We start from the raw sequence: 55,801 nt of genomic DNA, 5'->3' as shown, positions 1-55,801 counted from the left end.
AGAGCGAGGACCCGTGCGAGGACCGTGCGATGTAGAAGTCGACGGTGCGCTCGATGGCGGCGTGGTCCACGTCGTAGCCCATCCGCCCGAGCTCCTCGACGAGCCCTTCCGGGCCGAACAGGTAGACGAGCATGATGGTGTCCGCCTGCTTGGCCAGCTTGTAGTTGTTGGTCATGTCGCCCTCGTTCTCCAGCAGGAGGTCGAGGCGGCCGATGTTGCGGTACTTGGCCCGGTAGAACTCCCAGTCCAGCTCGTCGAGGTCGTCGTAGCCGTGGAACTGGCTGATGGTGCCGTCCCGGTTGAACGGCACGAACATCCGTTCGGCCATCTGCTGCCAGGTCCCCACCTCCTCGACCGAGAGGCCGTAGCGGGAGGAGAGCTCCTCGCGCTGGTGCTCGACCATGTCGTGGAAGATGTGCGCGCTGTGCCGGAACAGCCAGGCCGCCAGCACGTTGGTGTAGGCGTTGTCCTTGAGCCCGCCCCCGTGCTGGCCGCGGGGACCGTCGTGGTACTCGTCCGGGCCCATCACGCCGGCGATGTGGTAGCGGCCGTCCGCGGGGTCGTAGTCGGTCAGGGACGCGAACAGGCGGGTGATGCCGATGATCAGCTCCGAGCCCTGACCGGCCAGCCAGTCGATGTCACCGGTGGTCTCGTAGTAGATCCAGGCGTTGTACGCGATCGCGAGGCCCACGTGGAACTGCCGCCACGAGTTGTCCGGCAGCCACCGGCTGGAGTGGTGGTTGAACAGCTCCGGCGGGGTCTCCTCCCGGCCGTCCGAGCCGGACTGCCACGGGAACGCCGCGCCCTCGAGCCCGAACTCCATGGCCCGGTGCTTCGCCATGGGCAGCCGCCGCCACCGGTAGGAGAGCAGCGAGCGGGTCACCTGGGGCTCGCGCAGGTTCACCACCGGCAGGATGAACAGCTCGTCCCAGAAGATGTGCCCCCGGTAGCCCTCGCCGTGCAGGCCGCGGGCCGGCACGCCGGCGTCGCGCAGCGACATGTGCGGGGCGAGGGTCTGGGAGACGTGGAACAGGTGCACCCGCAGCGCCAGCTGGGTGAGGCACAGCTCGCTGGTCTGCCCCTCGGGGTCCGGGCAGACGTCGACGTCGTAGCGGTCCCACAGCAGCGACCACTCGACCTCGTGGGAGGGCAGCAGGCCCCGCACGCCGCTGGGGTTGCGGTCCAGTTCCGCGAGGGCGCCCTCGCGGGGCGAGCCGATCGCGGCGTCGCGGCTGGTGACGACCGCGGTGGTGGAGTCGATGATCACCGGGCGGCCGTCGGTGATGTTGACCTGGTGGCGGCGGAACTCGGTGCCGCCGGGGCGGATCTCGCGGCGCTCCCGGACGTTCTGGCCGCCCTCGATCGTCGTGCGCTGGGCGGTGGTGATCTCGATCTTGGACTGCGTGGTGCGCACGTGGGAGAGCAGGGTCTCGTGGTCGTCGGGCAGGGACGTCGACTCGAGGTCCACCAGGTGGTGGTCGTTGAGGTCCTGGTACTCCGCGACCCCGTTGTTGCGGACGCTGGGGTCGATGCCCGTGCGCAGGTGCAGCCGTCCGGAGAAGCCGCGGGCGGTCACCGTGGTCTCCTGCGCGCCCAGGTGCCGGAAGCGCAGCGAGACGAGGCGGCGCTGGACGATCTCGAGGCGGGCGCGGGAGCCGTCCTCGCCGCGGTCGCCGTTGAGGTCGGTCAGGACCAGGGACCGGATGAGCAGGCCGCGGCGCAGGTCGAGCTCGGTGCGCTCCTCGGAGGGGCGCAGCCCGCCCTCCGACCACCAGTCGCCGCCGGAGACCCGCAGGTCCAGGTGCGTCCAGTTGGGGGCATTGACCATGGACTCGTGCTCGACGTCGCGGCCGCTGAGGTGGCTCACCACCCGGTTGAAGACCCCGGCCAGGTAGTTGCCGGGGTAGTGCACCCCGTTGGCGGGGAACTCGCACGCGGACCCGCGCACGCCCATGTAGCCGTTGGCGAGGGTCAGCAGGGCCTCCCGCCGGGCCTCCGTCGTCGGGTCGAAGCCCTCGAACACCAGCTTCCACGGGTCGTCGCGGCGGACGCCGAGGTCGAGTTCGCCCACGTCGTTGAGCACGATCGTGGCCCCCGCCCGGTACAGGTCCTTGCGCTCGCCGTGGCGGCGGATCCCCACGACGGTGCCGAACCCGCCGGCCGCCGCGGCCTGGACGCCGGACACGGCGTCCTCGACCACCATGGACCGGGCCGGGTCCACGCCCAGCATCCGCGCGCAGGTGAGGAACGTGTCGGGGGCCGGCTTGCCGGGCAGGCCGTGCTCGGCGGCGAAGTGGCCGTCCACGATGATGTCGAAGGAGTCCTGCAGCCCGGCGGCCTCGAGCACCGGGACGCTGTTGCGGCTCGCGGTCACGAGGCCCACGGGGACCCCGGCCCCCCGCAGCCGCTCGATCAGCGCCACGGTCCGCTCGAAGACCCGCACGCCCTTGACCTCCAGGGCCTCCTGGAAATAGGTGTTCTTGAGCACCGACTGGCCCTGCACGGTCCACGCCCCCGGCGTCTCGTCGCCCTCGGGGAGGTGGGCGCCCCGGGCGGCGAGCAGCGAGCGGATCCCGTCCTCGCGCCGCCTGCCGTCCACGTAGTGGCGGTAGTCGGCGTCGGCGTCGAAGGGCCGCCGTTCCACCGCCGTGCCCTCCTCGGCAGGCTCGAGCCGGTCGTCGGCCAGGATGGCGTCGAAGAGGGTCTTCCAGGCGGCGGCGTGCACGGCGGCCGTGTCGGTGACCACGCCGTCCATGTCGAAGATCACACCCTCGTGGGGGGTGCGGAGCTGGTCGACGGCGTGCGAAGGACCGTCCGAGCCCCCGATGCGGGGCAGGGACGCGGTGAACGGGGCGGTGGGCAGAGCGTTCACGGGAGTTCCTCCGGGGATGGGTGCGGTCTCCGCGGCCCCGGCGGAACCGTACGGAGAAACCCCAGCACGCGGCACGCTACGGACCCCGGACGCGGCGTTGCGGATGGCACTGGAGCGGCACGGCCGTCCGTGCCGACGGTTCCTGACCAGTTCATTAAACGGCCCCGGGGCCGTGGGGGCAAGCCGCCCCTCACTCCGCCGCGAGCGGCAGGTGCACGGTGAACCGGGTCGATCCGGGCACGCTGCGCACCCGGACCCGCCCGTGGTGGGCCCGGACGATGGCCTCGACGATGGACAGGCCCAGCCCGACGCCCCCGGAGCCGCCGGCGCGCGCGTCGTCCTCCCGGGCGAAGCGGGAGAAGATGTGCTCCTGGAAGTCGGCGCCGATGCCCGGGCCGTCGTCGGCCACCGCGAGCACCGCCTCGGGGCCGGGCCCGGTCCCGAGCGAGGTGGTGACGGTGGTCCCGGGCGGTGTGTGCTGGTGGGCGTTGGCGAGGAGGTTGATGAGCACCTGGCGCAGCTGGGCGGGGTCGCCGCGGACGACGACGGGCTCGTCGGGCAGCTCGAGCCGCCAGTCGTGGCGGGGGGCCGTGACCTGGCTGTCGCTGACCGTCTCGACGACCAGTTCCAGCAGGTCGACGTCCTCGGGCACCACCGGCCGGCCCTCGTCGAGGCGGGCGAGCAGCAGCAGGTCCTCGACGAGCGCGGTCATCCGCGCGGACTCCGACTCGACCCGGGACAGGGAGCTGCGGCCCTGCTCGCTCATCGGCTCGGTGAGCCGGATCAGCTCCGTGTAGCCGCGGATGCTGGCGAGGGGGGTGCGCAGCTCGTGGCTGGCGTCGGCCACGAACCGGCGCACGCGCGTCTCGCTGCGCTGGCGGGCGGTCAGGGCGTGGGCGACGTTGTCGAGCATCCGGGAGAAGGCGTGGCCCAGCCGGCCCACCTCCGTGTCGGGGTGGGCCGCCGGCGTCACGGACGCGACCGGCAGGACCACCTCCCCGCGGTCGAGGTCGAGCTCGGAGATCCGGGTCGCGACGTCGGAGAGCCGTTCCACCGGGCGCAGGGTGCGCCGGATGACCACGAGGCCGAGCAGCCCGGTGACGGCCAGGGCGCCGGTGGAGATCGCGGCGGTGCTCACCCCGAACGTGCGCAGGGTCTGCTCCTTGTCGGCCAGCGGCAGCCCGGTCAGTACGAGCCCCCAGTCCCACGGGTCGTCGACGAGCAGCACCCGGTAGCCGCCCTCGGTCAGGGTCACGTCGAGGGGCCCCCACTGGGCGCCCCCGTCCGCGTCCGAGACCGCGCCGAGCTCCTCGACGAGGGCCTCGATCCGTTCCCGGTCCTCGTCGCTCAGCCGGCGCCGGGAGCCGTCGGACCCGAACAGCCCCGCCCGGACCACCTCGCCGTCGACGATGCGGGCGTTGAGCGTGCCGGCGCCCTGGGCCGGCACGTCCATCATGGCCTCGAGCTCCTCCGAGGGGCCGGCGGAGGCCCGGACCCCGTACTCGATCGTGCGGTAGGAGGCGTCCCGGACCTGGCGGTCCAGCTGCTCGCCCAGGGAGACATTCAGGGCCGCGTGGCCCAGCAGTCCGACGGCGGCGCAGGCGACGGTCAGCAGCGCCAGGACCGTCAGCAGGAGCTTCGTGCGCAGCTGCAGCGCCCGGCCCCGCCGCGCCGTGCTCATGGGGCGCCCATCAGGTGCTCACTCGGCCGGCTTGAGCACGTAGCCGGCGCCCCGGACGGTGTGGATCATGGGCCTGCGGCCGGCGTCGATCTTCTTGCGCAGGTAGGAGATGTAGAGCTCCACGACGTTGGTCTGGCCGCCGAAGTCGTAGCCCCAGACCTGCTCGAGGATCTGCGGCTTGCTGAGCACCCGGCGCGCGTTCTCCATGAGGCAGCGCAGCAGGTCGAACTGGGTGGCGGTCAGCGCGATCTCCGCACCGCCGCGGCGCACCTCCCGGGTGTCCGCGTTGAGCACGAGGTCGCCGACCACCAGCTCGGCGGCGTCCGGGTGGGCGATGCCCGAGCGCTGCACCAGGCGGTGCAGCCGCAGCAGCAGCTCCTCCATGTTGAACGGCTTCGTCACGTAGTCGTCCCCGCCCGCGGCCAGGCCGGTGATCCGGTCCTCGGCGCTGTCCTTGGCGGTGAGGAACAGGGCCGGGACGGCCGGGGCGAAGGCGCGGATCCGCTCGAGCAGCTCGACCCCCGTGCCGCCGGGCAGCATGACGTCCAGCACGAGGACGTCGGGACGGAACCCGCGCGCCTCGGCCACCGCGGCGTCGCCGTCGTGGGCCGAGCGCACCTGCCAGCCGAGCATGGACAGGCCCATGGAGACCATCTGGGCGAGCAGGGGTTCGTCGTCGACGACGAGGGCGCGCACCGGGGCGCCGTCGGGGTGCCGCAGCCGCGGCAGGTCGACGGCGGTGGGCCGCTGCACGGGCTCGGTCACGGTGCTGCTCCCCTCACGGGACGACGACGGCGGCAGGGCGGGCCGCGGAACGCCTCCAGCGTAGTCGCGGCCCGCCACCGCCGTTCCGCGCGACCGCACTTCACAGCCGGGGCACAGGAACGCGATAAGGGAGCCACATCCCCGTCTGCTGGACTGGCTCCGGTGACGGGCCCGTGGTCCGGAGCCGGCGGGCAGGGGGCCCGCCGGCGCACCGCGAGAGGGGAACGACTGCCATGCTGCACACCCACCACTCCGCCGCGGAGGCCGCGGCGGGCGGGACCGCTCCGGCACCGCGCGGCGGCCGGCGCCTGGTCGGGGTCGACGCGGCCCGGGGGATCGCCCTGCTCGGCATGATGGCCGTGCACATCCTGCCCTCCTGGGATCCGCAGACCTTCGAGGCCACCGCGCAGTGGACGCTGTTCTCGGGCCGCGCGGCGGCCCTGTTCGCCCTGCTCGCGGGGGTCGGGCTCGCCTTCTCCTCCGGCGGGCGCCACGTGCACGAGGGCCGGCGCATGCGGGGGGACCGGGTGGGGCTGCTCGTGCGGGCGGTGCTCGTCGCCGTCCTGGGCCTGCTCGTCAACCAGACCTCGCCGGCCGACCCGCCCGCGTACAACATCCTCGTCTACTACGGCGTGTTCTTCCTGCTGGCGGTTCCGTTCCTGCACCTGTCCGCGCGCGCCCTGCTCGCCTGGGCCGCGGGCTTCGCCGTGCTCGGACCCGTGCTGATCCACCTGCTGGGGCCGGTGCTGCCCGTGTTCGAGACCTACAACCCGACCGTCGCCGACGTCCTCGGCGCGCCGGGCACCACGCTGGCCCAGCTGCTCCTGACCGGGTCCTACCCGGCGCTGACCTACCTCGTCTACCTCCTGGCAGGCATGGCCGTCGGCCGGCTGCACCTGGCGCAGCGGCGGACGCAGCTCGGTCTGCTCGTGGGCGGCGCCGTCCTCGCGGCGGGCTCCGCGCTGGCCTCCTGGGCGCTGCTGCACCCGCTCGGCGGGCTCGAGCGGCTGCTGGCCGCGAGTCCCTTCCTGGACCGGGAGGACGTCCAGGACGTGCTGGTGTGGGGACCCGACCCGGTCCTGCCCACGGCCACCTGGTGGTGGCTGGCCGTGACCGGCCCGCACACCAACACCCCGCTCGCGCTGCTGAGCGGGGTGGGCACGGGAGCCCTCGTCCTGGGCCTGTGCCTGCTCGTCGCCCGCCGGGCCGAGGGCGTGCTGCTGCCGCTGGTCGCGGCGGGCTCGATGACCCTGACCCTCTACTCGGCCCACCTGCTCGCCCTGTCCGCCGAGGTGCACTACGAGCAGCCCGTCCTGTGGTTCCTGGTGCAGGCGGTCGTGGCCGTGGTGTTCGCCGTCCTCTGGCGCCGCGCCCTGGGCCAGGGGCCCCTCGAGCGGCTGGTGGGCAGGGCCTCGCGCACCGGCCGCGATCTGGTGCTCGGTCATCGCCTAAACTCGTAGACGATCCACCCTGGTCCCCACCTGAGGAGCGGCATGTCCACGAGCTCGACCCAGTCCGTCACCAACCAGCCTCTCGCCGAGGTCGATCCGGAGGTCGCGGCGGCCATCGCCGACGAGCTCGGACGCCAGCGGGGCACGCTCGAGATGATCGCCTCCGAGAACTTCGCCCCGCGCGCGGTCCTCGAGGCGCAGGGCTCGGTGCTGACGAACAAGTACGCCGAGGGCTACCCCGGGCGCCGCTACTACGGCGGCTGCGAGCACGTCGACGTCGTCGAGAACCTCGCCCGCGACCGGGCCACGGCCCTGTTCGGCGCCGAGCACGCCAACGTCCAGCCGCACTCGGGCGCCCAGGCGAACACCGCCGTGATGCAGGCCCTGATGCAGCCCGGCGACAAGCTGATGGGCCTGTCCCTGGCCCACGGCGGCCACCTCACCCACGGCATGAAGCTCAACGTCTCCGGCAAGCTCTACGAGATCGCCGCCTACGAGGTCGACCCGGACAGCCACCGGATCGACATGGACAAGGTCCGCGAGCAGGCCCTCGCCGCGCGGCCCCAGACCATCGTGGCCGGCTGGTCCGCGTACCCCCGCGAGCTCGACTTCGAGGCGTTCCGCTCGATCGCCGACGAGGTCGGGGCGAAGCTGTGGGTGGACATGGCCCACTTCGCCGGCCTCGTGGCCGCGGGTCTGCACGCCAACCCGGTCCCGCACTCCCACGTGGTGACCTCCACCGTGCACAAGACCCTCGCCGGCCCGCGCTCCGGCGTGATCCTCACCACCGGGGAGCTCAAGAAGAAGATCGACTCGGCCGTCTTCCCGGGCCAGCAGGGCGGCCCGCTCATGCACGCCATCGCGGGCAAGGCCGTGGCCTTCAGGATCGCGGCCTCCGAGGAGTTCCGCGCCCGCCAGGAGCGCACCGTCGAGGGCGCCCGCATCCTGGCCGAGCGGCTCACCGCCGCGGACCTCGCCGAGGCCGGGGTCTCCGTGCTGACCGGCGGCACCGACGTGCACCTGGTCCTGGTGGACCTGCGCCACTCGAAGCTCGACGGCAAGCAGGCCGAGGACCTCCTGCACGAGGCCGGGATCACCGTCAACCGCAACGCCGTGCCGTGGGACCCGCGCCCGCCGATGGTCACCTCGGGGCTGCGCATCGGCACCCCCGCGCTGGCCACCCGCGGCTTCGGCGCCCCCGAGTTCGAGGAGGTCGCCGAGATCATCGCGGCCGCCCTCAAGCCCGGGGCCGACGTCGCGGCCCTGCGCGCGCGGGTCGACAAGCTGGCCGCCGACTTCCCGCTCTACGACGGCCTCGAGGAGTGGTGAGCGTGGGAGCGCGCACCCTCGACGGGCGGGCGGCCTCCGCCGCCATCAGGAACGAGCTCGCCCAGCGCGTGGCGGCCCTGGCGGAGTGGGGCGTCACCCCGGGCCTGGGCACGGTGCTCGTGGGCGACGACCCCGCCTCGCACTCCTACGTGGGCGGCAAGCACAAGGACTGCGCCGAGGTCGGCATCTCCTCGATCCGCCGCGACCTGCCCGCCGACATCTCCCAGGAGGAGCTGGAGGGGGTCATCGACGAGCTCAACGCGGACCCGGCCTGCACCGGCTACATCGTCCAGCTCCCGCTGCCCGCGCACATCGACACCAACGCGATCCTGGAGCGCATCGACCCGGACAAGGACGCCGACGGGCTGCACCCGACCAACCTCGGCCGGCTCGTGCTCAACGTGTCCGAGCCGATGTCCTCCCCGCTGCCCTGCACGCCCAACGGCGTCATCGAGCTGCTGCGCCGCCACGACGTGGACCTGGCCGGCCGGCACGTGCTGGTCGTCGGCCGCGGGGTGACCGTCGGGCGGCCCATGGGGCTGCTGCTGACCCGCCGGGCGATCAACGCGACGGTCACCCTGGCCCACACCGGCACGGGGAACCTCGACGAGCTGCTGGCCCAGGCCGACGTCGTCGTGGCCGCCGCCGGGCGCCCGCACATGATCGGCGCGGACGCCCTCAAGGACGGGGTCGTCCTCCTGGACGTCGGGGTCTCCCGTGTCGAGGACCCGGAGACGGGGAAGAAGAGGCTCACCGGCGACATCGACCCGGCCGCCGCGCGGAAGGCCTCGTGGATCTCCCCGAACCCCGGCGGCGTGGGGCCCATGACCCGGGCCATGCTGCTGCTCAACGTCGTCGAGACCGCCGAGCGGCTCGCCGACGCGGGCTGAACCGGCACCCCGGGCACGGCACGGCGCCGGGAGCGGTCCACCGCTCCCGGCGCCGGCCCGTCGACCCGGGCGGTTCGTGGCCGGGGCCGGGATTTGAGACAATGGGGACCATGCGCTCCATCGGATCCTCCGCCACGTCCACCCCGTCCGCCTCCGAGGCCGGCAACCGCAGCACCCTCTGGGGCACGGTGATCGGCCTGGCCGTGCTGGTGGTGATCTTCGTGGTGGCGCTGCTCCAGGCCGCGAACGCCAACTCCTGGCTCGGCTGGGCGCTCGCCGGCATCGCGCTCGGCTGGCTGCTGCTGGCCACCTGGGTGGTGCTCATGGTCCGCAGGGCCGCCCGCTTCGGCCGCCGCCAGGTCGAGGAGGCCCAGGAGCAGCTGCGCTCCGGCTCCGGCCGCGCCCCCGCCGCCGCGCAGTCCGGCGCCGGCCGCTCCATGCGGGACGAGAAGCTCTCGCACAGCTTCCAGATCGTCCTGGTCCAGTCCAAGGTCATCAAGCAGGAGCTCGACCGGCTGCCCGCCGAGGGCGTGGACCGCGAGGCCCTGGACCGCGCGCTCGACACGATCGACGTCACGGCCGGCAACGGGATGAGCATGCTGCGCCAGGAGCCCCTCAGCGGCACCGTCGTCGACTGACCCGCCCCGCGGTCCGCCCACACCCCCCCGAACGCTCCCATCCGAAGGCCAGGTGCCCCTGCATGTCCCGTCCCGAGAACGTCCTGCGCGTCGCCACCGTCAACGTCAACGGCATCCGTGCCGCCTACAAGCGTGGCATGGCCGACTGGCTCGCCGGGCGGGACGTCGACATCCTGTGCCTGCAGGAGGTCCGGGCGCCGGACAAGATCGTCCGGGAGCTGCTCGACGAGCAGGCCTGGGACGTCCACCACGCCGAGGCGGCGGACAAGGGCCGGGCCGGCGTGGCGGTCGCCACCCGCCGGGACGCCCGCGGCGGGTCGCTGCTGCCGGTCGCCCGCCGGGACGACATCGGCCACGAGCACTTCGAGACCTCCGGCCGGTGGGTCGAGACCGACCACGCCCTCGCCGACGGCGGCACGCTCACCGTGGTCTCGGCCTACGTGCACTCCGGCGAGGTCGGCACCACCCGCCAGGACGACAAGTACCGGTTCCTCGACGTCATGTCCGAGCGGCTGCCCGAGCTCGCCCGCACCCGGGAGCACGTGCTCGTGGTCGGCGACCTCAACGTGGGGCACACCGAGCTCGACATCAAGAACTGGAAGGGCAACGTCAAGAACGCCGGGTTCCTGCCCGAGGAGCGCGCCTACTTCGACCGCTTCTTCGGGGAGCACGGGTACCGGGACGTCGCCCGGCAGCTCGCCGGTCCCGTCCCCGGTCCGTACACGTGGTGGTCCTACCGCGGCAAGGCCTTCGACACGGACGCCGGCTGGCGGATCGACTACCACATGGCCACCCCGGGGCTGGCGGCCACGGCCGTCAACGCCGTCGTCGACCGGGCCCCCAGCTACGACACCCGCTTCTCCGATCACGCGCCCGTGGTGGTCGACTACCAGCTCTGACCCGCTCCGCCCCCGCGCCGGCCCGGCGCGCCCGACCGAAGGACCCCCCACCGTGACCGCTGCACCCGCACCGTTCGACGTCCCCACCGCCTCCGGCAAGCCCCGTGTCGTCTCGGGGGTGCAGCCGTCCGCGGACTCCCTGCACCTGGGCAACTACGTGGGCGCCGTGCGCAACTGGGTCGACATGCAGGACGACAACGAGTGCGTGTTCTTCGTCGCGGACCTGCACGCGGTCACCACCGAGCAGGACCCCGCCACCCTGGCCCAGCGGACCCGGGTCACGGCCGCCCAGTACATCGCGGCGGGCATCGACCCGGAGCGCTCCACCCTGCTCGTGCAGTCCCACGTGCCCGAGCACGCCCAGCTGGCGTGGGCGCTGAACTGCATCACCGGTTTCGGCGAGGCCTCCCGGATGACGCAGTTCAAGGACAAGTCCGCCAAGCAGGGCGCGGACAACGCGACCGTGGGCCTGTTCGCCTACCCCGTGCTGATGGCCGCGGACATCCTGATCTACCAGGCGCACCAGGTGCCGGTCGGCGAGGACCAGCGCCAGCACCTCGAGCTGACCCGCAACCTCGCCCAGCGCTTCAACTCCCGGTTCGGGGACACGTTCGTGGTCCCGGACGCCAAGATCCTCGCCGAGTCGGCCAAGGTCTACGACCTGCAGCACCCCACGGCCAAGATGTCCAAGTCCGCGGCCGCCGAGAACGGGCTCGTCCGCCTCCTGGACCCCGCCAGGAAGAACGCGAAGAAGATCAAGTCGGCCGTCACCGACGACGGCACCGAGATCCGCTTCGACCGCGAGGCCAAGCCGGGGATCTCCAACCTGCTCACCATCTACTCGGCGCTCACGGGCCGGCCGGTGGACGACGTCGTCGCGGAGTACGAGGGGAAGATGTACGGCCACCTCAAGGTCGGCCTGGCGGAGGTCGTCACCGAGACCCTCGAGCCCATCCAGGCCCGTGCGCACGAGCTGCTGGACGACCCCGCGGAGCTCGACCGCCTCCTGGCCCGGGGCGCCGAGAAGGGCCGGGAGATCACCGTCCGGACCCTGGCGGGCGTCTACGAGCGGATGGGGTTCCTGGGGCGGCCCGGAGGGCTGGGCTAGGCTGGGTCCCGTCCTGTGAGGAGTTGACGTGATCCGTACGCACCAGTCTCCGACGATCCGCCCCGGCCAGGTGTACGCGGGCGTGGTGATCGAGCTGCCCGAGCCCGTGGGGCGGGAGCTGCAGGACTGGCGCGCGTCCTTCGGGGATCCCGCCTCCTACGCCGTGCCGGCGCACATCACCCTCATGATCGCCCCCCAGGCCGCGTGCTGGGACGAGGTCGTCGAACGGGTGCGCTCCGTGGCCCGGGACTGGCGCCCGTTCCGCGTGGAGATCAACGGCACCGGCACGTTCCGTCCCGTCAGCCCCGTGGTCTACCTGCGCATCCACGAGGGCGAGGAGCAGTGCCGGGCGCTGCACGAGGCCCTGCACGAGGAGCAGCTCGTCTCCGCGTCCCCCTTCGAGTTCCACCCGCACGTGACGATCGCCCAGGCGGTGGGGGAGGAGGACCTGGACCGGGCCCAGGAGATGCTGCGCACCTACCGCGCCGGGTTCCTCGTGGACCGGATCGGCCTCTACGAGCTCGACGGTCACGGCGTCTGGCAGATCCGCGAGGAGTTCCCCTTCGCCGGGTGCGACCGCGGACGCCGCTGACCGGCCGGCCATGAGCACCAGCAGCGGACCGCGCACCGGTCCCGCACCGGAGATGCCGCCCCGGGCGGTCGACCGGCACGGGTTGCGCCGTGAGGCGCTGCGCCAGCGGGCCGTGCTGCGCGAGCGGCGTGCCGCGGGCGCCGGGCCCCTCGCCCTGGCCGGGTCCGTGCTCGTGGTGGCGCTCACCGAGGTCTTCACGCGGCTGCCGGTGCGCGTGGCGATGCACTACCTCTTCCACGGCGGCCCGCTCATGGCGGCCGGGCTGTCCTTCGTGCTGATCTTCGCATCGACCTCGCTGCTGGTCGTGGGCTTCTCCCTCATCGGCGTGTTCCTGGGCAACGACCCGGCCGTGCGCAACGCCGTGGTGGCCGCCGTGACCGAGCGCGTGCCGGGGCTGCTCAACACCGGCACCGGGGGAGTGGTCCCCCTCGAGCTGCTCGAGGACACCGGGCCCTTCACCCTGGCCACCGTGATCGGCGGTGCCGTCCTGTTCTTCGCGGGCTGGCGCTGGGTCTCCGGGGTGCGCCTGGCGTTCCGCCGGATCTTCGAGGTGCCGCCGGCGCACGGCGTGCCCGTCGCCGCCGTGCCGCGCGACCTGCTGGGCCTGCTCGTGCTCGGCGTGCTGCTGGGCCTGTCGGTCGTGGCCAACGGTGCCGCGTCGGGCCTCCTCGGCTTCCTGCTCGACACCACCGGGGAGCTGGGCTGGGGCCGGGGGCCCGAGTGGCTGGGCACCGGGCTGACCTGGGCCCTGAGCACCTTCCTCGTCGTCGTCCTCGACGCCCTGTTCGCCCTCGAGCTCGTGCGCGGGGTGGCGGGGCTCCGGCTGACCCGCCGGGCCCTGCTCACCACGGTGCTCGCCGCCGCGGCCGGCAACTTCGCGCTGCGCTACGTGGGGGGCGCCGTGATCTCCGGGGCCACCGCCAACCCCTACCTGCTGTCCGTGGCCCTCGTGGTCGGCGTGCTCGTCTGGTTCTACCTGTTCAGCCAGGTGCTGCTCTTCTCCGCGGCCCTCGGGGCGATCGTGCAGGCGGACCTGCACGGCGGGCGGGTGCACCCCGACGGGGAGGCCGTGGGCATCACCGTGCTGCCCATGAGCGCCCTGGTCCACCCGGACCGCTGACAGGGCTCCCGCACGGACGACGGCGGCCCGCCCCTGCGGTGCAGGGGCGGACCGCCGTCGTGGGCCGTCGGGACGCTCACATGGAGCGGCTGAGGATGGCGTTCTTGACCTCGGAGATGGCCTTGGTGACCTGGATGCCGCGCGGGCAGGCCTCGGTGCAGTTGAAGGTCGTGCGGCACCGCCACACGCCCTCCTTGTCGTTGAGGATCTCCAGGCGCAGGTCCCCGGCGTCGTCGCGCGAGTCGAAGATGAACCGGTGCGCGTTGACGATCGCGGCCGGACCGAAGTACTGGCCGTCGGTCCAGAACACCGGGCAGGAGGACGTGCACGCGGCGCACAGGATGCACTTGGTGGTGTCGTCGAATCGCGCCCGGTCCTCCTGGGACTGGTAGCGCTCCATGGTCGGCTCGTTGCCGCCGGCCACGAGGAAGGGCATGATCTCGCGGTAGGACTGGAAGAACGGCTCCATGTCCACGATCAGGTCCTTCTCGCACGGCAGGCCCTTGATGGGCTCCACGGTGACGGGCTTGGACAGGTCCAGGTCCTTGAGCAGCACCTTGCAGGCGAGGCGGTTCTGGCCGTTGATGCGCATGGCGTCGGAGCCGCACACGCCGTGGGCGCAGGAGCGGCGGAAGACCAGCGTGCCGTCGATCTCCCACTTGACCTTGTGCAGGGCGTCCAGCACGCGGTCGGTGCCGTACATCGTCAGCTTGAACTCGTCCCAGCGGACCTCGTCGGAGACCTCCGGGTTGTAGCGGCGGATCCGCAGGGTGAGGTCGAAGGTGGGGATCTCCTGGTTGCCCTGCTGCTCCTCGGGCAGGTCCACCTTCGAGGCGGGCTCACCGCCGTCGGCGTTCGCCGCGGCGGGGTCCTCGGCCGGGGCCTGGGCCTCGTCGCGCTCGTCGACGGACCCGGCGTCCGCGTCGGTCTTGTAGCCGGCGCGGTCGTCCTGGTCGTGACCCGGCGCGTGGCCGTGCTCGGGAGCCCGGTCCTGGGGGTCGTCGTTGCGCCCGTCCTCGGGGCGCTCGGGAGTGTGTGCGGTGGACATCAGTACTTACGCTCCATGGGCTCGTAGCGGGTGAAGATGACCGGCTTCGTCTCCTGCCGGATGCCCCCGGTGGGGGAGGAGGGGTCGAGGTAGACCATCGAGTGCTTCATGAAGTTCGCGTCGTCGCGCTCCGGGAAGTCCTCCCGGAAGTGGCCGCCGCGCGACTCGTCGCGGTGCAGCGCCGCGACGGTCATGACCTTCGCGAGCTGCAGCAGGAAGCCGAGCTCCACGGCCTCGAGCAGGTCCAGGTTGAAGCGCTTGCCCTTGTCCTGGATCGAGATGTTCGCGTAGCGGGCCTCGAGGGCGGCGATGTCGTCCAGCGCCGTCTGCAGGGTCTCGGCGGTGCGGAACACCTGGACGTTGAGGTCCATGGTGTCCTGCAGCTCCTTGCGGATCGCCGCGACCTTCTCGGTGCCGGTGCCGTTGCGGGCGTTGTCCAGCAGCGCGAGGGTGTCGTCCATGGCGGTGTCCGGGACGGGCACGAACTCGGCCTGCTGCGCGTACTCGGCCGCGTAGATCCCGGCCCGCTTGCCGAACACGTTGATGTCCAGCAGCGAGTTGGTGCCCAGGCGGTTGGAGCCGTGCACGGACACGCACGCGACCTCGCCGGCGGCGTACAGGCCCGGGACCACGTTCTCGTTGTCCTGGAGCACCTCGGCCTTGATGTTGGTCGGGATCCCGCCCATCGCGTAGTGGCACGTGGGGAACACCGGCACGGGCTCGGTGTAGGGCTCCACACCCAGGTAGGTCCGGGCGAACTCCGTGATGTCGGGGAGCTTCGCGTCGATGTGCGCCGGCTCGAGGTGGGTGAGGTCGAGCAGGACGTAGTCCTTGTTCGGCCCGGCACCGCGGCCCTCGCGCACCTCGTTGGCCATGGAACGGGCCACGATGTCGCGGGGGGCGAGGTCCTTGATGGTCGGCGCGTAGCGCTCCATGAACCGCTCGCCGTCCGCGTTGCGCAGGATGCCGCCCTCGCCGCGGGCCGCCTCGGAGACGAGGATGCCCAGGCCGGCCAGGCCGGTCGGGTGGAACTGGATGAACTCCATGTCCTCGAGCGGCAGCCCGTTGCGGAAGGCGATGGCCATGCCGTCACCGGTGAGGGTGTGGGCGTTGGAGGTGGTCTTGTAGACCTTGCCGGCGCCGCCGGAGGCGAAGACCACGGACTTGGCCTGGAAGACGTGCAGCTCGCCGGTGGCCAGCTCGTAGGAGACCACGCCCGCGACCCGGCGCTGGCCGTCGACCTCGGTCATGATCAGGTCCAGCACGTAGTACTCGTTGAAGAACTCCACGTTGTGCTTGATGCAGTTCTGGTACAGGGTCTGGAGGATCATGTGCCCCGTGCGGTCCGCCGCGTAGCAGGCCCGGCGGACGGGCGCCTTGCCGTGGTCGCGGGTGTGGCCGCCGAAGCGGCGCTGGTCGATCTTGCCCTCGGGGGTCCGGTTGAAGGGCAGGCCCATCTTCTCCAGGTCCAGGACGGCGTCGATGGCCTCCTTGGCCATCACCTCCGCGGCGTCCTGGTCGACGAGGTAGTCACCGCCCTTGATGGTGTCGAACGTGTGCCACTCCCAGTTGTCCTCCTCGACGTTGGCGAGGGCCGCGCACATACCGCCCTGCGCCGCGCCGGTGTGGGAGCGGGTGGGGTACAGCTTGGTCAGTACGGCAGTGCGGGAGCGCTGTCCGGCCTCGATGGCGGCGCGCATACCGGCACCACCGGCGCCGATGATGACCACGTCGTACTTGTGAACCTGCATACCGGTTGTTCTTTCTGTTGGTTGTTCAGGAGATGTTCTGGGGGTCCGGTCGCCTGCGGCCGGACGGCAGGCGGCCCGCCGCCGGGCGGACCGCCTTCCACCGGTCTCAGGCCGCGGTGCAGAAGGAGGCCAGCAGGGCCGGGTCCGCGCCGACGGGGCAGGGCTCGAAGGTGAAGATCACCAGGGTGCCCAGCAGGATCACGAAGGCGGAGGTGGTGAAGAGGAAGACCTTCAGCCAGAACCGGGTGCGGTCCCTCTCGGCGTAGTCGTCGATGATCACGCGCAGCCCGTTGGTGCCGTGCAGCATCGCCAGCCACAGCAGGAGCATGTCGAAGACCTGCCAGAACGGGCTGGCCCACTTGCCGGCGACGAACGCGAAGTCCACGGCCTCGACCCCGCCCTCGGGGGAGACGAGGTTGACCCACAGGTGGACGAAGACCAGCACGAGCAGGACCACGCCGGAGAAGCGCATGAACAGCCACGCGTACATCTCGAAGTTGTTGCGGCGGGAGGAGGAGCGGTTGTACTTGACGCCGTTGACCTCGAGGTCCTTGCTCCGGGGGACCGAGATGCTTGCCTTGAGCGGAGTGCTCATGAGATTAACCCCCGAAGATGTTGAGGTGGAAGATGTTGGAGAGGTGCCGGACGAGGAACGGGACCATCACGACCAGCCACAGCGCGAGGACGCCCCAGAGCATCTGCTTCTGGTACTTGGTGCCGTTCGACCAGAAGTCGACGAGGATGATGCGCAGGCCGTTGAAGGCGTGGTAGACGATGGCCGCCACCAGACCGGCCTCGCCGAGGCCCATGATCGGGTTCTTGTAGGTCTCCATGACCGCGTTGTAGGCCTCGGGCGAGACCCGCACGAGCGCGGTGTCCAGGACGTGGACCAGAAGAAAGAAGAAGATGGCCACGCCGGTGATGCGGTGGGCGACCCACGACCACTGGCCATGGACCTGGCCGCGGTACAAGGTGCCCTTGGATGTCTTCGCCACTGAAAAACCTCCCTGAGTCGCTCGCCGTCGTGCGCTCTTGAAAAACGGGGAATTCGCACTGCGCAGGACGTGAGCGGAGCCCTCCGGGCTCTGTGTCGGATGTTGCGCGAGTTCCCTTCCACGATACCAGGACGAAGGCTGTTTACTGACAGCTTGTCCGCTGCGAGGACACGGATCTCGCCGTGGGCGGACGCGGTTTTCCGTCCTGCCGGCGCCGGCATCGTATGGTGTTGCGTGTGACCTCCCCACTCGAGCACTTCCACCCCTTCATCCCCGCCGGAGGAGTCGGCTCCCGGCTGTGGCCGCTCTCCCGGGCCGACGCCCCGAAGTTCCTGCTGGACCTCACCGGGTCGGGCTCCTCGCTGCTCCGGGCGACCTACGACCGGCTCGCCGGGCTCAGCGGCGGACGGGTCATGGTCGTGACCGGGCGCACGCACGCCCCGGCGGTCTGCCGGCAGCTGCCGGAGCTCTCCGCGGGTGACCTGGTGCTCGAGCCGTCCCCCAAGGACTCGGCGGCGGCCATCGGCCTCGCCTGCATGCTCATCGAGCGCACGGACCCCGAGGCGATCATCGGCTCCTTCGCGGCCGACCACGTGATCGAGCCCGCCGAGGCGTTCCAGGACGTGGTCCGGGAGGCGGTGGCGGTCGCGGCCTCCGGCCGGATCGCGACCATCGGCATCCCGCCGAGCTCCCCGGCCACCGGCTTCGGCTACATCCGCGCCGGCGAGGGCCTCGGGCTGGAGGACGCACCGCGCGCCCTGCAGGTCGAGGAGTTCGTGGAGAAGCCGGACGAGCCCACCGCCCGCGCCTACGTGCACAGCGGCAACTACACCTGGAACGCCGGGATGTTCGTGGCCCCCGCCTCCCTGATGCTGCGCCACCTCGCCGCGAGCGAGCCCGCGCTGCACGCGGGACTGGCCGAGATCGCCGACGCCTGGGGCACCCCCGCCCAGGACGAGGTGGTCGACCGCGTCTGGCCCGGCCTGCCCAAGATCGCCATCGACTACGCCGTGGCCGAGCCCGCGGCGGCGGCCGGGGACGTCGCCATGGTGCCCGCGACCTTCACCTGGGACGACGTCGGGGACTTCGCCGCGATCAGCCGGCTCAACCACGTCGACCCGCAGAGCGACCCGCACGTCACCGTGCTGGGCGACAACAGCCGGGTGCTCGCCGACAGCTCCACGGGCATCGTCGTCTCCGACACGGGCCGGATGATCGCGCTGATCGGGGTGCAGGACATCGTCGTCGTCGACACCCCCGACGCCCTGCTGGTGACCACGCAGGAGCACGCGCAGCGGGTCAAGGACGCCGTGGCCTCGCTCAAGCAGAGCGGCAACACGGACGTGCTGTGAACGTCCTGGGCCGCGCGCGGCCCGGAGTACCCTGGACAGATGCCTGACGCGTCCTCTCCTGCCGCAGCCCTGGAGGCCGGCCTCCCGCCGGCCATCGGCCCCCTGCTCAAGCGGTTCCTGCCGGACCTGATCACCTTCCGGCGGGACCTGCACCGGCACCCGGAGCTGTCCTACCAGGAGTTCCGCACCACCGACCGGATCGTCGCAGCCCTGGAGAACATGGGCCTGAACCCCGTGCGGCTCTCCGACACCGGGTGCTACGTGGACATCGGCCACGGGCCCCTGGCCGTGGGCCTGCGGGCGGACATCGACGCGCTGCCCATCCAGGAGGCCACGGGCCTCGACTGCTCCTCCGTCAACGACGGCGTGGCCCACTCCTGCGGCCACGACATCCACGCCACCGTGATGGTGGGCGTGGCCAAGGTGCTCGCGGACCTGCACCGCACCGCCCACATCGCCGGCACCGTGCGGATCGTCTTCCAGCCCGCGGAGGAGCAGCTGCCCGGCGGCGCGCTCACCGTGATCCGCCAGGGCGTGCTGGAGGGCGTGCCGCGGATGTTCGCCCTGCACTGCGAGCCCAAGGTGGACGTCGGCCAGGTGGGCACCCGGATCGGGGCCATCACCTCCGCCTCGGACACCGTGCGGATCGAGTTCACCGGCCGCGGCGGGCACACCTCCCGCCCGCACCTCACGCAGGACCTCGTCTACGCGATGTCCCAGATCGCCATCAACGTCCCCGCCGTGCTCTCGCGGCGGATCGACGTCCGCTCGGGGGTGGCCGTGGTGTGGGGGCAGATGCACGCCGGCGTGGCCCCCAACGCCATCCCCGCCACGGGCTTCATGTCCGGGACCATGCGCTGCCTCGACGCCGACGCCTGGCACCGGGCCGGGACCCTGCTCGACGAGGTCGTGCACCAGGTCGCGGCGCCCTACGGGGTGGACGTGGCGCTGGAGCACATCCGCGGCGTCCCCCCGGTGGTCAACGGGGAGGTCGAGACCACGCTGATCGAGAACGCCGCCCGCGCGGAGCTGGGCGAGGACGCGGTGGTGCTGGTGCACCAGTCGATGGGCGGGGAGGACTTCGCGTGGTTCCTGCAGGAGGTCCCCGGGGCGATGATGCGCCTGGGCACCCGGACCCGGGGCGGGCACACCTACGACCTGCACCAGTCGGACTACGTGGCCGACGAGGCGGCCATCGGCTGCGGCGTCCAGGTCATGGCCAACACCGCCCTGCGCGCCATCCGCCTGCACTCGCGCGAGACGCGCCCCGACGTCAGCCCGAATTAGCCTCGGCACCCGGCCGCCGCCCGTACCCGTGGGTAGAATGGCACCACGTCGCGCCACACCGCGCGGACGCGACCCGTTGCCCGCGGCCGGGTCACCCCCGTCTCCTGGAGGAACCATGACCTTCTCACCCCGGACGCCCCGAGGATCCCGCTCCCTCTCCGCCGCCGCACTGCTCGGCGCCTCCGCCCTGGTCCTGGCCGGGTGCGGCGCCGCACCCGAGGAGGGCGGGGAGGCGCAGGAGCAGGCCACCGACTTCACGGGCTGCATCGTCTCCGACTCCGGGGGGTTCCAGGACCGCTCGTTCAACCAGAACTCCTACGAGGGCCTGCAGGCCGCGAAGGAGTCCATGGGCATCGAGGTCCAGCAGGCGGAGTCCCAGGCCGAGACCGACTTCGTGCCGAACCTCAACTCCATGGTCCAGCAGGGCTGCGACCTGACCGTCGCCGTCGGCTTCCTCCTCGCGGACGCCACCCGGGAGGCCGCCGAGGCCAACCCGGACGCGAACTTCGCCATCGTGGACGACGCCTCGATCGACCTCGACAACGTCAAGCCGCTGGTCTACAACACGGCCGAGGCGGCGTTCCTCGCCGGCTACGTCGCGGCCGGCACCACCGAGACCGGCAAGGTCGCCACCTACGGCGGCATGGACATCCCCACCGTGACGGTGTTCATGGACGGCTTCGCGGACGGCATCGCCCACTACAACGAGACCAAGGGCGAGAACGTCGAGCTGCTGGGCTGGGACAAGGAGGCCCAGGACGGCACCTTCGTCAACAGCTTCACCGACACCTCCGCGGCGAAGACCACCACGCAGAACTTCATCAACGAGGGCGCGGACATCGTGATGCCCGTGGCCGGCCAGGCCGCCCTGGGCACCCTCGACGCCGTGGTCGCCGCCAACGACGGCGGCAACGAGGTCCGCTTCGTGTGGGTCGACGCCGACGGCTACGAGACGCTCGACCAGGGCCAGCAGTACCAGCTGACCTCCGTGCTCAAGCAGATGAGCACCTCCGTGCAGGACGTCGCGGAGTCCGCCGCGGAGGGCGAGTTCAGCAGCGAGCCCTACGTCGGGACCCTCGAGAACGACGGCGTGGGCATCGCGCCCTACCACGACCAGGAGGAGGCCGTGGGCGAGGAGCTCGCGGCCGAGGTCGAGCAGCTCAAGCAGGACATCGTCGACGGCACCATCGCCGTCGAGTCCGAGAACTCGCCGCAGGCCTGACCCCGGACGACGGCGACCACCGCACCCACCGCCGCCAGCACGGCCCCCGGCCGCTCCTGGCGGCGGTGGCGTGCCCGCCCGGGGCCGCACCAGGCCCAGGAGGAGGACCACCATGAAGCTCGAGCTGCAGTCCATCACCAAGCGGTTCGGCGCCTTCGCGGCCAACGAGGACATCGACCTCGTCGTCGAGCCCGGGCAGATCCACTGCCTGCTCGGGGAGAACGGGGCGGGCAAGTCCACCCTGATGAACGTCCTGTACGGGCTCTACCGCCCCACCGAGGGCCGCATCCTGGTGGACGGCGCCGAGGTGTCCTTCAAGGGCCCCGGCGACGCCATGGCCGCCGGGATCGGCATGGTGCACCAGCACTTCATGCTCGTGCCCGTGTTCACGGTCGCGGAGAACGTCGCGCTCGGCGCGGAGAGCACGAGGGGCGCGACGCTGGACCTGGAGACCACCCGGCGCCGGATCCGGGAGATCTCCGACCGCTACGGCTTCCACGTGGACCCCGACGCCGTCGTGGAGGACCTCCCCGTGGGCGTGCAGCAGCGCGTCGAGATCATCAAGGCCCTCGTGCGGGAGGCCCAGGTGCTCATCCTGGACGAGCCCACCGCGGTGCTCACCCCGCGCGAGACCGACGAGCTGCTCGAGATCATGCGCCAGCTGCGCAGCTCGGGCCGGTCGATCCTGTTCATCTCCCACAAGCTGCGGGAGGTCAAGGAGATCTCGGACGTCATCACCGTGGTCCGCCGCGGCCGGGTGGTGGGGCAGACCTCCCCGGAGGCCTCGACCTCCGAGCTCGCCGCCCTGATGGTGGGCCGCGACGTGTCCCTCACGGTGGCCAAGGACGAGGCCGAGCCGGGGGAGCGGGCCCTCGAGGTCACCGGGCTCACCGTGGTCGGGGACAACGGCGTGAAGCTGCTCGACGACGTCACCTTCGACGTGGCCCGCGGCGAGATCCTCGCGGTGGCCGGTGTGCAGGGCAACGGCCAGACCGAGCTCGCCGAGTCGATCCTGGGCCTGCGGGAGCGCGCCACCGGCTCGGTCCGGCTGGGCGGCACGGAGCTGCTCGGGAAGTCGGTGCGCCAGGTCCTCGCGGCGGGCGTGGGCTTCGTCCCGGAGGACCGCTCCACGGACGGGCTCGTGGGCCCCTTCACCGTCGCCGAGAACCTCGTGCTGGACCTCTACGGCGACGACCGCTTCTCCCGCGGGCCCTCCCTGCGCCTCGGCGAGGTCCAGGCCAACGCCCGCCGCGCGGTGGAGCAGTTCGACGTGCGCACCCCGTCCGTGGACGCCCCCGTGCAGACGCTCTCCGGCGGCAACCAGCAGAAGGTCGTCATCGCCCGGGAGCTGTCGAGGCCCCTCGAGCTCTTCCTGGCCTCCCAGCCCACCCGCGGGGTGGACGTCGGGTCGATCGAGTTCATCCACGAGCAGATCGTCGCCGAGCGGGACAAGGGCGTGCCCGTGCTCATCGTCTCGACCGAGCTCGACGAGGTCTACGCGCTCGCGGACCGCATCGCGGTCTTCTTCCACGGCCGGATCATGGGGATCGTCGGCCAGGACACCCCGCGGGACGTCCTGGGCCAGATGATGGCCGGGGCCACCGCCGAGGAGGCCCGCGCCTCCGCCCCGCAGCACACCGCGCAGCACACGAAGGAGCAGGCATGAGCGCCACCGGAACGGCCCCCGCGGCCGCCGACCAGCAGAGCGCGCCGCCGCCCACGGCCACCACGCCCGACGCCTCGCGGCGCACCTGGCTCGGCTCGGCGCTGCAGTCGGTGCTCGCGATCGTCGCGGCGCTGGTGCTGGGCGGGCTGCTGATCGCCCTGACCGACGAGCGGGTCGCCGACGCCGCGGGATACTTCTTCGCCCGCCCTGGGGACACGCTCGGCGCGATGTGGGCCGCCGCGTCCGCCGCCTACGAGGCCATGTTCTACGGCGCCGTCTACAACCCCAACGGCAACACCTTCACCCAGCGCATCTACCCGCTCACGGAGACCCTGACCGTGGCCACGCCGCTGGTCCTCGCCGGCCTCGGCGTGGCCGTGGCCTTCCGGGCCGGGCTGTTCAACATCGGCGCCCAGGGCCAGCTGCTCATCGGCGCGACCCTCGCCGCCTGGGTCGGCTTCACGTGGCAGCTGCCGGCGGGCGTGCACCTGCTCGCCGTGGTCCTCGCGGGGGCCGTGGGCGGGGCGCTGTGGGGCGGGATCGTCGGGCTGCTCAAGGCCCGCACCGGCGCCCACGAGGTGATCCTCACGATCATGCTCAACTACATCGCGCTGAACCTGGTCGCCTACCTTCTGACCCGGCCCGCGTTCCTGCGCCCCGGGTCCTCGAACCCGGTGAGCCCGCAGCTCGCGGAGACCGCGATGTTCCCGCGGCTGCTGGGCGATGAGTTCCGGCTGCACTGGGGGTTCGTGCTGGCGATCCTCGCCACGGTGTTCGTGGCGTGGCTGCTGCACCGCTCCACGGTGGGCTTCGAGCTGCGCGCCGTGGGCGCCAACCCCCGCGCCGCCCGGACCGCCGGGATCTCCGTCACGCGCGGCTTCGTCGTCGTCATGCTGCTCGCGGGGGCGCTGGCCGGCCTCGCGGGCGTCGCGCAGGTGGCCGGCACCGAGCGGGCCCTGACCGCAGGGGTCGCCGCGTCCTTCGGCTTCGACGCCATCACGGTGGCGCTGCTGGGCCGGTCCAAGCCGTGGGGGACGTTCTTCGCCGGCCTGCTCTACGGCGCGTTCCGCGCCGGGGGCGTCACGATGCAGTCGATGACCGGCACGAACATCGACATCGTGCTGGTCGTGCAGTCCCTGATCGTGCTATTCATCGCCCTGCCGCCGCTGCTGAGGACCGGCCGGCTCCGGTCCCGGCGCGGCCGGGGCGCCACCACCGCCACCGAGGGGGGCCGGGCATGAGCTCGCAGGAACCGACACCGCAGCGCGACAGCGCGCCCTGGGCCGGCGGCAGCACGGCCGCGGGCACCGCGACCGCCCCGGCCGAGTCCGAGCTGTCCACGGCGGCGGCCAACGAGGTCGTGGGCGTGACGAGCTGGCGCACCCCGGTGGTCCTGGCCCTGCTGAGCGCCGTGGCGCTCGTCCTGTTCGGGCTCAACGCCCCGGACAACCGGGTCTCCTTCCGCGTCTCCGAGGCCGGCGACCTCTTCCGGGTGCCCGACCTCGCGGTCAACGGCGTCGTCTGGGGCTGGCTCACGGTGGCCGTGCTGGCCGGCCTGACCGTCCTCGCCCTCGTGCGTGCGCGGGCCGGGGCACACCTGCCCCGGTGGGCGGTGCTGGGGTTCGGCTTCTTCTTCGTGACCGGCTTCCTCGTGTGGGTCGTGGGCAGCTCGCGCACCCCGGACGTGTCCCTGTCCGGGCTGCTGGCCGGGTCCGTGGCACTGGCCATCCCGCTGATCTTCGGCTCCCTGGGCGGACTGCTGTGCGAGCGCTCCGGAGTCGTGAACATCGCGATCGAGGGCCAGCTGCTGTTCGGCGCCTTCTCCGCGGCCGTGGCCGGATCTCTCTCGGGCAGCGCCTGGGTGGGGCTGCTGGCGGCCGTGGTGGGCGCGGGCCTGGTCTCGCTCGTGCTCGCCGTCTTCTCGATCGGCTACAAGGTCAACCAGGTGATCGTGGGCGTGGTGCTCAACGTGCTGGTCTCCGGCCTGACCGGCTTCCTCTTCGCCACGGTGCTGGAGGCGAACGCGAGCGTGTTCAACTCCCCGCCGCGGCTGCCGCGCTTCGCCGTGCCCGTGCTCTCCGAGATCCCCGTGCTCGGTCCGATCCTCTTCGACCAGTCCGTGATCGGCTACCTCATGTACGCGGCGGTGGCCGTGGTGTGGTTCGCCCTGTACCGGACCCGCTGGGGGCTGCGCACCCGGGCCGTGGGCGAGCACCCCAAGGCCGCGGACACCCTGGGCGTGAAGGTCAACGCGCTGCGCTTCCGCAACGTGGTGCTCGGCGGCATGGTCGCCGGCATCGGCGGGGCGTTCTACACCCTGGTCTCCGTCTCCGCGTTCACCCGGGACATGACCTCGGGCGCCGGATACATCGCCCTGGCCGCGCTGATCTTCGGCCGGTGGAACCCCATCGGGGCGCTGCTGGCGTCCCTGCTGTTCGGCTTCGCGTCCAACCTGCAGTCGATCCTGTCCTTCCTGGGCACCCCGGTGCCCAGCCAGTTCCTGGCCATGCTCCCGTACGTCGTGACGATCCTGGCCGTGGCCGGGCTCGTGGGCGCCTCCCGCGCCCCGGCGGCCTCGGGCCAGCCCTACACCAAGGAGTGAGCGCACCATGAACGAGCACACGACCCCGGCCGAGGACGCGACCGCGGAGGGCGGGGGCGTCGACTGGGACCGGCTGCGCGCGGCCGCCGTCGCCGCCCGCGAGCACGCCTACGTCCCGTACTCCCGCTTCCCCGTGGGCGCGGCCGCCCTGACCGAGGACGGGCGGGTGGTCTCCGGGTGCAACGTGGAGAACGCCTCCTACGGGCTGACGCTGTGCGCGGAGTGCTCCCTGGTCTCCGCGCTGCACATGTCCGGGGGCGGCCGGCTGACCGCCTTCGTCTGCGTCGACGCCCGGGGCGAGGTCCTGATGCCCTGCGGTCGCTGCCGCCAGCTGCTCCACGAGCACCGGGCACCCGGCCTGCGCCTGCTCACCGTCTCCGGGGTGCGCACCATGGCCGAGGTCCTGCCCGACGCCTTCGGCCCCGAGAACCTCTGACGCCCCTGGGCACCTCCGACGGGCCCGAGCACCCGCGACGGCCCCGCACCGACCTCTCCGAAAGGAAACCCCATGACCGAGCAGTTCGACGCCGTCGACGTCATCCGGACCAAGCGCGACGGCGGGGCGCTCTCGCCCGGGCAGATCGCGTGGGTCCTGGACGCCTACACCCGCGGGGTGGTGGCCGAGGAGCAGATGAGCGCCCTGGCCATGGCGATCTTCCTGCGCGGCATGGACCGCGACGAGATCGCCGGCTGGACCCGGGCGATGATCGCCTCGGGGGAGCGGATGGACTTCTCGGACCTCGTGCGCTCGGGGGCCCGCACGGCCACCACGGACAAGCACTCGACCGGCGGCGTGGGGGACAAGATCACGCTGCCGCTGGCACCGCTCGTGGCGGTCTACGGGGTGGCCGTCCCGCAGCTGTCCGGCCGCGGGCTCGGCCACACCGGCGGCACCCTCGACAAGCTCGAGTCGATCCCCGGCTGGCGGGCGGCGCTGACCAACACCGAGATGATGGACCAGCTGCGCGACGTCGGCGCGGTGATCTGCGCGGCGGGCTCCGGCCTGGCGCCGGCCGACAAGAAGCTCTACGCGCTGCGGGACGTCACCGGCACCGTGGAGTCCATCCCGCTCATCGCGTCCTCGATCATGTCCAAGAAGATCGCCGAGGGGACCCAGTCCCTCGTGCTCGACGTCAAGGTCGGCTCCGGCGCCTTCATGAAGGACCTCGCGTCCGCCCGCGAGCTGGCCCGCACGATGGTCGACCTCGGCACGGACGCCGGCGTCACGACCACCGCGCTGCTCACCGACATGTCCACGCCCCTGGGCCTGGCGGTCGGCAACGCCGTGGAGGTCCAGGAGTCCGTGGACGTGCTCGCCGGGGGAGGCCCGGCCGACGTCGTGGAGCTCACCGTGGCGCTCGCGGCGGAGATGCTGGCCGCCTCCGGGATCCCCGATGCCGACCCCGCGGAGGCGCTGCGGGACGGGCGGGCGATGGATGCCTGGCGGGCCATGATCTCCGCCCAGGGCGGGGACCCCGACGCCCCGCTGCCGCAGGCCCGGGAGTCCGAGACCGTCACGGCGGAGGCCGACGGCGTGCTCGCCGAGCTCGACGCCTACAAGGTCGGGGTGGCCTCCTGGCGCCTCGGCGCGGGCCGCGCCCGGCGGGAGGACCCGGTCCAGGCCGGCGCCGGGGTCCTGCTGCACGCCAAGCCGGGCGACACCGTCCGGGCCGGCCAGCCGCTGCTGACCCTGCGCACGGACACCCCCGAGCGCTTCGCCCGGGCCCGCGATGCCCTCGAGGGCGCCGCCGTGGTGCTGCCCGCGGCCTCCGGGGCCGGGACGGGGCACGGGGTGCTCCTCGAGACCGTGCGCTGACACCCCCGGGGCGGTCCCCGCAGGCCCGCCTATACTGCGGGGAGAACCAGCGCGAAACGAGAACCGAGGGCGTGCGCACACGCTCAGAAGGGTGGGTCCAGTTGGGTCTGCGAGGCATTTTCCGGAAGAACACCGGTGACGGGACGCCGCGGCAGGAGACGGCGCCGGAGGACCGGCCGGCCGCTCCGCCGGCCGGCCGGCCCGGCTCCGCCGACGGGAGCGCCGATGCACCCGCCCCGGCGGCGCCGGAGCACGAGGAGCGCGAGGAGCGCGAGCCGGGGCAGGCCCGCCCGCTGCCCTCGGAGGGACCGCTGGCGGTGCTCGTGCAGCGGCTGACGTCCCGGGGCGCCGACCGCGCCGTGCTCACGCTGGTCCAGCGCGGCAACACCATGACGCACCAGACGGAGCAGTCCGTGGGCGACGTGGCCCCGTCCGTGGAGTCGGGCACCGTGGACCAGGACTCGCCGCTGTTCGACCCAGTGGCCGACCTCTACAGCGAGGCCATGTCCTCCCCGCGCGGCCCGTGGCAGAACGCCCGCATCGAGGTCGGCCCCGAGCAGGACGGGGTCCGTCCCGTCGTGGCGACCTACGGGTTCGCCGACGGCGCCGAGGACGTGCAGACCTGGCGGTCGGGCCGTCCCACCCCGGCCCCTCCGGCGAGCGCCGTCGGGACCGACGGCGACGCCGAGCAGCACGCCCCGGAGGCCCCGGCGCACGAGCAGGGGACCGGCGTGCCGCGCACCCAGGGCGACGCCCGCCCCGGGGACGGGACGCCGGAGACCGCCGAGCCGGAGACCGCCGAGCCCGAGACCGTGACCAGCGGCACCCCCGTCGTCACCGGGACCGACGGCCCCGCCGCGTCCCCGGCCGGGTCCGTCCCGGCACCCGGGCCCGCGCACGACCGGGAGCCCGACGACGGGCAGCGCGTCCCCGACCACGTGGACCACGAGGAGTGGCACGAGGACGTCGAGCCGCCCGCCCCGACGGGCGCGGGTGCCGCGGCCGCCGCCGCCGTCGCGGCCGGCACCTCGGGCGGCGAGGACCAGGACTCCTCGGCGCCCGAGACGGCCGTGTCCACCGACGTCTCCCCGTCCTACCGCGCGCCGTCCGGGATCGCGGACCGCCCCTCCCAGGACGCGCTCGCCACGGGCAACCTCGTGCTCAAGGAGGCCGACGTCCTGCGCCGGCTCTCGGCCGCCCAGCGGCGGCTGTTCGGCGAGGACGGCACGGCGATGGACGTCTCGACCGTCCTCGTGCGGATCCGCGCCCTGGGCACCTACTACGACGCCCTCACGCACGTGCGCAAGAACGGCTTCTGGGACCAGCGCCGCACCTTCGACCTGGTCCCGGAGGAGCTGCTGCACGTGCAGGAGCTCAAGGACGAGTCCTACGTGGAGGGCGCGGGCGCCCCGCTGGCCATGATGTTCCGCTTCCGGCCGGGCATCCCCCCGGAGGTGTCCTTCGACTACGCGGACGAGGAGGCCTTCGTGCGCTACGAGGAGCGGCTGCCCGCGCAGAACTACCTCGAGGAGCTGCGCATGTACCCGCGGACCGGGGCGAACATCCCGCAGCACATGAACGAGGCGCTGCAGGACTGGAACTACTGAGCCCGTCATGCTGAACTCCGCCGACCGCGGTCCGGCCCGCGTGCCGGGCCGCGTCCTCCGCGACCTGCCCAAGGTGTGCCTGCACGACCACCTCGACGGCGCCCTGCGCCCGGCCACGGTGGTCGAGCTGGCCGCCGCGGCCGGGCACCGGCTGCCGGTCGAGGAGCCCGATGCCTTCGGCCGGTGGGTGCGGACCAGCGCCGACTCCGGGTCGCTGGTGCGCTACCTCGAGACGTTCGAGCACACGGTGGCCGTGCTGCAGACCCCCGAGGCCCTCGTGCGCTGCGCCCGGGAGTACGTCGAGGACCTCGTGGCCGACGGCGTCGTGCACGCCGAGGTGCGGTGGGCCCCTGAGCAGCACACCGCGGGCGGGCTGTCGATGGCCGAGGCCGTCGAGGCCGTCCGGCTGGGTCTCTCCGAGGGCGTGCTCGCCGCGGAGGACGCCGGGCACGTCGTCTCCGTCACCCAGATCCTGTGCGCCATGCGCCACGCGGACCGCTCCCTCGAGGTGGCCCGCCTCGTGGTCGACAACCGGGACCGCGGCGTCGTGGCCTTCGACCTCGCCGGGCCCGAGGACGGCTTCCCGCCGGTGCGGCACCGCGCGGCCCTCGAGCTGCTCGCGGACGAGCTGGTGCCCGTGACCCTGCACGCCGGTGAGGCGGCGGGCATCTGCTCCATCCGGGACGCGCTGGCCACGGGCCGCGCCCTGCGGCTGGGGCACGGGGTGCGCATCGCGGAGGACATCGAGATCGAGGAGGAGGACGGCGTCGCGGTCGTCACGCTCGGCCGGACGGCGGAGTGGGTCCGGGACCGGGGCATCGCCCTCGAGGTCTGCCCCACGTCCAACCTCCAGACCGGCGCGGTGGCCGCCTTCGGCGACAGCCCGGCCCGGCACCCGGTGGACATGCTCTACCGCACGGGCTTCACGGTGACGATCTCCCCGGACAACCGGCTGATGAGCGGCACCACGGTCACGGACGAGCTCGCGTTCCTCGTCGCGCACTTCGGCTACGGGCTCGACGACCTGGAGCGGCTGCAGCGCAACGCCGCCGCCGCCGCGTTCCTCCCGCTGGAGGACCGCAGCGCGCTGGACGGGATGATCACGGAGGGCTTCGAAGGGATGCACGGATGAGCCAGGGGCACGGCACGGACGACGTCTCCGCGGGACTCGGGGTCCCGGAGCGGACCGCACAGCGATTCGCGGAGCTCGTGGCGGTCATGGACCGGCTGCGCTCCCCGGGCGGGTGCGCCTGGGACGGGCAGCAGACCCACGAGTCCCTCGTGCGCTACCTCGTGGAGGAGGCCTACGAGGTGGTCGAGGCGATCGAGGCCGAGGGCGGGGCCGCCGCCCACGCGTCCCTGCTGGTCGAGGAGCTCGGCGACGTCCTGCTCCAGGTGGTCTTCCACGCGCGGGTCGCCCAGGAGCGCCCCCGGGCGGAGGGCGGGTTCGACGTCGCGGACGTGCTCGAGGCCATCACGGCCAAGCTGGTGCGCCGTCACCCGCACGTCTTCGACCCGGGCGCTTCCGGGGACGTGGCGGGGGAGCAGACCCTCGACCAGCTGCACTCCCGCTGGGAGGACCTCAAGAAGGCGGAGAAGCCCGAGCGGACCGGGCCCTTCGACGGCATCCCGCCCCACCTGCCCGCCCTGGCCCTGGCGGAGAAGACGCTCGCCCGGGCCCGCAAGCACGACCTCGAGCCCGCCGCCCCCCACGGGGAGGAGGCCTCCGGCCCGTCCACCGAGGAGGAGCTGGGCGAGGCGCTGTTCGCGCTGGTGCGCACCGCCTCGGCCCGGGGCCTCGACGCCGAGCGGGCCCTGCGCGGCGCCGCCCGCGCGTACGCCGCCGCCCGGGAGGGGGACTGAGCCCGTTCCGGGACGCGGCCGGCAGGGACCAGGCCGCGACGAGTCGCTAGGCTGGATCCGGCGGGGTACCCGCTCACGGCGGGCACGTGCCCGGCCGGTGCCGGGCACCGGTCTCCCGCGCGTCCCGTCTCCGCACCACCGTCAGCACGAACGCCAGCACCAACGTCAGGAGCAACACATGGCCATGATCACCGCAGTGCACGCCCGCCAGATCCTCGACTCCCGGGGCAACCCGACCGTGGAGGTCGAGGTCCTGCTGGAGGACGGCAGCTACGGCCGCGCGGCCGTTCCCTCGGGCGCCTCGACCGGAGCCTTCGAGGCCGTGGAGCGCCGCGACGGCGACCAGAAGGTGTACCTCGGCAAGGGCGTCCTCGACGCCGTGAAGGCGGTGGACGAGGAGATCGCCGAGGCCGTGATCGGCCTCGACGCCACCGACCAGCGCCTGGTCGACCAAACCATGCTCGACCTCGACGGGACGGACAACAAGGGCGGCCTCGGCGCCAACGCGATCCTGGGCGTCTCCCTCGCCGTGGCCCGCGCCGCCGCGAACGCGTCCGACCTGGAGCTCTACAAGTACCTCGGCGGGCCCAACGCCCACGTGCTGCCGGTGCCCATGATGAACATCCTCAACGGCGGCTCCCACGCGGACTCCAACGTGGACATCCAGGAGTTCATGATCGCCCCGATCGGCGCGCCGACCTTCTCCGAGGCCCTGCGCATCGGCGTGGAGGTCTACCACTCCCTCAAGGCCGTGCTCAAGGAGCGCGGACTGGCCACCGGGCTGGGCGACGAGGGCGGCTTCGCCCCGAACCTCGAGTCCAACCGTGCCGCCCTGGACCTGATCTCCGAGGCGATCGAGAAGGCCGGCTACACCGTGGGCACCGACGTGGCGCTCGCCCTCGACGTCGCCTCCTCCGAGTTCTTCGAGAACGGCTCGTACAGCTTCGAGGGCAAGCAGCTGAGCGCCGCGGAGATGACCACCTACTACGAGGAGCTCGTGCGGGACTACCCGATCGTCTCGATCGAGGACCCGCTGGACGAGGACGACTGGGAGGGCTGGCAGACCCTGACCGCCTCCGTGGGCACCAAGGTGCAGATCGTCGGCGACGACCTGTTCGTCACCAACCCGGAGCGGCTCTCCCGCGGCATCGAGGAGGGCGCCGGCAACGCGCTGCTGGTGAAGGTCAACCAGATCGGCTCCCTCACGGAAACCTTCGACGCCATCTCCCTGGCCCAGCGGCACATGTTCCACTGCATGATCTCGCACCGCTCGGGCGAGACCGAGGACACCACGATCGCGGACATCGCGGTGGCCACCAACGCGGGGCAGATCAAGACCGGCGCGCCGGCCCGCTCCGAGCGCGTGGCGAAGTACAACCAGCTGCTGCGCATCGAGGAGGAGCTCGGCGACGCCGCACGCTACGCCGGCGCCTCCGCGTTCCCGCGCTACACCGCGCAGTGACGCACCGCGGCGACCGGGCCGGCCCCGCCGGCCCGGCCGCCGCACGGGCCGCCCGCCCGCCCGCGAGCGCTACACTGGTCCCCGTCCCCGCCCTTCCCCCCGTGAGGTCCTCATGCCCGCTCCGCGTCCCCGCACCAGCCGCCTGCTCGGCGGCCGGGACGCCGCGCGGGGCGCTGCACCGGGTGCCCGCGGGAGCGAGCCCGGCCAGGGCACCGGCTCCAGCGCCGTGGGATCGCCCACCCCCGCCCGGACCTTCAGCGGCCGGTTCCTGATCCTCACGCTCGTGACCGTGCTCATCGTCTTCCTGGCGGCGCCGACCACCAAGATCTGGCTCGAGCAGCGCGCGGAGATCGCCGCTCTCGAGCAGGCCATCGCGGAGATGGAGGCCGAGCAGGCGTCCCTGGAGGACCAGGTGGAGCAGTGGTCGGACGAGACCTACGTCAAGCAGCAGGCCCGGGACCGGCTCCTCTACGTCATGCCGGGGGAGCGGTCCTACCTCGTGGTCGGCGCCGAGGAGATGGACGGCGCCGTGGTGGACTCCTCGGCCGCCCAGGTGGAGGCCGAGAAGCCGGCGTGGGTGGACGCCCTCTGGCAGTCCGTGGTGGTCTCCGCCTACGAGGAGGCCCGCAGCACCGGGACGGCAGGGCCAACGGCGGACCGCACCGACAGCACCGGCGGGACTCCCGACCGGACGGACGACACCGTCCCGACCGCCCCGGCGGACGGGACCGACGAGCCGCAGGACGCGGCGACGGACAGCCGCGGCACGGCCGCGGAGTGAGGAACGGCGTGAACTCCCAGCACGGACACGAACCCGGCGACGGCACGGGCGGGACGCCGTCCCCCCGGGGGCTCGGGGTGACGGCCGCGACCGTCGAGCCCACGGCCCTGGACCTGCAGGTCCTCTCGCGCCAGCTCGGGCGCCCGGTCCGCGACGTCGTGGAGATCCCGGCCCGCTGCACGTGCGGGAACCCGCTGGTGGCGGCCACGGCGCCCCGGCTGGCCAGCGGGACCCCGTTCCCCACCGTGTTCTACCTGGCCCATCCCGTCATCACCGCCGCGGTGTCCCGGCTCGAGGCCGGCGGCCTGATGTACGAGATGTCGGACCGCGTCGCCGCGGACGAGGAGCTCGCCGCGGCCCACCGTGCCGCGCACGAGGACTACCTCGCCGAGCGCGCCCGGATCGGGGCCGAGGCCGGCACCGGGCCCGTGCCCGAGATCGAGGGCATCTCCGCCGGCGGGATGCCCGTGCGGGTCAAGTGCCTGCACGTGCTCGCCGGTCACTCGCTCGCCGCGGGCCGCGGCGTGAACGTGCTCGGCGACGAGACGCTCGACGCGATCGCCGAGTGGTGGACGCCCGGGGCGTGCCACTGCGACCCCGCCTGGCGCGAGGTCTGAGGCCCCAGGGCCCTCCCGCTCCTCCGCCCGCTCCTTCCATCCAGCCCCCCTTCACCCCGAGGACGACCCATGCGCGTAGGCGCCATCGACTGCGGCACCAACTCCATCCGACTGCTCGTCGCCGACACCCGGGAGGAGGAGGGGCGCACCGTCCTCGACGACCTCGTGCGGGAGATGCGCGTGGTCCGGCTCGGCCAGGGCGTGGACGCCACCGGCTGGTTGGCCGAGGCGGCCCTCGAGCGCACGTTCGCGGCCGCCGAGGAGTACGCCGGGCTGCTGGAGCAGCACGACGTGGAGCGGCTGCGCTTCGTGGCCACGAGCGCCACGCGCGACGCCGGCAACCGGGACGTCTTCCTCGCCGGGATCCGCGAGCGGCTCGGCGTGAGCCCCGAGGTGATCACCGGGGACGAGGAGGCGGACCTGTCCTTCCTCGGTGCCTCGGCGGCCGTGCCCGGCAACGATCCCGAGGACCGGGTGCTCGTGGTCGACCTCGGCGGCGGGTCCACCGAGTTCGTGCTCGGTAACTCCCGGGGGGTGCGCGCGGAGCGCAGCGTGGACATCGGCTGCGTCCGTCTGACCGAGCGCCACCTGGGCGCCAACCCGCCCACGCCGGAGCAGCAGGCGGCTCTCCTGCGCGACGTCGACCGGGCCCTGGACATCGTCCAGCAGACGGTCCCGCTCGCCGAGGCCACCCACCTCGTCGGGGTGGCCGGGACGATCACCACCGTCACCGCGCACGCGCTGGAGCTCTCCGCCTACGACCCCGAGGCCATCGACGGGACCGAGCTCACGGCCGAGCGGATCGACCGGGCCTGCCGGGCGATCACGGCCATGACCCGGCAGGAGCGCGCCGCGCTGCCCTACATGCACGAGGGCCGGGTCGACGTCATCGGTGCGGGCGCCCTGGTGTGGCGACGGGTGGTGGAGCGGGTCGGGCTCGTCACCGGTGGCCGCGTGTGCACGGCGATCGCCAGCGAGCACGATATTTTGGACGGGATCGCCCTGTCCCAGGTCGGCTGACCGGCCTCGGCCCGGAAGGACCCATGACCTCCACCTCCGCCCGCTCCCGCACCCCGCGCCGCTGCGCCGCGGCGCGCTGGGGCGCCGCGGCGGCCGCGTGCGCCGTGGCCGGCGCCGTCGCGACGGGCCCGGCCCACGCCCGCCCCGGTGCCCCCGCGCCCAGCATCCCGATCGAGGACCCCGTCACCGTGGCCCCGGTGCCCCGTGAGGGCGCCACCCCCGCACCGGACACCTCCCGGATCGCCGAGGACGGCATCCGCCCCCTGCAGTACTGGCTGGACGAGTACGGTGTCCGCGAGGCCTGGGAGGAGTCCACGGGCGAGGGCGTGCGGATCGCGGTGATCGACACCGGGGTGGACGGGTCCCACCAGGACCTCGAGGGCGCCGTGGTCGGCGGCACCGACGTCTCGGGCGGGGGCGCCCCCGACGGCCAGGACGGCCTCGGCACGGAGCCCGAGCACGGCACCCTGGTGGCCTCCGTCGCCGCGGGAAGGGGACACGTGGCCCCGGGCGGGCGCGACGACGACGCGCCGGGCCGCCCCGCCGGGGTGATCGGCGTGGCCCCGGACGCGGAGGTGCTCGCCGTGTCCACGTGGCTGGGCGGGGAGACCTCGGAGGTGCGCAGCGTCGACGAGCAGCTCCCGGACGCCGTCCGGTGGGCCGTGGACCACGGCGCGGACGTCATCAACATGTCCGTGGGCTCCAACACCACCTCCTGGCCCGAGAGCTGGGACGAGGCCTTCCTCTACGCCGAGGAGAAGGACGTGCTCGTCGTCGCCTCCGCGGGCAACCGGGGCTCCGGCCTCGTCCAGGTCGGCGCCCCGGCCACCATCCCCGGGGTGCTGACGGTGGGCGGCGTCGGCCGCAGCGGGGAGGCGAGCTGGGAGTCCTCCTCGCAGGGCATCTCCATCGCCGTCGCGGGTCCCTCCGAGGACATGGTCGGCGCCATCCCCGGCGACCGCTACGCCTCGTGGGCCGGGACCTCCGCGTCCGCCCCCGTCGTGGCGGGCACCGCCGCGCTGATCAAGGCGAAGTGGCCCGAGATGAGCTCCGCCCAGGTCGCCAACCGGATCATCTCCACCGCCCGGGACACCGGGGCCCCCGGGAAGGACCCGCTCTACGGCTACGGGGTGCTGGACGTCGAGGCCGCCCTGACCGATGACGTCCCCGAGGTCGAGGCCAACCCGCTCGGCAGCATGCAGCAGTGGGTGCGGGTACACCGCCGCAGCGCCGCGGCCACGCCCAGCGCGACGCCCTCGGAGAGCGCCGCGCCCGTCACCGAGGAGGTCGAGGCCGAGGTGGCCCCGCCCGAACCGGTCGCCCCGATCGACGAGACCGGGCTGCTGCCCGTGATCGTGCTCACGGGCTTCGGGCTGCTCGTGCTGGGCCTGACCGCCGGCGCGGTGGTGCACATCCGCCACATCGTGCGCGATGACGCGGGCGGCCGGTCCTGACGCGGTGCCGGAACACGGTACCGTGCGTCCCGCACGAGGTCTGGGGCCGGCAGGTTTCTGAGTAGACTCGGGGGCATGTCTTTCATTCAACTGGCTAAGGACCGTCCTCGCCTTCTGGTCGTCGGCGGCGGCTACGTCGGCTTCACGGTGGCGCAGGAACTGCAGAAGCGGATCAAGGACTCCGGCGGGATCGTCACCGTCGTGGATCCCAACCCGTACATGATGTACCTCCCGTTCCTTCCCGAGGTGGCCGGCGGCAACATCTCTGCACGCAGCGCGGTGGTGCCCTTCCGCCAGCACCTCAAGGACAGCGAGATCGTCACCGGGCACGTGCTCGGGGTCGACCACGCGAACCGGGTCGCGACCGTCAAGGGCATCGACGAGGGCGAGACCTTCGATCTGGCCTACGACGAGATCGTCATCGCCGGCGGCTCCGTCACCCGCGCCTTCCCGATCGAGGGCCTCGCCGAGAACGGCATCGGCCTCAAGACCATCGAGGAGGCCGTCGCGGTGCGCAACTGGGTGCTCGAGCGCATCGAGGTCGCCTCGCTCACCACCGACGCGGACGCCAAGCGCCGGGCGCTGACCTTCGTGGTGGTCGGCGGCGGCTACGCCGGCACCGAGACCATCGCCGAGATCGAGGACATGGCCCGCACCGCGGTCGACCGCAACGGGCGGCTCACGGCCTCCGACGTGCGTTTCGTGCTCATCGAGGCCATGGGCCGGATCATGCCCGAGGTGTCCGAGGACCGTGCCGAGAAGGTCGTGGCGCACCTGCGCAGCCGCGGCATCGAGGTGCTGCTCAACACGTCGCTGGACTCCGCGGTGGACAAGCACCTGAAGCTCGTCGACATGCGGGACAAGTCCTCGGCCGGCGAGTTCGACACCGACACGCTCATCTGGACCGCGGGCGTGCAGGCCAACCCGCTCGTGCGCAACACCGACTTCCCGCTGGACGAGCGCGGCCGCGTCCGCGCCGGCGCCGATCTGCGGATCACCGGCGACGACGGCCCCCTCGAGGGCGCCTGGACCGCCGGTGACGTCGCGGCCGTCCCGGACCTCACCGGTGGGGGCGTCGGCGGGTTCTGCGTGCCCAACGCCCAGCACGCGGTGCGCCAGGCGCACACGATGGCCAAGAACATCATGGCCGTTCGCGCCGGCAAGCCGCTCCAGGACTACTACCACGAGAACCTCGGCGCGGTCGCCGGGCTCGGCCTCTACAAGGGCGTGGCCAGCATCAAGAACCTCCCGGGTCTGCCGGAGAAGGGCCTCGAGTTCTCCGGCGTCGCCGCCTGGGCGATGCACCGGCTCTACCACGGCTACGCGATCCCCACCCTGGACCGCAAGGCCCGCGTCTTCACCGAGTGGGCCCTGAACTTCGTGTTCGGCCGGGACATCACCACGCTGCGCCACGAGCGGGACCCGCGGATGCGGTTCCAGGTCGCGGCCGGCCAGGCGCCCGCTCCCCGCAAGGCCAACCTCTGACAGGTCCCCTCCCGATTCGACCCCGCTCCGGCACCGCGCCGCGGCGGGGTCGAGCCGTCTCCGGCCGACGCATTGCGGACCGTGCTGGGCACCGGGGCCGCGGCGCGGCAGACTGGCAGGGGAGTCCGGTCCGACGGAATGCGCCGCAGAGCGCCCACGGCCAAGCCGGACCGGGCCACCCCGATCCCGATCCCGATCCCGATCCCGATCCCGCCGGAGGCTGTCGTGAAGACCCGTATCGCCGAGAGCATCGCGATCATGACCATCGGCGACGGCGTGGTCGCCGCGCTGTTCCCGTCCCGGCACGCCGCCCGGTGGCAGATCGGGCCGGTCCCCGTGCGCCGCGCGGTCTCGGTGTTCGTGGAGCACCCCGGGCTGATGCGGGCCGTCGGGATCGCCCAGGTCGCCGCCGGCGTGGCCTGGGTCGCCGCACTGCCCCCAGCCGACGGGTGAGCGGCCTCCGCCGGTGCCCGAGCCGTCCCCGACGGTGCCGGTGCGCGGTCGGCGGCCGGACGGCGGGGCACGGAGCCGGAAAACGCACACCGCCTTGTGGGACGTGCCGGGTGTTCCCTAACCTGGCGCGACCGCGGGACACGTTCTCGCGCCGTCCGCACGCGAAGAAGGGTGCACCCATGGACCACCACGCCGCCGTCCTCGTCCAGGTCGACCCCCTGAGCGCCTCCGTGCGACTGGTCGTGAGCGGATGCCTGACCGAGCGCAACCAGCAGGCCGTGCGCCCGTTCGTCGTGCGGGCCCGCACGCTGATCCCCCCGGCGACCGTCACGGTCGACCTGACCGGTGCCGACCACGTCGAGGCCGCGGCGGTGGACCTGCTGCGCTGGACCCTCGACGAGGACGCCATGCTGGAGGGGAACGGTCCGGTGGAGCTCCTGCTCCCCGATCCGCTCCCCGGCCACCGGCCCGCGCAGCCGGACCGCCTGCTCGCGCCGTACGGCGGGCGCCGCGGCCCGGGCACGACGCCCGGGCTCGCGGCGTGAGGAGCACGAGAGCAGAGAGCGCCCAGGAGGTCGTCATGGGAAGGTCCATCGCCGAGCAGAGCGTCCGCGATCTCGGCGGCCGGCTGAGCGTGCTCACGCGGCAGAAGAAGGATCACATCGAGCTCGAACGCCTGCTGCAGCAGCTCCGGGACGCGAACGGCGCCGAGCAGGGGCGGGTGCTGCTGCGGCTCCACCGGCTCGTGTTCCCGCACGCCTTCGCCGAGGAGGCCGTCCTGTGGCCCGTGCTGCGGCGCGTCCTGCCGGACGGGCACGAGCTGACGCTGGAGGTCGAGCGCGAGCACCAGGAGGTCAACGAGCTCGTCACCCGGCTCGAGGCCACGGCCCCCGGGGACCCTGCTCGGGAGTGCCTGCTCGACCGGCTGGCCGAGGTGCTGCGGGAGGACGTGCGCGACGAGGAGGACGTCCTGCTCCCTCGGCTGCAGGCCGCGCTGGGCCGCGCCCGGCTGCGCGCTCTCGGCCTGGTCTGGGAGGTGGTGCGCCGCACCGCGCCCACCCGCGCCCACCCCGTGGTCGCCCGGCGACCGCCCGGCAACGTCGTCGCGGCCGTACCGCTGTCGATCCTCGACCGGCTCCGCGACCTCGTGGACGGGGCCGCCCTCCGTTCCCCGGGGCGAGCGGCGCCCGCGCTGCACCGGACCGGTGCGCGTCTCGCGGACGTCGCACACCGGCTCGAGCACCTGCCGGTCATGCGCCGGGGTGAGGACCCCGGCACGAGTTCCTCCGGTGGCTGAGCGGCGCTCCGCCGCCGGCCGGACCGAGCCCCGCGGCGCGGGCCGCCCCGGGGTCAGGCGGCCAGCCAGCCGGGAGCCCGCAGATGACGGGTCATCCGGGTGGGCGCCTCCGGGTGGTCGGGCAGACCGGCGGGGAGCAGGAGCTCCACCGGGCCGGTGCCCTCCAGAGCGGGGTCGTGGTCGGCCGCCCGGCGCAGCTGCTCGACCGCGGCCGCCTCGACGTGCTCGGCCGCGGTCAGGTCGACGCTGACCGTCACCGGCGGGATCAGCGTGCGGGCACGCCGGATCAGAGGATAGAGGGCGTGCTGGCTGTCCTCGGTCAGGCAACCGGTCACCAGCAGCCGCACGTAGCGGCCGTCCAGGTCGACCTGGACAAGAACGGAGAGCTTGTGGTCCATGGGAGCATCCTTCGTCGCATGCTGTTCCGTCGGCCACCTGCTGGACCGGTTCTCAGATTAAGCGTTCCGTGACCGCGGCCACAAGGGCCTGTACACAAAGCGACCCACAGGTCCCGGGAGAGCAGCACGGGAGCGTGGACGCGGGTGTGCGGCGGCGGCCCCCGGCGGCCCGGGGTGCCGCAGCCCCGTCAGCGAGCGGTGTGCCGCCGCAGCTCGGCGTCCTGGGCGTGGATCATCCGCCGGAATCCGTCCCCGGCCTCGTGCACCCACACGACGCCCAGCGCCGGGCAGACCTCCTCCACGGTGCCCAGGCAGTGCCTGAGCCCGTCGCGCCACAGCGCGATCATGTCCCCGGGGTGCACCTCGGACAGGTCGTGGATCCGGGCGCCGACCTCGTCGGCGGCCTTCGGCTGCGCATCGGCGGACCACTGTCGCACGGACGCGGGAACGTCCTCGGGGGCCGCCGGGGACCCGGGGGAGCCATCCTCGGCCGGTTCGAAGAAGCCCTGCCGGGTGTCGAGCTCCTCCACCAGTTCCTGGCACCGGTCCTGGGTCACCGGGTGCGGACCCTCCGGGCGGGTGAGGTACTCCTGCTCGAGCTGGCGGGTGACGCGGCTGTGCAGCACCTGCAGCTCGGCGAGCTCCAGCTCCGCCAGAACCAGTGGGAACGGTTCGTCCGGGGTCAGCAGCGTGCTGGACGAGGCGGGCGCCGACACCGGGGGGCGGCGGAGGGAGGGGGAGGAGGTCATGAGCACAGCCCTTCGGCCAGAGGTGTCGGGGCTGGTTGCTCAACCCGGATCCAGGCTAGGCGACGGTCGCCGGGCTGACCAGGGTTGCCCATGATTTGCGATCGACGTGGCGGCGAGGGGCCCGGTCCGCCCCCTGCCCGGTGAGCAGCGGCCCCAGCACGTCCCCGGCCCCACCGCAGGCATCCCGACGAGCAGGTCCAGGGGAGGGCGGTAGGCTCTCGCGCGGAGCGTGCCGCGTGCGAGCGGCCCGGGGTGCGCAGGGCGGCCGTGCGCGAGCGGTGCGCGCGACGAGGAAGGACGACGATGCGGACGACGACGGTGGGGATCATGGCCGACCCCGGTCTGCCGGAGAAGGTGGCCCGCGAGGTCGCGGAGGACCTGCCCCGGGCGCTGTCGGAGGGCTCGGGGACGGACATCTCGTGGAGGGTCGAGGTGAGCCAGGAGACGCTGCCGCTGACGGCGGAGGGCGACATCCCCCTGCTCGACCGGTCCGGGCCGCTGCGCGAGCGGTACGGGTGGGACTACGTGGTCTACCTGACGGACCTCCCGCGGTCTCACGACGGGAACCCGATGCTGTGCCAGGCGAGCGCCGAGGCCGCGGCGGCGCTGGTGTCGTTGCCGGCACTGGGGGCGGTGCGCATCTCGCGCAAGGCCCGCGAGCTGCTGTCCGTCCTCGTGCTGTCCGTCCGGGCCGGCACGGAGGACTACCCCTCCCCGTCGGCGGTGCAGCTGGCCCTGGGCCGGTCGGCGGTGCGCCGGGTGGACCCGGCCGGGGACGGGGACGCCTCCTACGTCGTGCTGCCCGGACGGAGGAACCGGCTGCGGCTGCTGGCCGGAATGGTGGTGAGCAACCGCCCCGGGCGGCTGCTGCCGGCCCTGGCGAGCTGTGTGGCCGCCGCCGCGGCCACCGGCGCGTTCGGCATCTTCTACGCGTCCATCTGGAACATGTCCGACGCCCTGCACCCGGCGCGCCTGGCCATGATCAGCGTGGTGGTCACCGGCGCGCTGAGCGGATGGCTGATCTTCCACAACAGTCTGTGGAACCGCCCCCGGAACGCCGACGAGCCCTGGCGGGCCGGGGCCGACAACGCTTCGACCGTCATCACGGTGTGGCTGAGCGTGGTCATGATGTACGCGCTGCTGTGGTCGCTGCTCTTCCTCGTGGGCCTGGCGGTGATCGAGGCCGACTACCTCCAGTCCCAGCTGGGCCATCCCGTCGGCCTGCTCGACTACGTGCACCTGTCCTGGCTGGCCGCGTCCCTGGGCACCCTGGCCGGAGCCCTGGGGTCGAACTTCGACAGCGACGGCGCGATCCGCGAGGCCACCTACAGCCGGCGCGAGCACCAGCGGCGCCAGCTCGCCGACAGCTACGACGACTGAGACCGGTGAGCGGCCCGGACGCCGTGCGCGTGGCGCCACCAGGCGGTGCAGGGGGCGGGCGGCGGTCGGCGGGGCGCAGCGCGTCAGCGGCCCGGCGACCCCGTCATCGGGCCGCCGCGGGCCGGGCGGCACCGATCTCGCGGGCGTCGAGCTCCACGGTGAGCTCGCGGTAGCGCTCCAGGGTGAGCGGGTGGGCCCCGGACGGGGTGGTGAGGTACTCCCGCTCGAGCTGGCGGGCGACCCTGCTGTGCAGCACGTGCAGCTCCGTCATGGGCAGCTCGGTCAGGTCCGCCGGGAACGTGGTCCCGGGTGTCAGGTAGGTGCTCGGCCTGGGACCGGCCGGCACGGTCAGGGCATCGCTCATCCGGCCGTCGTCCGGCGGGTCCCGGCGGAGCACGCGGGGCGGAGCGCCCGGGGGCGGCCGGACGGAGCGGTCCGGACGGTGGGGGCGAGGGACGGGTGGTTCACGGCGGCAGCCTCCTGCGTGCACGACGGCAGCGCGGCCGGCTGCTGGACCACGGTTGCAGAATACCCGATCCGGACGGGGCGGTGCCGTGGCGTCGTCGCGCTCACGGGCGGCCCGGAGCACGGCCGGCGGGTACCGCTGCGAACGCCGGGCACCGACGGCGCCGATGCGGTCGGGCGCAGGCAACGGTCCTGCCGTCGTGCCCGGTGGGCCGCTCAGGAGGACAGGCTGCGCGAGCGCAGCAGCGTGCCCGCCGCCACCATGACGATGCCCGTCAGCAGGATGAATCCGTGCAGGCCCTCGGCCGACTCCGTGAACACGACGGGCACGGCGGCCACGAGGACGCCGGCGGAGGCCCAGCGGGCGGCGTGGACCCGGGCGGAGGTGACCTGGTGCCCGCGCAGCACCGGCATCGCGGTCACGCTCAGGGCGAGCAGGACCGCGGCGAGCACGGCCGGGACGAGGAACGGCGCGGCGCCGATCAGCGGGTCAGAGCCCATGGGAATCTCCGGTCATCGGGGGTGACGGCGGGCTGTGGGCCCGCACCGGGCCGAGGAGCACCGGCGGCGACCGCCGCACCCGGCGCGACGACGGCGGTCCCCAGGAGCAGCACCGCGGCGGTGGCGGTGGGGAGCGCGGCGGTCAGCGCGGGGAGCAGCAGATCTCCTCCGGCGTCTCGTGGTCCCAGGGTAGGGCGGGGAGGGCCCCGGAGCGCGGAAGCCGGGTCGGGCGGGAACCGGGTCGCCGGCCCCGGGACCGGGGAGCCCGGCCACGGGGACGGGCGCTGGACGGGGACCGGCGGCCGGGGATCTATCATGGGGACGCTGCCGGCGTTGCCCGGCAGGTCGTCGAGCGCGGCCCGGTCGTCGTGCAGGTGTCGTTCTCCTCGGCTCCGGGAGCATCCGGAGCAGGTCCGGGGAGGCGGCGTCCGCCGCGTTCCGGCACGGAGCCCCCATAGCCCAATCGGCAGAGGCAGCGGACTTAAAATCCGCTCAGTGTCAGTTCGAGTCTGACTGGGGGCACCAGGGATCCGCACGATGGCGCGGCAGCCGGAGACTTCGAGCTCCGGCTGCCGCGCCGTCATCGGTTCCTGCTCGGTGTTCTCGACAGGGAACGAGCAAAGAGTTCCCGGCGGACCTTCCGGGCGGACGGGGCCTCATCGCGTCACGGTGCGAGCTTCGGGACCATCGGCGACGTGCACCCCCACCTCGACCACCTCGCCCCGACCGCCGGGCGTGGCCCCGTCTCCTCGGTTCGCGGTGTGTGAGAGCTACGAGGGCATCAGCAGCCTGGCCCGGCGACGCGAAGGAGCGGCGGATGAGTTCACGACGGACATGCGCAGCACTGGTGACGACGGCCGCTTCCGGCGTGGCCGGCTGCACCCGGTCCTCGGCCGACCTGTACGCCGGCGAGCAGCAGGAGCCGGACGTCCTGCCCGCCTCGGTCGACGCCGCGGAGCACAGCTGGGACGCGGTCAGTTCCCGGCTGCTGGCCACGCACGAGGGCGCAGAGTTCTACGTCGTCGCCGGCAAGGAAGGTGACTGCTTGATCACCTACGACCCGGATGCCGCCGAGGACTGGAACGCCGGTTGCGCACCCGGTGGGCGCATCAGCACGAGAGGTCGGCTCGGCATCGCGGCGGACTTCGCTCCGGCCGGCCTGCCGGGGGAGACGCCCGAGGGATGGGTGCGCCTGACCCCGCAGCTGCAGATCGAGCCCGACTGATCCGGCTGCGGCGAGAACTCCGATCCGCGACCCAGCCTCAGCACAGGATCCGATGGCAGAGTCGGCTCCGATGAACACTCGAGCACCCCACCGGTCCACGCGCGCAGCGCCCGCGACGACGCGCACGATCACGCGCATGAGCCTGGCACTGCTCACAGCCGCGCTGTTCGCCGCGGCGATCTGCTTCCGTGAGCTCGAGTTCATCACCGCCGCACTGCTGAGCGGGGTGGCCGGCATCACGGTGGACGTGCGGCAGACCGCGAAGCTGGCGCGGGTGCCGGTGACGTCCCGGTCCAGCGCCGAGTAGGGTCGGCCCGAAGGACGGCCGACCTGGCGGGTGCCGGATCCGCCGGATGACGATCGAGGCGCACCTCGGCGAGTGGGAGCAGCAGTGCTGCGGAGAGGTGTTCCGCATCGGCTCGGCCGTCACCTGGAAGCTGGTGGCCCGCGCCCCGAGGACGGACGGCGAAGCGGGCGTCGAGCTCGACGCGGTCCCTGGGGCCGGCACGCAGCGGCCGGGCTGCTCGACGCAGCACCAGCTGCTGACCTACCGCGTGCGTCTGGAGGTCGCCGACGTCGCGGAGCAGCCGGCCGGCTCAGCCCCGCCAGTAGTACTTCTCCTCCGGCATCCGGTCGATGCCCTTGCGCCCAGCGCGGCCGGCGAGAAGGCGGAGCACCGGTCGCCCGACCCGCATCTCGGTGATCTGGTCGTCGGTCCAGTCCATGACCACCACCCCTGGCCACGGGTCCAGGATCGCTCGCCCCGGACGGAGCCGCCGTCGCAGAAGGTGCGGCAAGGTGAACGCCCCGGTCTCCGTCGGGGAGCGCCGGGGCGTTCGTCGCCCGGCCGAGACGGCGTCATGAGCCCCCCGTGAGTCACGAGCCTGCGACGATCCTGCCGGTCCCCTTGGTGCCCCGGCCGGTCGGTGCCTACCGTCGAGTGCCGACCCTGCCGTGCGGAAGAGGGTCGGCGACCATCAGGAGCGGAGGTCACCATGAGCGACACCCACACGTCCGTCGTCGGACCGGTCCCCGGTGCGGGAGGGGACCGCCGAGAGCAGGTGGAGCGAGCCATCGCGGCCCTCAACGCCCACGACGCCGCGGGCTTCGCATCCACCTACTCCCCGGACGCCGTCGTCTACACCGCTGCCTCACCGGAGCCCGTGAGCGGCCGAGCAGCCATCCAGCTGGACACCCAGCAGTGGATCACCGCGATGCCGGACATGACCATGGAGATCGAGGAGCTGCTGGTCGACGGCTCCGCAGCATCGATGCGACTGTTGTTCGTGGGCACCCACACCGGACCGCTGACGACCCCGTTGGGGGTGGTGGAGCCCACCGGCCGACGGGTGGTCGTGCCCATGGCCGTCTTCAACCGGCACGACGAGAGCGGAACGACCGAGGTGGAGCACCGCTACCTCGACATGATGAGCATGGTGCAGCAGCTCGGTCTCGTCTGACTCCGAGGGCCACAGCTCATCCGGACCGGAACGGCGGCGGTCATGCCGATCGCAGCGGTCGTGCTCGCCGTGCCGGCGGGGCCGGAACCAGCTCAGGCCGTACGGCGCAGGGCCAGCACGGTGGAGTCGTCGTCGAGTCCGGCGGACCTCGCGTAGCCGGCGCACCTCTCCACGAGCTCCGCGGCGGTGGCCGCCCTGGCGTTCGCCGCGGTGGCCACCTCCACGGCCTCGTCGATGTCGGTGAAGTAGTCGAGGAACCCGTCGGAGACCACGAGGAGGGTCTCGCCGGGCATCAGCAGCGTGGAGTGGATCCTCCACCGCACACCGGGCACCGCACCCAGCGGCGGGCCCGAGGTCTCCAGGCGCCGGCGGGTGCCGTCGGGGCGGAGGACCACCGCCAGTCCGTGGCCGGCGTCCACGTACTCGAGCACCCCGGTCCGGGACGACAGACGGGCGGTGAAGACGGTGACGAACGCTCCGGCCTCGTCCAGCAGCGGGTCCAGGGCACCGGAGGCACGGGTGATCGCCTCGGACGGCTCGTTGTACTGGAAGGTCCCGCGCAGCACCGCGCGCACCGACGCCGAGAGCAGGGCCGCGGGGATGCCCTTGCCCATCACGTCGGCCAGCGTCATCTGCAGCGAGTCCCCGGTGCGGAACCAGTCGTAGAAGTCCCCGCCGATCGAGCTCGCGGCCGTGCACTGCCCGGCGATCTCCCACCCGTCCAGCGCCGGATCCGTCTTGGGCATGAGCATCTGCTGGATCTCCTCCGCCCGGTCCAGCTCGCGCTGAGCGGCGAGCTCGCGCTCGACCCATCCGGCCATCTCGGCCAGCAGCCTCTGCTCCCGCTCGCTCATCTGCCGCGGCTCCCCGTCGACCAGGCACAGCGAACCGACCGTCTCCCCGCCGGGGGCGTGCAGGGGGTGCCCGGCGTAGAAGCGGACCGGCGGGGTGGCGGTGACGAACGGGTTGGTGCGCAGCAGCTCGTCGGCGGTCGCGTCCGGCACGATCAGCGGCGCGTCGCGGGTGACGGTGTGATGGCACGGGGAGTCGGTGCGCGCGACGTGCACCAGCCCTGGGAGCCCGGCCTCCGCCTTGGTGAACTGGCGCTCGGTGTCGAGGAGATTCACCGCGGCCCCCGAGACCTGGAAGACCTCGCGGGCGATGCGCACGACGCGGTCGTAGCGCTCCTCCCGCGGGGTGTCGAGGATCTTCAGTGCGTGCAGGGCCGCGACCCGCGACTCCTCCTGCTGGTCCGTGTGCGTCGGCATGATCCCCACGCTACCGACTGACTGTGCACGTGCAACGTCGCCACGTCGGTGGTCGTCGACGCGGGCCGATCCTCGACCGTGCCGGCCCGCCGAGGGGGGCCCGGGGTGGCACCGGCGGGGCGTGGTCGTGCTGCGGACGGGCCGCGGCCCCGCTCCGTGGGACGGGGCGGGGCCGCGGTGGTGCCGTGCTGGAACGCGGATCAGCGGTAGTCGATCCGGATCGACCCCCCGGGGCTCCAGGTGATCGAGCCGCCCTGGAAGTACTGCACCACGGAACGGTCGGAGCGGACGACCTCCCCCGTCCGGGGGAAGCCCAGCCGGCTGGTCGTGCCCCCCAGCGCGAGGTAGGCGTTGCCGATGGAGCCCGTGATCTGCTGGGCGTAGGTGGTCGGGCTCCAGTAGATCCGGCCCTTCTGGAACACCTGGAAGGCCCCGCCGGTGCTGGTGGGGGCCTCGTCCGCGGTGGGGTAGCCCAGGGCACCCGACGTGCCGCCGGAGAGGGCGTGACGACCGGCGATCGAGCCCTGCAGGGCGTGCGCCCCACTGGCGGCGGTCCAGACGATCCGGCCCTTCTGGAAGCTCTGCTGGACCCCGCCGGCGCCGTCGGAGGTCTCCCGGGACGTCGGGTAGCCCAGGGAGCCCCGCTCGGAGCCCTTGCGCTCGTACGCGCCCTTCACCGCGCCGCGGAGCGCGTACGCCCCGGTCTGCGGGCCGTGGACGATCGTGCCCTTCTGGAAGAGCTGGTAGGAGCCCCCGATGCCGTTGCTCCGCCGGTCCGCGGTCGGGTAGCCCAGTGCTCCCTTCTCGTTGCCGAGCGCCGCGTAGGCGGCGTCGACGGCGCCCTCGAGCGCGTAGGCGCCGTGGGTGGGGCTCCAGAGGATCCTGCCGTTCTGGAAGAGCTGGTAGGAGCCGCCGATGCCGTTGGACCTCTCGTCCGAGCGGGGGAAGCGCAGCACGCCGTTGGCGGTGCCGTTGCGCTGGTAGGCGGTCTCCACGGCGCCGTGCACCCAGTAGGCCCCGGTGGCCGAGGACCAGTAGATGGTCCCCTTGGCGAAGGTCTGGTAGACGCCGCCGGCGATGGGCTTCTCGTTCGAGGTGGGGGCCCCGGTCTGGCCCTTGAGCCGGGTGTAGAGGGAGCCGATGGCGCCCTTGGTGGTGTAGCCCGGCGTGGTGGGGCTCGGCGTGGCGGGGCTCGGCGCCGGCGTGGCGGGGCTCGCGGTCGCCGCCTTGGTGATGTAGAGCGCGTCGTGGGTGTTGAGCGTCTTGCCGCCCGGGAGCGTGGCCCAGGCGTCCCCGGAGTCCAGGACCGCCTGCTTGTACTGGTCGGCGGTCAGCGTGGGGTTCTTCTGCTTCAGCAGCGCGAGGGTCCCGGCCACGTGCGGGGTGGCCATCGAGGTGCCGTAGTCGAAGCGGGTGTTGGGCGCCACGGGACCCCTGGTCCCGGTGTTGCCGGAGGAGAGGATGTGGTGCCCGGGCGCGTAGATGTCCACGGCCCCGCCGTAGTTCGAGTAGGGGGCCCGCACGCGGTCGGAGCCGATGGCCCCGACGGTGATGACGTTGTAGCAGTTGCCCGGCGCGTAGTTGATGGCCGGCTGGTTCGAGTTGCCGGCGGCCACGGCCACGGGGATGTTCCGGGACCAGGCGGTGTCGATGGCGTTCTGCAGCGTCACCGGGCAGGACCCGCCCAGGGCCAGGGACATGTTGATCACGTCGGCGCGCTTCGGCGCCGCGGGGACGCCGGTCACGGGGGCACCGGCCAGCCAGCGGACCGCGTCGGCCATGTCGGAGACGTAGCCGTAGCCGCACGCCCCGAGGGCGCGGGCGTTGAGCAGCGTGGCGTCGGGGGCCACGCCCACGGTGCCGTAGTCGTCGCGCTTGGCCGCCGCGGAGCCGGCCACGTGGGTGCCGTGCCAGATGGAGTTCGAGGCGGCGGACCCGGCGTAGCACTGCCCGTAGGAGGAGTAGGTGCCCGGGTCGCGCGGATCGGCGTCGCGGCCCGTGCCGTCGTTGCTGAGGTTGACCGCGGAGACGAAGTCGTAGCCGCCGACGACCTTGGAGTCCAGGTCCGGGTGGTTGGCGAAGCCGGTGTCCACGACACCGATGGTGACGCCCCTGCCGGTGGCCGTGTCCCAGGCGTCGAAGGCGCGCACGTTGGTCAGCGCCCACAGGGACGGCACCCCGGGGTCGGCCGCGGTGCCGGCGACGGAGCCCGTCCGCTCGGGCTCCTCCCCGTCCGCGCCGGGGATCCGGGCGGTGGAGACCAGACGGTCCGGCTCGGCGTAGGCCACCTCCGAGTCCTTCGTGAGCTCCTCGGCGAGTTTCTCGGCCTGGTCGGTGGTGACCTCGTCGGCCAGCTCGACGACGGCGGCGCCGTCGGCGGTGCTGCGCACCTCGGTGGCCTTCCCGGCCTCCGGGACGTCGGCCGCGGCGGCGGCGTCCTCGACGCCCCGCTCCACCTCGGCGGCGGGGGCTTCGGTCTTGTACTTGACGATCATCCGGTCGGTCACCTCGGGGGGCGCCTGGTCGGTGACCTGCTGGGTGGACAGGGTCGGGCCGTCCTTGCCCGGGGAGGCCGCTGCGGGGGCCAGCGGAGCCAGCACGAGGGCCAGGGTGAGGGCGGACATGGTGGGGGCGAGCATGGATCGGTGCATGGGCGTACTCCTGAGGGGGGTGGGGGGATCCCGGAACAGGTTCTCATAAGCAAATACATGCGGAAAGATCTACACGAAGATCACGACTTCATCACGAAGTGTGACAGACGGGGCCGCACCACGCCGGAACGGTCCGCCGGGTCCGCTCGGAGGGCGGAGAGCGGCCGTGCGTGGCTCGTGCCGGCGGTTCAGCCGGTGGCCAGGGCCACGGCCAGCCCCAGGGCGAGGACGAGCGCGAGCTCCCAGGTGCGGCGGTAGGCCAGCCGGTAGTGCCGTTCGCCGCGCAGCTCGAGCCGGGCGACCGCGGACGGGGCGAGAGCGGCGTGGGGCGCGCTCCGGGACCGGTGCAGCCGGGTCAGCGTTCCGATGTAGCGGCTCCAGTGCAGGGCGGAGAGGCTCCCGACGACGAGCAGCACGGGGATCGCGGCCAGCAGCACCCACGAGGTGAGGGAGTCGGGCACGGCGGGCCTTCCGACGGTGGCGGTCGTTCGGCACCAGCATGTGTGCAGAGGCAAACGCCTGTCTGTCCGCAGATGTGGGGCCGGCCGCCCCGGGACGGCGGATCCCCCGGCACCGCGGGCGGGGGCGCTCGCGGTGCCGGGGGATCCTGCTGCGCCCGGCTCAGTCCAGGGCGATCGGCCCGAGGTCGTCGAGGAGGTCGCCCGGACCGGGGTTGCCGGGAGCGCTCGATCCGCCCAGGTGCCGGACGACGCCCCACACGGCGTTGAGCCCAGTGGTCACCGCGCCCTCGGCCCAGCCGGCGGTGAAGGAGATGTCGTCGCCCGCCAGGAAGATGCCGCGCTGCCGCTCCGGCAGGTCGTCCTGCGCGAAGTGGGTGAACAGGCGCTGCTGGTAGCGGTAGTGGCCGGGCAGGTTGGCCTTGAAGGCGCCCATGAAGTTGGGGTCCGCCTCCCAGGAGACGGTGATCGGCTCGCCGACGATGTGGGACGCGATGTCCACGTCAGGGTAGATCTGCCTCAGCGAGTGCAGCATCAGCTCCACGCGCCCGTCGGCGTCCAGGGCGAGCCACTTCAGGGCGTCGTCGTTCCAGGTGTAGGACAGCAGGATCACGGCGGGCTTGTCCGGGCCGTCGTCCAGGAGGTACGTGGCCCGCGGCAGGCGGTCGGTCAGCGTCATGCTGAGGGTCTCCCGCCCCGTGCCCGGATCGACGTCCTTCCAGAACGGGCGGTCCACCATGACGAAGGTCTTGGACGACTGCATGTAGTGCGAGCGCTCCATGGCCGTCCACAGGGGCGCGGGGAAGAGCCCCTCCTCCGTGTGGATCCGCGTGGAGAGCAGCCAGGACTGGCAGGTGGCGACGACGGCGCTGTACTTTGCGGCGCGCCCCCACTTCTCCTCGATCCGCAGGTCGCCGACGCCGCCGTCCGCCGTGGCGGGGCGCGAGATCCGGGCCACCGCGCCCCGGGGGGAGCCCTGGTGCAGCGAGGCGAGCGAGGTCCCCGCCGGCCAGTGGGCGATGTCCTCGGGGGCGTGGTGCCACAGCGCCTCGGGGAGCCGCTGCGCGCCGCCGACGATGCTCCGGTGGCCGTCGTCGGCGTCGGTGTAGACCACGCGCAGGATCTCGAGGATGGAGTTGGGGAAGTCGGTGTCCCAGCCGCCCGTGCCGAAGCCCACCTGGCCGAAAGCCTCGCGGTGCTCGAAGCCGGCCTCCTTGAACGCCTTGCTGGCCGCGATGAACCCGTAGAAGGTCTGCTCGTCCAGGTCGCGGACCAGCTCGTTCCAGATCTCCTTGATCCGGCGGGTGTCGCGGGCCTTGATGGCCTCCTGCATCTGGAGGAACTGGGCGCCGTCGTCCATCGCGTGGTGCCAGGCGTCGGCCACCTCCTGGAAGAACGCGGGCAGCTCGTCGGGCGTGCGGGCGTAGTGGGCCTGCCCGCCGAGCTCGATCACCGTGCTGGAGGTGACGTCCGAGAGCGGGTTGGGGAACGCCTCGGTGCGCAGGCCCAGCTTGTCCACGTAGTGGTAGAAGGCCCGGCCGGAGACCGGGAACCGCATCCCGCCGAGGTCGGCGGTCACGGACGGTGCCCCGGGGAACGAGGCCGTCCTGAGCCGGCCGCCGACCTCGCCCGCCTCGTAGACGACCGGGTGCAGGCCCAGCTTCATGAGCTCGTAGGCCGTCACGAGCCCGGACAGGCCGGCGCCGATCACCGCGACCTTCGTGCCCAGCGCGGCCTCGGGCACGCTGCCCAGGCCCGCGGGGTGCTGGAGGTAGGTGTCGTAGCCGAAGGGGAAGTCGGGGTTGAGCATGGTGATCGGCGCGGCACCGGCGCCGGAGTGGTTGATGTCGGTCGCGATCGTCATTCGGTGTCCTTCACGGTCTCGGGGGTCGGGGTCACGGGTGCGGAGGCCTCGGCGTACTCCTCGTCGGTCAGGGCGGCCACGGTCGAGTGCCGGCGGCCGTAGCCGAGGTACACGCCGGCGCCGACGGCCATCCAGAGGGCGAACACCGTCCAGGTGGAGCCGCCCAGGTTCACCATGAGGAAGGCGCACATGAGCACGGCGAGGATCGGCGTGACGGGGTACAGCGGCACCCGGAAGGTACGGGGCAGGTCCGGGCGGGTGTGGCGCAGGTGGACGACGGCGAGGCTGACCAGGCTGAAGGCGAAGAGCGTGCCGATGCTCGTGGCGTCGGCCAGTTCGCCCAGGGGGACGAGCCCTGCGGCGGCGGCGATGGTCCCGCCGGTGATCAGGGTGTTCGCGACGGGGGTGCCCGTGCGGGGGGACACCCGGCCGAAGATGCCCGGCACCAGCCCGTCGCGGGACATGGCCATCAGGATGCGCGTCTGCCCGTAGAGCACGACGAGCACGATGCTCACGATCGCGACGACGGCCCCCGTGGCGAAGACGAGGGAGACCCAGGGGCGCCCGGTGATCTCCTGGAGGACGCCGACGAGGGCGGCCTCCTGGCCGTCGAACCAGTGCCACGGGCGGGCGCCGATGGCGGCGACCGCGACCAGGATGTACAGGGAGGTGATGATGGCCATCGACAGGATGATGGCCCGCGGCAGGTCCCGCTGCGGGTTGCGGGCCTCGTCCCCGGCGGTGGAGGCGGCGTCGAAGCCGATGTAGGAGAAGAACAGGCGGGACGCCGCGGCGGTGACGCCCGCGGTCCCCATCGGGAGCAGCGGTGCGAAGTTGCGGGAGTCGAAGGCCGTGAACGCCACGGCCACGAAGAACAGCAGGACGGCGATCTTGAGGACCACCAGCACGGTGTTCACCCAGGCGCTCTCCCGGGCCCCGCGGATCAGCACCACCGTGGCGAGCAGCACGACCGCGACCGCCGGGACGTTGAAGACGCCGCCCTCCCCGGGCGGCTGGACGAAGGCCTCCGGCAGCACGACGCCGAGGGCCGTGGCCATCTCGGTGATGTACTCGCCCGCGCCGACGGCGATGGCGGCGACGGACACGGCGTACTCCAGCAGCAGGCACCAGCCGCAGATCCACGCGAGGCCCTCGCCCATGGTGGCGTAGGTGTAGGAGTAGCTGGAGCCGGAGACCGGCACGGCACCCGCCATCTCCGCGTAGGACAGCGCGGAGAGCATGGCCGCGACGCCGGCGATGACGAAGGAGATCCACACCGCCGGCCCCGCGAGCGGCACGGAGTCCCCGAGCACCACGAAGATGCCCGTGCCCAGCGTGGCGCCCACGCTGATCATGGTCAGCTGCAGCAGCCCGAAGCTCCGGATGAGCCCGGTGCTGGCGGTGTCCGACTCGCGCGCCATCTGGTGCAGCGGCTTGCGCCGGGCCAGCTGGCGGCCCAGCGGGAGGCCCGGACTCCTCCGCCGGTCCGGCAGGGTGGGTGACATGGTCATGGAGGCATCCCTTTCGATGAGCGGCCTGCGTGGCACCACAAACACTAGGGATGTGATGCGCATCTCATGCGGGACGAAGTGTCCTATAGTTCCGTGACATGAGCGGAAGTGCACCACCGGGGGAGCGGGCCGGCGCGAGCGAGGGGTGGGTCGAGCTGACCCTGGACCGGCTGCTGGCGCAGATGCCCGCGGAGCTGGAGCTCGTCAACCCCTGGGCGGACGCTGCCGCCCCGCCCCTGCGCTGGGTGGCCACGAGCGAGCTGGAGGACCCGACGCCCTTCCTCCTGGGCGGGGAGTTCCTCCTCACCGCCGGCGTCCCGCTGGCGGGACGGTCGCCGCAGGGGGTCGAGGACTACGTCGCCCGGCTGACGGCCGCCGGGGTCACGGCCCTGGGCTTCGGCGTCTCGCCCGTGCACGACGCGCTCCCGGAGGGGCTCGCCGCGGCCTGCGCTCGGCGCGGACTGCCCCTGGTGCAGGTCGCGGAGCGCACGCCGTTCGTCGCCGTGACCCGGAAGTTCGCCGCCATGCTGGAGGCGGAGAACGACCGGATGGCCCGGCACCTGGTGCAGACCAACCGCCGGATGCTCCGGGCGGTGCTCTCGGGCGCGCCGGAGGGCTCCCTGCTGGAGGTGCTGGCCGCCGAGGTCCGGGCGTGGGTCGTGCTGACCGGCGCCGACGGGCGGATCAGCGCGTCCGCCGGCCGGCCGGCCCTCGACGAGGAGCAGCTGCGGCCCCTGCAGGAGAAGATCTTCGCCGGCAGCGGCCCGCGGGTGGAGGTCGCCACCTTCGCCGCGCCGGAGGCGGGCACCGTCGTCGGCCACCCCCTGCGCAGCGAGCGCGACGTCAATCTCGGCACCCTGGTGCTCGGGGCGTCCGCCGCCTTCACCCCGGCCCAGCACACCACGATCTCCGTCGCGGTGGGTCTGCTCGAGGTGCTCCTGCGGCAGCGCACGGTCGGGAACCTCGCGCCGAGCCGTCTCGCCACCACGCTGCTGCTCGGGGCGGAGGACACCGGGGGCGACCGCGCCGTGCGACGCGCCCTGGCCCAGAGCGTCTCCGGCGCCGAGGGGGAGCCGGTGCGGGTCGTGCAGGGCGTCCCGGGGCAGGGCCGCGAGGGGCCGTGGCCGCCCCGTGCCCAGGACGAGCTGCAGGAGCTGCTCCAGCTGCGCCGGCTGTTCGACACCCGGCTGGTGGAGATCACCGGGTACGGCTTCGTCACCGTGAGCCGCTCGCCGGTGCCCGACCGCCTGGTGGCCGATCTGGAGGCCCGGGGCTGGCTGGTGGCGGTCGGCCGGCCGGTGCAGCGGCCGGGGCTGCGGGCCGGGCACGAGGAGGTCTCCGCGCTGCGCGGGCGACTGCGCGCCGGGGGCGCGAGCGTCCGGGTGGAGGACGTCCCGTGCTCGGTGGCGGGCCTGCTCGGCCCGGCGTCCGGGCGGCTGGTCGCGGACCGGCTCTTCGCGCCCCTGGACGGGCTGCCCGGGCCGCGGCGGCAGGTGCTGCTGGAGACGCTGCGGTGCTGGCTCGGCGTCCACGGCAACTGGGACGCGTGCAGCCGGGAGCTCGGCGTGCACCGCAACAGCGTGCGCCGGCACGTCCAGCACGTCGCCGAACTGCTCCGGGTCGACCTGGGCGACGCCCGGGTGCGCGCCGAGCTGCTGATCGCCCTCCAGTTCGTGCCCGGGTCCCCGTAGTCCTCCGGGCGGTGCGGTCCCCGGCCGGGCGGTCGCTCAGGCGGTGGGGCGTCCGCCCCAGCGTCCGTACAGGTCCGGGCGGCGGTCCCGCAGATAGGGCACGCGCTCGCGGGCCGCGGACACGAGCGCGGAGTCCACGACGGCGTGGACGAGCTCGGGACCCGTGCCGGCGTGCGCCAGGAGGCTCCCGTCCGCACCGGCGACCACGCTCTCCCCGCCGAACTCCAACCCGCTCTCGACGCCGCAGTGGTTGGCGTAGGCGATGACCACCTGGCTCTCGAGGGCCCGGGCCGGAAGGAGGATGTTCGGCACGGCGGCGAACCCGGCCCCGAGGGCGGTCGGGACCAGCAGGAGCTCCGCGCCCTCGTCCGAGGCGGCGCGCACGCTCTCGGGGAACTCCACGTCGTAGCAGATCAGCAACGAGATCCGCAGGCCGCCGTGCGCCACGGCCCGGGGGGCGTCCTCGGCCGGGGAGAAGGCCCGCTGCTCCTCCGCCCCGAACAGGTGCACCTTGTCGTAGGTCAGCACCGTCCGGCCCGCGCGGTCGAGGAGCGTCGCGGAGATGTGCCACCGCTGTCCGGCGCCCTCCCGGGGGGCGCTGTAGACGAGGGAGATCCCGTGGCGGCGGGCGATCGCCGCCGCCCGGTCGGCGATCAGGCGCAGGTCCGCGGGGGTCAGGCGCTCCCGGACGAGCGCGGGGCTGTAGCCGCACGTGAACAGCTCCGGGGTCAGCAGCAGGTCCGCCCCGTCCTGGCGCGCCCGCTGCGCCGCGGCGTCGACGGCCTGCAGATTGGCCTCCAGGTCCAGGACCTCGGCCTCGGCCTGGAGCACGGCGATCTTCATGGGCGGCCTCTCTCGAGCGGGGCCGGTGCCACGAGCGCGGTCCGTCCGGCACCCCGGGATGTGATTCCTGGCACAGTCTGGCAGGATGTTGTTCAGAGAGCAACAAAAGTTGTCTGAGACACGCCCTGCCGGGCGCTTCCCCGTCGAGAGGACCGCACACCATGAACCCCGAACGCATCACCGGCTCCACCGGCGACGGCACCCCCGTGGTCGG

Annotated in this window: 51 protein-coding genes, 1 tRNA gene and 1 pseudogene (1 of these 53 cut by a window edge); 35 read left to right on the top strand and 18 right to left on the bottom strand. The window is 73.1% G+C overall.

All coding sequences use genetic code 11. From position 1 onward, the window contains the following. The 3 genes from RE027_RS09765 to RE027_RS09755 form a co-directional block, all read right to left on the bottom strand. A protein-coding gene (locus tag RE027_RS09765; RefSeq protein ID WP_368808062.1) for a beta-phosphoglucomutase family hydrolase crosses the window boundary here: on the bottom strand, positions 1 to 2,872 show its 5' portion. The gene continues 449 nt to the left of window position 1, outside the view; only the first 2,872 of its 3,321 coding nucleotides appear in the window; its start codon is at positions 2,870 to 2,872; its stop codon lies off the left edge, out of view. 190 nt (positions 2,873 to 3,062) lie between these two features. Continuing rightward, positions 3,063 to 4,553 (bottom strand): sensor histidine kinase, encoded by a 1,491-nt coding sequence (locus RE027_RS09760; protein ID WP_368808061.1) that lies wholly within the window; start codon positions 4,551 to 4,553, stop codon positions 3,063 to 3,065. Between the two features lie 18 nt (positions 4,554 to 4,571). Next, the gene (locus RE027_RS09755; RefSeq protein ID WP_368808060.1) at positions 4,572 to 5,318 is read right to left on the bottom strand and encodes a response regulator transcription factor; all 747 of its coding nucleotides are present in this window, start codon (positions 5,316 to 5,318) and stop codon (positions 4,572 to 4,574) included. Between the two features lie 233 nt (positions 5,319 to 5,551). On the opposite strand from RE027_RS09755, the gene RE027_RS09750 reads away from it, so the two are divergent. The 8 genes from RE027_RS09750 (at position 5,552) to RE027_RS09715 (ending at position 13,345) form a co-directional block, all read left to right on the top strand. Further along, positions 5,552 to 6,778, top strand: coding sequence for a heparan-alpha-glucosaminide N-acetyltransferase domain-containing protein (locus RE027_RS09750; RefSeq protein ID WP_368808059.1), 1,227 nt, complete (start codon positions 5,552 to 5,554; stop codon positions 6,776 to 6,778). 33 nt (positions 6,779 to 6,811) lie between these two features. Beyond that, positions 6,812 to 8,098 (top strand): serine hydroxymethyltransferase, encoded by a 1,287-nt coding sequence (glyA, locus tag RE027_RS09745; RefSeq protein WP_368808058.1) that lies wholly within the window; start codon positions 6,812 to 6,814, stop codon positions 8,096 to 8,098. A gap of 2 nt (positions 8,099 to 8,100) precedes the next feature. Then, positions 8,101 to 8,988: a bifunctional methylenetetrahydrofolate dehydrogenase/methenyltetrahydrofolate cyclohydrolase gene (locus RE027_RS09740; protein WP_368808057.1), complete on the top strand. Its 888-nt coding sequence runs from the start codon at positions 8,101 to 8,103 to the stop codon at positions 8,986 to 8,988. A 110-nt stretch (positions 8,989 to 9,098) separates the two neighbouring features. After that, a complete protein-coding gene (locus RE027_RS09735) occupies positions 9,099 to 9,626 on the top strand; it encodes a hypothetical protein (protein WP_368808056.1) in 528 nt (175 codons plus the stop codon). Between the two features lie 62 nt (positions 9,627 to 9,688). Continuing rightward, positions 9,689 to 10,525 (top strand): exodeoxyribonuclease III, encoded by an 837-nt coding sequence (locus tag RE027_RS09730; protein ID WP_368808055.1) that lies wholly within the window; start codon positions 9,689 to 9,691, stop codon positions 10,523 to 10,525. Between the two features lie 52 nt (positions 10,526 to 10,577). Beyond that, positions 10,578 to 11,633, top strand: coding sequence for a tryptophan--tRNA ligase (trpS, locus tag RE027_RS09725; protein WP_368808054.1), 1,056 nt, complete (start codon positions 10,578 to 10,580; stop codon positions 11,631 to 11,633). Between the two features lie 28 nt (positions 11,634 to 11,661). Then, complete coding sequence (locus RE027_RS09720) at positions 11,662 to 12,225, top strand: 2'-5' RNA ligase family protein (RefSeq protein ID WP_368808053.1); 564 nt, start codon at positions 11,662 to 11,664, stop codon at positions 12,223 to 12,225. Positions 12,226 to 12,235: 10 nt separating this feature from the next. Beyond that, positions 12,236 to 13,345 carry a YhjD/YihY/BrkB family envelope integrity protein gene (locus RE027_RS09715; RefSeq protein WP_368808052.1) on the top strand — a complete coding sequence of 370 codons (1,110 nt, stop codon included), beginning with the start codon at positions 12,236 to 12,238 and terminating at the stop codon, positions 13,343 to 13,345. 76 nt (positions 13,346 to 13,421) lie between these two features. On the opposite strand, the gene RE027_RS09710 is transcribed toward RE027_RS09715, so the two are convergent. From RE027_RS09710 to sdhC, 4 genes are all read right to left on the bottom strand, one after another. Beyond that, a complete protein-coding gene (locus RE027_RS09710) occupies positions 13,422 to 14,393 on the bottom strand; it encodes a succinate dehydrogenase iron-sulfur subunit (protein ID WP_368808051.1) in 972 nt (323 codons plus the stop codon). Continuing rightward, positions 14,393 to 16,144 (bottom strand): succinate dehydrogenase flavoprotein subunit, encoded by a 1,752-nt coding sequence (gene sdhA, locus RE027_RS09705; protein ID WP_368808050.1) that lies wholly within the window; start codon positions 16,142 to 16,144, stop codon positions 14,393 to 14,395. The genes RE027_RS09710 and sdhA overlap by 1 nt, the downstream gene beginning before the upstream one ends. 106 nt (positions 16,145 to 16,250) lie before the next feature. Next, positions 16,251 to 16,739 (bottom strand): succinate dehydrogenase hydrophobic membrane anchor subunit, encoded by a 489-nt coding sequence (locus RE027_RS09700; RefSeq protein ID WP_368808049.1) that lies wholly within the window; start codon positions 16,737 to 16,739, stop codon positions 16,251 to 16,253. A gap of 4 nt (positions 16,740 to 16,743) precedes the next feature. Beyond that, positions 16,744 to 17,139, bottom strand: a complete 396-nt coding sequence (gene sdhC / locus RE027_RS09695) for a succinate dehydrogenase, cytochrome b556 subunit (protein ID WP_368808048.1) — start codon at positions 17,137 to 17,139, stop codon at positions 16,744 to 16,746. A gap of 224 nt (positions 17,140 to 17,363) precedes the next feature. Between sdhC and RE027_RS09690 the strand changes: the two genes are divergently transcribed. The 20 genes from RE027_RS09690 to RE027_RS09595 all read left to right on the top strand — a co-directional run bounded on the left by RE027_RS09690 (position 17,364) and on the right by RE027_RS09595 (position 39,123). Beyond that, positions 17,364 to 18,491 carry a mannose-1-phosphate guanylyltransferase gene (locus tag RE027_RS09690; RefSeq protein ID WP_368808047.1) on the top strand — a complete coding sequence of 376 codons (1,128 nt, stop codon included), beginning with the start codon at positions 17,364 to 17,366 and terminating at the stop codon, positions 18,489 to 18,491. Between the two features lie 39 nt (positions 18,492 to 18,530). Continuing rightward, positions 18,531 to 19,778, top strand: a complete 1,248-nt coding sequence (locus RE027_RS09685) for an amidohydrolase (protein WP_368808046.1) — start codon at positions 18,531 to 18,533, stop codon at positions 19,776 to 19,778. A 115-nt stretch (positions 19,779 to 19,893) separates the two neighbouring features. Continuing rightward, positions 19,894 to 21,000 carry a BMP family lipoprotein gene (locus RE027_RS09680; protein ID WP_368808045.1) on the top strand — a complete coding sequence of 369 codons (1,107 nt, stop codon included), beginning with the start codon at positions 19,894 to 19,896 and terminating at the stop codon, positions 20,998 to 21,000. Between the two features lie 112 nt (positions 21,001 to 21,112). Continuing rightward, positions 21,113 to 22,666, top strand: a complete 1,554-nt coding sequence (locus RE027_RS09675; protein WP_368808044.1) for an ABC transporter ATP-binding protein — start codon at positions 21,113 to 21,115, stop codon at positions 22,664 to 22,666. Next, positions 22,663 to 23,907, top strand: a complete 1,245-nt coding sequence (locus RE027_RS09670; RefSeq protein ID WP_368808043.1) for an ABC transporter permease — start codon at positions 22,663 to 22,665, stop codon at positions 23,905 to 23,907. Before RE027_RS09675 ends, RE027_RS09670 begins: the two co-directional genes overlap by 4 nt. Continuing rightward, positions 23,904 to 25,268 carry an ABC transporter permease gene (locus RE027_RS09665; RefSeq protein WP_368808042.1) on the top strand — a complete coding sequence of 455 codons (1,365 nt, stop codon included), beginning with the start codon at positions 23,904 to 23,906 and terminating at the stop codon, positions 25,266 to 25,268. Before RE027_RS09670 ends, RE027_RS09665 begins: the two co-directional genes overlap by 4 nt. Positions 25,269 to 25,275: 7 nt before the next feature. Beyond that, positions 25,276 to 25,704, top strand: coding sequence for a cytidine deaminase (locus RE027_RS09660; RefSeq protein ID WP_368808041.1), 429 nt, complete (start codon positions 25,276 to 25,278; stop codon positions 25,702 to 25,704). Positions 25,705 to 25,776: 72 nt separating this feature from the next. Next, on the top strand, positions 25,777 to 27,084 hold the full coding sequence (locus tag RE027_RS09655; protein WP_368808040.1) for a thymidine phosphorylase: 1,308 nt from the start codon (positions 25,777 to 25,779) through the stop codon (positions 27,082 to 27,084). 71 nt (positions 27,085 to 27,155) lie between these two features. Next, positions 27,156 to 28,691, top strand: coding sequence for a hypothetical protein (locus RE027_RS09650; RefSeq protein ID WP_368808039.1), 1,536 nt, complete (start codon positions 27,156 to 27,158; stop codon positions 28,689 to 28,691). A 7-nt stretch (positions 28,692 to 28,698) separates the two neighbouring features. Next, positions 28,699 to 29,823 carry an adenosine deaminase gene (locus tag RE027_RS09645; protein ID WP_368808038.1) on the top strand — a complete coding sequence of 375 codons (1,125 nt, stop codon included), beginning with the start codon at positions 28,699 to 28,701 and terminating at the stop codon, positions 29,821 to 29,823. Continuing rightward, positions 29,820 to 30,554 (top strand): MazG nucleotide pyrophosphohydrolase domain-containing protein, encoded by a 735-nt coding sequence (locus RE027_RS09640; RefSeq protein WP_368808037.1) that lies wholly within the window; start codon positions 29,820 to 29,822, stop codon positions 30,552 to 30,554. Before RE027_RS09645 ends, RE027_RS09640 begins: the two co-directional genes overlap by 4 nt. Positions 30,555 to 30,732: 178 nt before the next feature. Then, positions 30,733 to 32,016, top strand: coding sequence for a phosphopyruvate hydratase (gene eno / locus RE027_RS09635; protein WP_368808036.1), 1,284 nt, complete (start codon positions 30,733 to 30,735; stop codon positions 32,014 to 32,016). Positions 32,017 to 32,128: 112 nt separating this feature from the next. Then, the gene (locus RE027_RS09630) at positions 32,129 to 32,797 is read left to right on the top strand and encodes an FtsB family cell division protein (protein ID WP_368808035.1); all 669 of its coding nucleotides are present in this window, start codon (positions 32,129 to 32,131) and stop codon (positions 32,795 to 32,797) included. An 8-nt stretch (positions 32,798 to 32,805) separates the two neighbouring features. Beyond that, on the top strand, positions 32,806 to 33,414 hold the full coding sequence (locus RE027_RS09625) for a DUF501 domain-containing protein (RefSeq protein ID WP_438612429.1): 609 nt from the start codon (positions 32,806 to 32,808) through the stop codon (positions 33,412 to 33,414). A gap of 69 nt (positions 33,415 to 33,483) precedes the next feature. Next, complete coding sequence (locus RE027_RS09620) at positions 33,484 to 34,434, top strand: Ppx/GppA phosphatase family protein (RefSeq protein ID WP_368808034.1); 951 nt, start codon at positions 33,484 to 33,486, stop codon at positions 34,432 to 34,434. A gap of 23 nt (positions 34,435 to 34,457) precedes the next feature. Next, positions 34,458 to 35,888 (top strand): S8 family serine peptidase, encoded by a 1,431-nt coding sequence (locus RE027_RS09615; RefSeq protein ID WP_368808033.1) that lies wholly within the window; start codon positions 34,458 to 34,460, stop codon positions 35,886 to 35,888. 75 nt (positions 35,889 to 35,963) lie between these two features. Further along, a complete protein-coding gene (locus tag RE027_RS09610; RefSeq protein ID WP_368808032.1) occupies positions 35,964 to 37,373 on the top strand; it encodes an NAD(P)/FAD-dependent oxidoreductase in 1,410 nt (469 codons plus the stop codon). Positions 37,374 to 37,598: 225 nt separating this feature from the next. Further along, on the top strand, positions 37,599 to 37,826 hold the full coding sequence (locus RE027_RS09605; protein ID WP_368808031.1) for a hypothetical protein: 228 nt from the start codon (positions 37,599 to 37,601) through the stop codon (positions 37,824 to 37,826). A gap of 179 nt (positions 37,827 to 38,005) precedes the next feature. Next, positions 38,006 to 38,371, top strand: coding sequence for a hypothetical protein (locus tag RE027_RS09600; RefSeq protein WP_368808030.1), 366 nt, complete (start codon positions 38,006 to 38,008; stop codon positions 38,369 to 38,371). A 35-nt stretch (positions 38,372 to 38,406) separates the two neighbouring features. Next, complete coding sequence (locus RE027_RS09595; RefSeq protein WP_368808029.1) at positions 38,407 to 39,123, top strand: hemerythrin domain-containing protein; 717 nt, start codon at positions 38,407 to 38,409, stop codon at positions 39,121 to 39,123. A 53-nt stretch (positions 39,124 to 39,176) separates the two neighbouring features. Here RE027_RS09595 and RE027_RS09590 read toward each other — a convergent pair whose 3' ends face one another. Together RE027_RS09590 and RE027_RS09585 are read right to left on the bottom strand one after the other, a co-directional pair. Next, entirely contained in the window at positions 39,177 to 39,521 is a 345-nt protein-coding gene (locus tag RE027_RS09590; protein ID WP_368808028.1) for a hypothetical protein, read from the bottom strand. 188 nt (positions 39,522 to 39,709) lie between these two features. Beyond that, positions 39,710 to 40,270, bottom strand: a complete 561-nt coding sequence (locus RE027_RS09585; RefSeq protein ID WP_368808027.1) for a hypothetical protein — start codon at positions 40,268 to 40,270, stop codon at positions 39,710 to 39,712. Positions 40,271 to 40,573: 303 nt separating this feature from the next. Between RE027_RS09585 and RE027_RS09580 the strand changes: the two genes are divergently transcribed. Further along, positions 40,574 to 41,650, top strand: a complete 1,077-nt coding sequence (locus RE027_RS09580) for a hypothetical protein (protein WP_368808026.1) — start codon at positions 40,574 to 40,576, stop codon at positions 41,648 to 41,650. Positions 41,651 to 41,753: 103 nt separating this feature from the next. Here RE027_RS09580 and RE027_RS09575 read toward each other — a convergent pair whose 3' ends face one another. After that, positions 41,754 to 42,014 carry a hypothetical protein gene (locus RE027_RS09575; RefSeq protein ID WP_368808025.1) on the bottom strand — a complete coding sequence of 87 codons (261 nt, stop codon included), beginning with the start codon at positions 42,012 to 42,014 and terminating at the stop codon, positions 41,754 to 41,756. 317 nt (positions 42,015 to 42,331) lie between these two features. Further along, on the bottom strand, positions 42,332 to 42,616 hold the full coding sequence (locus RE027_RS09570; RefSeq protein ID WP_368808024.1) for a hypothetical protein: 285 nt from the start codon (positions 42,614 to 42,616) through the stop codon (positions 42,332 to 42,334). Between the two features lie 448 nt (positions 42,617 to 43,064). Between RE027_RS09570 and RE027_RS09565 the strand changes: the two genes are divergently transcribed. The 4 genes and pseudogenes from RE027_RS09565 to RE027_RS09550 form a co-directional block, all read left to right on the top strand. Further along, positions 43,065 to 43,141 (top strand) — tRNA-Leu (locus tag RE027_RS09565). A 292-nt stretch (positions 43,142 to 43,433) separates the two neighbouring features. Further along, complete coding sequence (locus tag RE027_RS09560) at positions 43,434 to 43,841, top strand: hypothetical protein (protein ID WP_368808023.1); 408 nt, start codon at positions 43,434 to 43,436, stop codon at positions 43,839 to 43,841. Between the two features lie 136 nt (positions 43,842 to 43,977). Next, positions 43,978 to 44,148 (top strand): hypothetical protein, encoded by a 171-nt coding sequence (locus RE027_RS09555; protein ID WP_368808022.1) that lies wholly within the window; start codon positions 43,978 to 43,980, stop codon positions 44,146 to 44,148. 46 nt (positions 44,149 to 44,194) lie between these two features. Then, positions 44,195 to 44,293: pseudogene (locus RE027_RS09550) on the top strand (DUF6578 domain-containing protein); the annotation flags it as partial. Positions 44,294 to 44,437: 144 nt separating this feature from the next. Here the strand turns inward: RE027_RS09550 and RE027_RS09545 are convergent. Then, positions 44,438 to 44,566 (bottom strand): hypothetical protein, encoded by a 129-nt coding sequence (locus RE027_RS09545; RefSeq protein ID WP_368808154.1) that lies wholly within the window; start codon positions 44,564 to 44,566, stop codon positions 44,438 to 44,440. A gap of 270 nt (positions 44,567 to 44,836) precedes the next feature. On the opposite strand from RE027_RS09545, the gene RE027_RS09540 reads away from it, so the two are divergent. Further along, positions 44,837 to 45,301, top strand: a complete 465-nt coding sequence (locus tag RE027_RS09540; RefSeq protein ID WP_368808021.1) for an ester cyclase — start codon at positions 44,837 to 44,839, stop codon at positions 45,299 to 45,301. Between the two features lie 92 nt (positions 45,302 to 45,393). Here the strand turns inward: RE027_RS09540 and RE027_RS09535 are convergent, their stop codons facing one another. The 5 genes from RE027_RS09535 to RE027_RS09515 all read right to left on the bottom strand — a co-directional run bounded on the left by RE027_RS09535 (position 45,394) and on the right by RE027_RS09515 (position 53,047). Further along, positions 45,394 to 46,569, bottom strand: coding sequence for a PP2C family protein-serine/threonine phosphatase (locus RE027_RS09535; RefSeq protein ID WP_368808020.1), 1,176 nt, complete (start codon positions 46,567 to 46,569; stop codon positions 45,394 to 45,396). 200 nt (positions 46,570 to 46,769) lie between these two features. Beyond that, positions 46,770 to 49,220, bottom strand: a complete 2,451-nt coding sequence (locus RE027_RS09530) for a S8 family serine peptidase (RefSeq protein WP_368808019.1) — start codon at positions 49,218 to 49,220, stop codon at positions 46,770 to 46,772. 188 nt (positions 49,221 to 49,408) lie between these two features. Beyond that, the gene (locus RE027_RS09525; protein ID WP_368808018.1) at positions 49,409 to 49,681 is read right to left on the bottom strand and encodes a hypothetical protein; all 273 of its coding nucleotides are present in this window, start codon (positions 49,679 to 49,681) and stop codon (positions 49,409 to 49,411) included. Positions 49,682 to 49,841: 160 nt separating this feature from the next. Further along, entirely contained in the window at positions 49,842 to 51,542 is a 1,701-nt protein-coding gene (locus tag RE027_RS09520; protein WP_368808017.1) for a flavin monoamine oxidase family protein, read from the bottom strand. Continuing rightward, complete coding sequence (locus RE027_RS09515; protein WP_438612431.1) at positions 51,539 to 53,047, bottom strand: amino acid permease; 1,509 nt, start codon at positions 53,045 to 53,047, stop codon at positions 51,539 to 51,541. The genes RE027_RS09520 and RE027_RS09515 overlap by 4 nt, the downstream gene beginning before the upstream one ends. Positions 53,048 to 53,151: 104 nt before the next feature. Here RE027_RS09515 and RE027_RS09510 point away from each other — a divergent pair, with 104 nt between their 5' ends. Then, complete coding sequence (locus RE027_RS09510; protein WP_368808015.1) at positions 53,152 to 54,744, top strand: PucR family transcriptional regulator; 1,593 nt, start codon at positions 53,152 to 53,154, stop codon at positions 54,742 to 54,744. A gap of 36 nt (positions 54,745 to 54,780) precedes the next feature. Here RE027_RS09510 and RE027_RS09505 read toward each other — a convergent pair whose 3' ends face one another. Further along, positions 54,781 to 55,587: a nitrilase-related carbon-nitrogen hydrolase gene (locus tag RE027_RS09505; protein WP_368808014.1), complete on the bottom strand. Its 807-nt coding sequence runs from the start codon at positions 55,585 to 55,587 to the stop codon at positions 54,781 to 54,783. Between the last annotated feature and the right edge of the window lie 214 nt (positions 55,588 to 55,801).

It is taken from the genome of Kocuria sabuli (assembly GCF_040981185.1).
Taxonomy (GTDB): Bacteria; Actinomycetota; Actinomycetes; order Actinomycetales; family Micrococcaceae; genus Kocuria; species Kocuria sabuli.
This window is presented reverse-complemented; position numbering and strand designations above follow the sequence as displayed.

What these genes read in the sequence shown, in the direction of transcription:
- RE027_RS09760 (WP_368808061.1), bottom strand. Translation starts at nt 4,553, where the DNA reads ATGAGCACGGCGCGGCGGGGCCGGGCGCTGCAGCTGCGCACGAAGCTC.
- RE027_RS09750 (WP_368808059.1), top strand. Translation starts at nt 5,552, where the DNA reads ATGCTGCACACCCACCACTCCGCCGCGGAGGCCGCGGCGGGCGGGACC.
- glyA (WP_368808058.1), top strand. Translation starts at nt 6,812, where the DNA reads ATGTCCACGAGCTCGACCCAGTCCGTCACCAACCAGCCTCTCGCCGAG.
- RE027_RS09735 (WP_368808056.1), top strand. Translation starts at nt 9,099, where the DNA reads ATGCGCTCCATCGGATCCTCCGCCACGTCCACCCCGTCCGCCTCCGAG.
- RE027_RS09730 (WP_368808055.1), top strand. Translation starts at nt 9,689, where the DNA reads ATGTCCCGTCCCGAGAACGTCCTGCGCGTCGCCACCGTCAACGTCAAC.
- RE027_RS09715 (WP_368808052.1), top strand. Translation starts at nt 12,236, where the DNA reads ATGAGCACCAGCAGCGGACCGCGCACCGGTCCCGCACCGGAGATGCCG.
- RE027_RS09710 (WP_368808051.1), bottom strand. Translation starts at nt 14,393, where the DNA reads ATGTCCACCGCACACACTCCCGAGCGCCCCGAGGACGGGCGCAACGAC.
- sdhA (WP_368808050.1), bottom strand. Translation starts at nt 16,144, where the DNA reads ATGCAGGTTCACAAGTACGACGTGGTCATCATCGGCGCCGGTGGTGCC.
- RE027_RS09700 (WP_368808049.1), bottom strand. Translation starts at nt 16,739, where the DNA reads ATGAGCACTCCGCTCAAGGCAAGCATCTCGGTCCCCCGGAGCAAGGAC.
- RE027_RS09690 (WP_368808047.1), top strand. Translation starts at nt 17,364, where the DNA reads ATGGTGTTGCGTGTGACCTCCCCACTCGAGCACTTCCACCCCTTCATC.
- RE027_RS09685 (WP_368808046.1), top strand. Translation starts at nt 18,531, where the DNA reads ATGCCTGACGCGTCCTCTCCTGCCGCAGCCCTGGAGGCCGGCCTCCCG.
- RE027_RS09680 (WP_368808045.1), top strand. Translation starts at nt 19,894, where the DNA reads ATGACCTTCTCACCCCGGACGCCCCGAGGATCCCGCTCCCTCTCCGCC.
- RE027_RS09675 (WP_368808044.1), top strand. Translation starts at nt 21,113, where the DNA reads ATGAAGCTCGAGCTGCAGTCCATCACCAAGCGGTTCGGCGCCTTCGCG.
- RE027_RS09670 (WP_368808043.1), top strand. Translation starts at nt 22,663, where the DNA reads ATGAGCGCCACCGGAACGGCCCCCGCGGCCGCCGACCAGCAGAGCGCG.
- RE027_RS09665 (WP_368808042.1), top strand. Translation starts at nt 23,904, where the DNA reads ATGAGCTCGCAGGAACCGACACCGCAGCGCGACAGCGCGCCCTGGGCC.
- RE027_RS09660 (WP_368808041.1), top strand. Translation starts at nt 25,276, where the DNA reads ATGAACGAGCACACGACCCCGGCCGAGGACGCGACCGCGGAGGGCGGG.
- RE027_RS09655 (WP_368808040.1), top strand. Translation starts at nt 25,777, where the DNA reads ATGACCGAGCAGTTCGACGCCGTCGACGTCATCCGGACCAAGCGCGAC.
- RE027_RS09645 (WP_368808038.1), top strand. Translation starts at nt 28,699, where the DNA reads ATGCTGAACTCCGCCGACCGCGGTCCGGCCCGCGTGCCGGGCCGCGTC.
- RE027_RS09640 (WP_368808037.1), top strand. Translation starts at nt 29,820, where the DNA reads ATGAGCCAGGGGCACGGCACGGACGACGTCTCCGCGGGACTCGGGGTC.
- eno (WP_368808036.1), top strand. Translation starts at nt 30,733, where the DNA reads ATGGCCATGATCACCGCAGTGCACGCCCGCCAGATCCTCGACTCCCGG.
- RE027_RS09630 (WP_368808035.1), top strand. Translation starts at nt 32,129, where the DNA reads ATGCCCGCTCCGCGTCCCCGCACCAGCCGCCTGCTCGGCGGCCGGGAC.
- RE027_RS09620 (WP_368808034.1), top strand. Translation starts at nt 33,484, where the DNA reads ATGCGCGTAGGCGCCATCGACTGCGGCACCAACTCCATCCGACTGCTC.
- RE027_RS09615 (WP_368808033.1), top strand. Translation starts at nt 34,458, where the DNA reads ATGACCTCCACCTCCGCCCGCTCCCGCACCCCGCGCCGCTGCGCCGCG.
- RE027_RS09610 (WP_368808032.1), top strand. Translation starts at nt 35,964, where the DNA reads ATGTCTTTCATTCAACTGGCTAAGGACCGTCCTCGCCTTCTGGTCGTC.
- RE027_RS09600 (WP_368808030.1), top strand. Translation starts at nt 38,006, where the DNA reads ATGGACCACCACGCCGCCGTCCTCGTCCAGGTCGACCCCCTGAGCGCC.
- RE027_RS09595 (WP_368808029.1), top strand. Translation starts at nt 38,407, where the DNA reads ATGGGAAGGTCCATCGCCGAGCAGAGCGTCCGCGATCTCGGCGGCCGG.
- RE027_RS09590 (WP_368808028.1), bottom strand. Translation starts at nt 39,521, where the DNA reads ATGGACCACAAGCTCTCCGTTCTTGTCCAGGTCGACCTGGACGGCCGC.
- RE027_RS09585 (WP_368808027.1), bottom strand. Translation starts at nt 40,270, where the DNA reads ATGACCTCCTCCCCCTCCCTCCGCCGCCCCCCGGTGTCGGCGCCCGCC.
- RE027_RS09580 (WP_368808026.1), top strand. Translation starts at nt 40,574, where the DNA reads ATGCGGACGACGACGGTGGGGATCATGGCCGACCCCGGTCTGCCGGAG.
- RE027_RS09575 (WP_368808025.1), bottom strand. Translation starts at nt 42,014, where the DNA reads ATGAGCGATGCCCTGACCGTGCCGGCCGGTCCCAGGCCGAGCACCTAC.
- RE027_RS09570 (WP_368808024.1), bottom strand. Translation starts at nt 42,616, where the DNA reads ATGGGCTCTGACCCGCTGATCGGCGCCGCGCCGTTCCTCGTCCCGGCC.
- RE027_RS09560 (WP_368808023.1), top strand. Translation starts at nt 43,434, where the DNA reads ATGAGTTCACGACGGACATGCGCAGCACTGGTGACGACGGCCGCTTCC.
- RE027_RS09555 (WP_368808022.1), top strand. Translation starts at nt 43,978, where the DNA reads ATGAGCCTGGCACTGCTCACAGCCGCGCTGTTCGCCGCGGCGATCTGC.
- RE027_RS09545 (WP_368808154.1), bottom strand. Translation starts at nt 44,566, where the DNA reads ATGGACTGGACCGACGACCAGATCACCGAGATGCGGGTCGGGCGACCG.
- RE027_RS09540 (WP_368808021.1), top strand. Translation starts at nt 44,837, where the DNA reads ATGAGCGACACCCACACGTCCGTCGTCGGACCGGTCCCCGGTGCGGGA.
- RE027_RS09535 (WP_368808020.1), bottom strand. Translation starts at nt 46,569, where the DNA reads ATGCCGACGCACACGGACCAGCAGGAGGAGTCGCGGGTCGCGGCCCTG.
- RE027_RS09530 (WP_368808019.1), bottom strand. Translation starts at nt 49,220, where the DNA reads ATGCACCGATCCATGCTCGCCCCCACCATGTCCGCCCTCACCCTGGCC.
- RE027_RS09520 (WP_368808017.1), bottom strand. Translation starts at nt 51,542, where the DNA reads ATGACGATCGCGACCGACATCAACCACTCCGGCGCCGGTGCCGCGCCG.
- RE027_RS09515 (WP_438612431.1), bottom strand. Translation starts at nt 53,047, where the DNA reads ATGTCACCCACCCTGCCGGACCGGCGGAGGAGTCCGGGCCTCCCGCTG.
- RE027_RS09510 (WP_368808015.1), top strand. Translation starts at nt 53,152, where the DNA reads ATGAGCGGAAGTGCACCACCGGGGGAGCGGGCCGGCGCGAGCGAGGGG.
- RE027_RS09505 (WP_368808014.1), bottom strand. Translation starts at nt 55,587, where the DNA reads ATGAAGATCGCCGTGCTCCAGGCCGAGGCCGAGGTCCTGGACCTGGAG.